The organism is Kurthia sp. FSL E2-0154 (assembly GCF_038003625.1).
In the GTDB taxonomy this organism is placed as follows: Bacteria; Bacillota; Bacilli; order Bacillales_A; family Planococcaceae; genus Kurthia; species Kurthia gibsonii.
In genome coordinates, this window is the sequence record NZ_JBBOPO010000001.1 from 1,963,186 (window position 1) to 2,020,856 (window position 57,671).

Below are 57,671 nucleotides of genomic sequence, written 5' to 3' on the forward strand. Positions count from 1 at the left end.
CTACATTTTTTGTACCTGCTGCTACTTTTGCTGCACCATCATTAATACCGGATACACCATTTTGTAGTTTTGATACAGTTTGTGGTAAGGCTCCTAAACCATCCACAAGCGCTGTCACACCATCTGATACAGATTGTGAACCATTCGCTAACACACCTAAACCTTTTTGTAGAGAACCTACACCATCATTTACTGCTTGTGCACCGTTATTTAATGCTTGAATATTCGATGTGTTATTTTCTAAACCCGATACAAGCGTTGCTGTACCATTTTTTAATTGCTGTGAACCATTTTGTAATTGTGTTGAACCATCTGAAGCTGAGCTAATCCCATTATTTAATTGGCTTGCTCCGTCTTTCGCTGATAATGTACCATCACCTAGCTGTGTTGCACCTTTTGCAGCAGAAGCAATTCCTGTACTTAACTGTCCCGCACCATCTTTTGCTGATAATGCCCCGTCGTTTAACTGGCTTGCTCCATCTTCGGCGCTAATAATCCCGTCTTTCAGTTCATTCGCACCATCTTTTAATTTCCCGGCACCATTTTTTAATTTTTTAGCGCCGTCTGAGCCTTCTTGGAATCCATCGCCCAATTTAGCAATGTTTTTAAAAAGTTGCTCAGCATATGTTTTTGATACTTCTTCATTTACCTCTGTACGAATCGTTTCAATTGCACTCTTACCGATTTGACTTGCTAAGAAGTTAATTCCTTCATTCGGTATATATTTGATTTTTAGTTTTTCAGGTTTATCTTCTAATAAAGTACCTGCATTTTTACTAAAATCTTTCGGAATGCGAATCGTCATATAATATGTACGATCTTCCATTCCTTTTTCAGCCTCTTTTTCAGAAACTAATTTAAAGTTCAAATTTTTCTTATCGAGTAATTCATTTGTCAAATCGTCGCCTAATTTTAATTTCTTCCCATCAACTGTTGCACCGCGATCCTGATTCACAACTGCAACTGGTAGCCGATCTAAATGACCATATGGGTCCCAAAAAGACCATAGGAACATACCAGCATAAATGATTGGAACAAATAAAATTGCTACTAATGAAATGAACATCATTTTATTTTTGAATATTTTCGTCCACTCTGCTTTAATCAATTCCATTTCCCTCCTAAATACTTAAGGACTAAAAACCTCATACCGTCATTCGATTGTTTAAAAAGACTCTATGGTGTTAAACCACCAAAGAGTGTATTTTTAAATAAATCTACAATTGTATGTTCATCAAGTTCTTCGTCATGTGTTTCTGACCATTCTACAACAAAAGATAAATAAACTTTAAAAACTAAGTATGCAACATGCTCAGGATTACATGGTTTGATTTCTTTTTTATCAATGGCAATTTGAATCTTACTTGAAATATACGTTAAGATTTCGTTTTCGATTTTTTTCAGGACATTTTCTACTTGTGGTGTGCGAAGTGCATGACCTTCTTCTACAAGCTTCGCATAAAGTTTATGTACATCCCTAAATTGTAAGAGCTTCATTAAAATTTGATGTGTATTTTCTAAAAAACTAATATTTGGATTAATAATACGCTCTGCTTCGTTTTTCATTTCTTCAATCATACCCATCACAATCTCTTGAAATAGTACATCTTTATTTTCGAAAAATGTATAGATAGTTCCCTTCCCAACATTCGCCATACGCGCCACTTGATCCATCGTTGTAGCTTTATAACCGAATAATGTGAAAGACTTATTTGCCGCGACCAATATTTCATGTCGACGATCCATTTCCTCACACCCTTTATAATAAGTAAAAATGACCAGAAACCACTTTCGGTCACCTAGTCATTTATTTTATACCTACATAACGAATTTAGCAAGCACTAAATATATTCTTTTTCTTATCTTCTATTGTACTTCAATTTTTTGTTTTGGCATAATGTGCAGACCATGTGCTTCTGTATGTGCATAGACATAATATACGCCTTTTTTCTTTACTGTAGCCTGCGCAGTATAGTGACCTTCTCCTATATGTTTCGCATCAATCATACGACTATCTTTTCGCTCACCATCTCGCCAAATTTCAAATCGTACAAAACTTGCATCTTCCACAGGCTTTTTGTCTTGTGTCACTTCAACTTCTAACGGAATCTCTTTTTTCTTAAATTCATCTGGGTTGATAAACTGAACCTGTACTGCCGCAATCGTCTGGTCTGCTTCTACTGGATCTTCTATTGAACAACCCGAAAGAAGAAGGAGAAAGAATGCAGCCAACATCATTCGAATTTTCATTCTTCCATCTCCTCCATTAATGGTAGGAATATGCATATAGTCGTCCCTTCATTCAAAACACTCTCAATTTGAACACGTCCACCATGTGCTGTTACTAACTGTTGAACAATTGATAAACCGAGACCACTTCCGCCATCTGCACGACTTCTCGCCTTATTCACACGATAGAAACGTTCCATAATATGTGGTAAATCTTGTTCTGGAATACCAATTCCATGATCTTCAACTTCAATACATGCTTGATTCTCTACTTCATAACTTCGTACATAAATAGATGTTCCTTCATTTGAATAGCGAATCGCATTTTCAAGTAAATTAATCAAGATTTGTTTCATGCGCAGTTCATCTGCATTCACAATCACATGATCGTCTAGATTCGTATGAATCGTAATATCAGCTTGTTTCGCACGTCCCTCAAGCATATGTACTACTTCTCGAATCGTTTCAGATAATGGTAGTGGATATAGCTGCAATGTTTCCTTTTGTTCAATCGTACGTGATAACTGTAGTAGTTCATTCGTCAACTTTTCCATACGTCCTGCTTCTCGAACAATTAATGCTAGTTGGTCGGTACGCTCTTGTTCAGATATATTACTTGTAAGTAATGTCTCACCATACCCTTTAATATAGCTAATCGGTGTACGTAATTCGTGTGACACATTCTCTAAAAATTGGCGCTGTCTCTGATCTTCTTCTTCAATTGCTTGTGCCATCTCATTGAAAGTTTGCGCTAATTGTCCAATTTCATCTTTTGATGTACTCATGACACGCGTTTGATAATGCCCTTGTGCCATTTCTTTTGCTGCATATTGAAGCGACTGAAGCGGCTTCATAATGACACGAATTCCTTTAAATATAATAAAGCTAATTAAAATTAAAAAGACAATTGCTGAACCAATTAAAAAAGCAACTTCTTTTGAAGCAAGTTCTGTAATTTTTTCCAGTGGGAAATAGAGATATAAAATCCCTTCTAGCCTTTTTTCATCTACAAGCGGAATCACAACAGAGATCACTTGACGATCAAATCGCTTTTCATATCCTTGCTTCGTAATGATATTCCCTTTTAATAATTCATGTCGTTCGTCCGGTCCAATTAACGTATCATAATCAATATCAAACGGGACACAGGCACTCAATTCACGTGGATTTCGTACAGCAAATACATTAACATTCGCATATGTATTATAACGGTCTACATTGTCGATTAATTCGTCTGTTACTTTACCATCTGTATACATCTTTGAAAGTTTTTCACCGATTTCAATCATGGAGTTTTCTGCATCTTTTACATACAGTCTTTCGTATAAAAAATTAGTTAGACCATACATAAATAGAACCGTCACTGCTACTGTGGCTAATACAAACACCCAAATCTTCGTGGAGATTTTTTTCATCGTTGTTCCTCAAAGCGATAGCCAATACCCCAAACTGTTTGAATCAGACGACTATATTCTTTTCCAAGCTTTAAGCGCAATGTTTTAATATGTGTATCGACTGTTCGTGTACCACCATCGTAATCAAGCGACCAAATTTTCTCGAGTAATTGTTCGCGTGTATAAACAATATTCGGTTGTTTCATAAATAAATGTAGTAAATCAAATTCTTTTAATGTAAGTGGAATTTCTCTACCTTCCACTGTCACACGTCTCGCAATTTCATCTAGGCAAATATTACCACGTTGAATAATTTGTGTATGTGTTACATCTTGTTGTGGTTGGTAGCGACGTAAAACTGCTTGAATACGTGCGATTAACTCGGAAGCAGTGAAGGGCTTTACCATATAATCATCTCCACCTAATCGTAGTCCACGCACTTTATCGGCATTTGCATCTTTCGCTGTTAAAAAGATAATTGGGATATCTGAGTTCTTACGTATTTTCTGACACACTTCAAAACCATCTTCATCTGGCATCATGACATCTAATAAGATGAGGTCAATGGGTTGACGGTCTAAAATATCATATGCCTCTTGTCCGCCACTGGCTTGGTAGGTTTGAATATGTTCTTGGTGAAGCATAATCGAAATCAGATGACGCATTTCCTTTTCATCATCTACAATTAATACGTTCATTTGACATTCTCCCTTACTAAAAGTTGAAATGGTGCTTGTCCTACTTTTGTTTTTTTCACGATATGATGGTCTTTCACCCAATAAAGTGTTTGATCGTCATACCCTGCAACGACAATTTGATTTTGAAAGGCTTCAACTGCAAATGGATTTGAGCCAATCTCTTGTTCCCAACTAATCTGTTGCCGGTCATTCAATTCATAGAGCATACTTTCACCATGACTGAGTACAAATTCACGTTCATCTAACTTTGCAAAAGCGATGGGCATAATTGGTAAATCCATCTTTCCAACAACTTTTGAAGTTTTCGGATTGATTTTTAATACATGTGTATTCGGCTTTTCACCTGCTCCATGTCCACCTATCCACAGTTCACCGTCCACAAAGTCTAATCCATGTGATGATTTTGGAATGGATATCTTCTTTTCTAATTTTTTCGTCGTTGTATTGAATACTGAAATGAACGTATCTTTAAAATTCACGACATATAAATGCCCATCTTCTGCTAACATCGCCATTGGATAGTTCCCAGTTCTCATTGTTTGAAGTTGTTCACCCTTTTGATTATAGGCAGTTACTTCGTTTAAGCCACTATTCGCTATATAAAAAGTTTTGTTTGCATCATCATAGTAGGCATTCGTAGTACCTTTTGATACATCAATTTTCTTTTGAATCTCACCCGTATCAAGATTCACTAAATCAGCTTGTTCTAATTGATTACCATATAAAAGAATTGCATGTTCACCAACCAATGTAGCTCCAGTATATGCTTCTTTTAAATCCCATGTTTCAATTTTTTCACCATTAGGCCGAATAAAATCAATAGATGGTTCACCAATATTCACCGAAGCGATAAAGGGCTCATCTTTTGAAATTCCTTTGTAATCTGTTCGATTGCAGGCTGTTAGTACAGCAAGCAACAATAATAATAATGACAGTATACCTACTTTTTTCATAACAACCCTCCCGCCCCTTATTTTATATGGAATATGTGAAAAAACAATGAAATATACTTCATATTTTCAATCGTTCGCATAAGGTTCACATTCCGTAAATTTACTAAATAAAAAACAAGAGCTTTCAGCAAACACTCTGCTGTCCTCTCCTGTTTTTTAAGACTCTTTTATTCGATTACAAAGGATGGCAAATCTTTTAACTCTTGCATAATTTGCTCTGCACTCTCAATTGCTTGACGAACACATTTTGGAATACTAATGCCCTCATAGGTATTCCCAATCAAACGAATTGTTGGGTAGGCTTCATATAAAGATTCTTTCGATTTTCGCACGCGCTCTAAATGTCCAATCGTATATTGTGGCATAGCGTTTTTATAGCGCGTCACAATCACTTTTTCAGGCGCGCCTGTAATTCCCACTAAACGATGTAAATCTTGCAACACGACTTTTTCAATTCCTTTATCGGATAACTCAACAATAGCTTCATCACCCACGCGTCCAATGTAAGCTTTAATCAACACCTTACCATCTGGTGCCGTACCTTGCCATTTACGATTCATAAATGTAGCCGCAGTAATAGATAGATCATTATTACGTGATACAACAAAATCCGTTCCGGTAAAATGATGAGCAATTTGAGTTTCATCAAAAGCTAAAGAAACAGTAGCTACTGTGTTCAATGGGATACCATCTAGTTCTTGTAAAATCTGTTTTTCATGAAATAATGACTGCGCAATTGTATGAGATGTTGCGATAATCACCGCATCTGCTTTAATTGAACTTTGATTATTTAATGATAGTAAGAGTTGATGATCGCATTTTTGAATATTCGTTACACGAACACTCTTTTTTAGCTTCACTTCAGTTAATTCATGTACTAATGCATCAACGAATGTCTCAAGTCCTCCTATGAACGAAAAATTTTGTTCTGCATCTGTTAAATAGCTCGAAGAACGGGTGTAAGACTTCATACTTTGAATCAAGCCACTTGAAGTTTTGCTGTGTGTAGAAAGAAAGGGTAATACAGCCTGTAAACTTAGTTCGTCTATATCTCCATTATAAATCCCCGACAACAAAGGTTCGGTCAAGTTTTCTAATACTTCGCCACCTAATCGCTGCCTCACCCACTGTCCAAGTGATTGATCTTCTGTCATTTTTCCTTGTGGACGTAAAAAGTCGAATGTAGCTCGTGCTTTACCACTCCAAGACACCAAGTCCGATGCCAAAAAGGGTGTCATTTCTGTTGGAATACCGAATTGCACACCTTTTGGAACTGCGTGCAATTCCTCATTCACCGCCACAAACTTCCGCTCTTCTTTACTCCGAACAAGCTGTTTTTCAACTTTTAATTTTTTCGCTAATGTAGCAACCGTTCCTTTATGATCTGTAAAAGAATCCGGTCCTTTTTCAATTTGATAGCCATCCTCTACGATGGTCTGAATCTTTCCACCAAATCGATGCGATGCCTCAATCAATACAATCTCAATTGGTAATTGTGCTGACTTTGCTTGCTCTTGTAAATAATAAGCAGCGGTTAATCCCGATATTCCTCCACCGATGATTGCAACCCTGCGCTTGTCATTCGTCACATCAATCATCACTTTCTTTTTAAGCTTCAGCTAATCTTCTTGTTACAACATCAGCTAATCCATCAATGAATAGTGGATCTGCATTTGGCATTTTTGGACGACGGTAATTTGCGCCTAACTCATCACATACCACTTTACATTCGTAGTCATTATCGTATAGAACTTCTAAGTGTTCTGCTACAAAACCTACTGGCGTATACACGAATGAACGATATCCTTTTTCGTTATAAAGGTCGCGTGTTAAATCTTGTACGTCTGGCTCTAACCACGGCTCTGGTGTTTGACCAGCTGACTGCCAACCAAACTCTACATTTTTCACACCCGTACGCTTTTGTAAAATATCTTTTGTATCAAACATTTGGTCACGGTATGGGTCACCCATTTCGATAATACGTTGTGGTAATGAGTGTGCGCATACGATTAAGCACGCTGTTTCACGTTCTTCTTCTGTCATATCAGCGAAAGCTTCATTAATTTTTTCAGTCCAGTATTGTAAGAATTTTTCTTCTTTATACCAGCTGTCCACTGTATAGAACTTCATTGAACTACCTAACTCTTTCGCTTTATCCATAGCACGTGTGTGATATGCTTTTGTTGAGAATGATGAGAAGTGAGGTGCTAGTACGATTGATACCACTTCTTCTACACCGTCCTTCACCATATCTTCTACTGCATCTTCTACGAATGGTGCGATATGTTTTAAGCCAAGATATAGTTTATATTCCACTTCGTCTTGCATCTCGTTTAAACGATTTACAAGTGCTTCACTTTGTTCAAGTGTCGTTTTTGCAAGTGGTGAAATACCCCCAATCGCTTGATAACGTTCACGTAAATCTTCAATTTGTTCATCGCTTGGACGACGACCGCGACGAATATGTGTGTAGTAAGGGATTAAATCTTCATCTTTTTCTGGTGTACCATACGCCATTACTAATAAACCAACTTTTCTTTTCATCTCAATCACCTCATAAAATTATTGTTATTTCTTCGATGCGCTATATTCATGAATAAATGCTGTTAAACGTTTTAGAACATCTGGATTTACTGAAGGGAATACACCATGTCCTAAGTTAAAAATATGACCTGGCATTTCTAATCCTTGATCGATAATATCTTTTGTACGAGCTTCTAGCACAGACCAATCTGCTAGTAATAATGTTGGGTCCAAGTTACCTTGAAGTGGTTTTGTAATCCTCATTTGACGTGCTTGTTTAATTGGTAAACGCCAATCTAAACCAACTACATCAACAGGTAGCTCATTCCAATCCATTACTAAATGACTTGCACCTACACCGAATAAGATTGAAGGAACACCTTCATCTTTTAATTCTGTGAAAATACGTGTCATGATTGGTTTAATAAAAATTTGATAGTCTTCATGATTTAAAGCACCTACCCACGAGTCAAAAATTTGGAAGGCTTTTGCACCCGCTTGAATTTGCGCCTTTAAATCTAAAATAATCATATCTGCTAATTTATCCATTAATTTAAACCAAGCTTGTGGTTCAGATACCATAAAGGCTTTTGTTTTCGCATAGTTTTTCGATGGGCCACCTTCAATCATATAGCTTGCTAATGTGAATGGTGCGCCTGCAAAACCGATTAATGGTACATTCAATTGTTCTGTTGTCAGTAACTTAATCGTATCTAACACGAAAGGCACATGCTCTTGTGGGTTGAATTCACGCAGTGCATCGACATCTTTTACTGAACGAATTGGATTTGAAATGACAGGACCGATTCCTGCTTCAATCTTCACATCTACACCCATACCTGGTAGCGGTGTTACAATATCTTTATACAAAATTGCCGCGTCTACGCCATAATTTTGTACTGGTAAGTGTGTCACATATGCACATAATTCTGGTTGGTGTGTAATTTCCTCAAGAGAATATTTTTCTTTAATTTTACGGTACTCTGGCTGTGAACGCCCTGCCTGTCTCATATACCATACTGGTGTATGTTCTGTCTGTTCGCCTCTTGCTGCGCGTAAAAGTGTATCATTAAATTTCGTCAATTGATTAGCCTGCCCTTCCTTCAGTTCATCTTTTTAATCTTTTTACTTTTGATTCACTTCATGTAAATCATCTTTTCTATATTGATATCCATTTTCACTATAGACTTTTCATATATTAAAGTATAGTTTCAAAACCTTTTTGTCAAAAAAACTTTTTCAAATCTTGTCTTTTTTTTGACAACGCTATCATAACGTAAAAATAATTCAGAAAAACGACTAGACATTTTCAAATGTTGTGAATCTTTCATGTTAAACGGATATACTATAGAGAGTAGAAAATTAAAACATGAAGGTGGCGTTGAAATGTATATCTATTTAGCAACGGGAACAGCAGATTTTATGGAACATTTACAAGCAAAATATAAAAAAGAAAATATGACGGTTTTATATGGCGGACAACAATCTGTCTTAATGCATGTGACAGAAGGTAAAACAAAATTTGCAACACCACAGTCATTTGAAGTTGTTGAAGAGGTTGGTGAATTTGAACCGGGTGGTTTCTATGCCATTACGTATATCGATATTTTTGAAGATAGCCAATTATCTTTTGAAAATCGTCTAAAAAGTAAATCATTCCATTTTGTTAACGAACCTGGATTTATCGCGTATAAATTATTAAAGCCTATTAAATCAACTGTATTTGCGATTATCCAGCAGTGGACAGACCCGAATTCATATCAAGTTTGGCGCAATTCAGCAAACTATGCAGAGGATTTTGACTTTATAGGGAGTCATGAAACAGACCGCAGACCAACAACACTTGCTGTTGCACCGTACACAAAACTTTATGGAACAGCACCTGTTGAAGAAGTAGAAGAAGACCGTGATGAGCGTTTTTAAGAGAGAAGGTATTATAGATGAAAGAAGTTATTTGGAATGAATTAGAAGAACAGTTTACATCGATGCAAGAGATTCGACGTTATTTACACATGCATCCTGAAGTATCGTATAAAGAACACGAAACGGTTGAATATATTTGTAATTTTTATGACGAATTTGATATTCCTTACGAAAAAAATATTGGCGGGAATGGTATTGTTGCGCGAATCGAAGGTGGTTTACCAGGTAAAACAGTGGCACTACGAGCTGACTTTGATGCCTTACCTATTCAAGAAGAGACAGGCGTTGCTTATCAATCGACTGTCCCGAACGTAAGTCATGCTTGTGGACACGATGGACATACAGCGACGCTTCTTGTACTTGCAAAAACATTATTCCAACATCGTGAACAACTAGCTGGTAACTATGTGATGATTCATCAACATGCTGAAGAAGTAACACCAGGCGGCGCAAAAGCAATGGTTGAAGCAGGTTGTCTAGAAGGTGTCGATGCTGTGTTTGGCACACATCTATGGTCACAATTCGAAGCTTGCAACATTCAAACGCGACCTGGTGCCATGATGGCTGGAGCAGATTCCTTCACACTTACGCTACATGGAATTGGCGGACATGGCGCAATGCCGCATACAACTGTTGATACAGTAACGCTCGGAGCGCAAATTGTTACAGCGCTACAACATGTGGCTTCTCGTCGCATTAATCCAACAAGCCCTGTTGTACTAACAGTTGGTTCATTCCATGCTGGTGATGCTTTTAATATTATTGCAGGAAGCGCCGAACTAAAAGGAACGGTTCGTACATTCGATGTAGAAGTACGCGAGCAAGTAATTGTTGAGATGGAGCGCATCATCAAAGGACTTTGTGAAGCTGCAGGTGCAACATTCACATTCGACTACACGCGTGGTCACCCTCCTGTTATTAATGATGCTAAGATGGCACAACATATATTAGAAACAGCCCAGCATGTCCCGAATGTAAAAGCTGCTCAAATTATGGATGCAAACATGGTTGGTGAGGACTTTTCTTACTATTTAAATGCGCGACCAGGAGCATTCTTCTTTACAGGTGCAAAGCCTGTAGATGGCCCAGCTTATGCACATCATCATCCTAAATTTAATTTTGAAGAATACGCGATGGTAGCAGCCGCTCAAACATTAGCTGCTGTAGCCATTGATTTTAATACGAATGCTTAATATAAAAAGAGGCATCACACGTCTATTTTCGTGTAATTGCCTCTTTTATGTTTAATTTTCTTGTAGCTCTTTTAATGCTTGCATGATGATCTCATATGAATGGACGCGTTCTGCTGGTTCATAAATATGTGATGTCACCATAATTTCATCTACTTGTGTAATTTGCAAGAAACTTTGCAGTTGATTCTTCACTTTTTCTGGACCGCCTTTGAATGTATAGCGAAGTGCTTCTAATACAGCGTAGCGCTCATTCATCGTCCAAATCTCTTTCATCGAATCAACAGCAGGCATTAGTTTTTTCGGTGAGCCTTTTACAATTCCTAAGAAATATTGATACAAGCTCGTTACGATGCGCTCAGCTTCTTCATTCGTATCTGCTGCCATACCATTCACACATGCAATGGTGTACGGCTTGTCTAAATACTTCGATGGCTTAAACTGCGTGCGATAAAGTTGTAGTGCTTGTTGTAAATAATTCGGTGCAAAGTGACTAGCAAATGCATATGGTAGTCCCATTTGTGCTGCGAGTTCTGCACTGAATAAACTTGAACCTAAAATATAGATGGGTACATTCGAGTTCTCACCTGGGAAGGCATGTACACGCGCTCCTTCGTTTGCACCTAAGTATGTTTGTAATTGTTCTACATCTTCTGGGAAATTATTCGGTGCACCGTATGCACTTCTACCAAGTGCCTCTGCAGTTGTTGGATCTGTTCCCGGCGCTCTACCTACACCTAAATCAATTCGTCCTGGATACATTGCATCCAGTGTACCAAATTGTTCCGCGACGATAAGCGGTTTATGGTTCGGTAGCATAATACCACCCGAACCTACTCGCATTGTTTTTGTATGTTCTGCAATTTTACCAATCAATAATACAGTAGCTGAACTCGCAATGCTTGCGCTATTATGATGTTCTGCAAACCAGTAACGCTCATAACCTAATTCTTCTGCTTTTTGAGCGAGGTGTACACTGTTCTGAATGGCTTCTCCTGCTGTAAATCCTTCTCCTACAGCAACTAAATCTAATACAGATAATTTGACGTTTTTCATCTCTTACCCCTCTCTTTCCTAAACTAGCCTAACAAATTCAAAGAAAAAAATGAAGTTTCCTTACTCGGACTTCTCCAAATAAAGAAACTTCACGTATTATTTTGATAAGCGTAATGTAATTTCTCCTACTATGAGAACAACAATACCTTGTAAGTAGCAGTAAGGTGTACCAATGCCTGCAAGCGTTACAATTACTGCTTGTGCAATTAATGTATAGCGCGTTACTTTTTGTGCGGCTTTTTGACGTGCATCAGCTGGTAATGGATAGAGCATACTCATTGAGAAATCGACTGGCTTTCCTAGTGCTTGTTTTAATTGAATCGCTGTAGCAAAAGCAAGAGCTGCTGCGACAATCCCTACAATAATCGGCATATTCACAAATGCTGCTACTAACGCTGTAATCACCGTAAGACGGAACCAAAGGAAGAAATAATCATCCGTTCTTATAAAGCTTCTAACTAAATAATATTCGAATGTTGTTTTTTTCGTTTTCGGTACAGCATTCACAAGGAAGTCCAGATAGCGTCTTCTTTTAATATTTCCTTTTACAGCAGGTACATCCGTAAAGTAATTCGCAAAGCGGTAAATACGCATCATGCGATTTTCTTCTAATTTTACAAAGTGTTCGTAAGGGAATGGCTCTTCCAATGTTTTTTTCTTACACATGACAGGATAAAGTGCCAAAATGATCATCATAATAATCGCGTATAAACTGTCGTGATTTAATAAGAAGTATAAGAATACACCTGAAAGAATACCTCGTACAATGCGGTCTAGCCAAACATAACGACCTTTTGTCGCCCAGCGGAACATGAATTCCACATGTACATTCCACCATTTTAGTAAAATAGTAAAAGCTAATCCGATTGCAATCCCAGAAACCTCAATTTCGCCCACTTGTCGCATCATCGGCCACATCACAAGATAGACGACGAGCGCGACTCCTAATTGACTGAAGACGGTGTAGTTTAAAACACGATTAAAGTACATTGGCATCTTTGTCTCAAGTGGTAATAAATATACTTCGTCTGGCTTCTTAATAAGCGTTACAGGTTTACTCATTGTGAGAACAATCCCCATCACTGTTGTGACGAAAAGAATCGTTGGGAAGTCATGCGGTGCGACTTTTAACCATTCACTGTACTGATAACCGCCAGCACCAAGTAAAAATACAATAACGAGTGCCATATGACCTGTGAAGATATAGCGCATATATTTTTGTAATTCTGTTATATAGTAATTAAACCGTTTACGCCAAACATCTTGTAAATTACTCATGTTCTTTTTCCTTTGTCATCGCGATGTATAAGTCATCTAACGTCGCATCTGGCATGTTGAAAGATTGGCGTAAGTCATCCATCGTACCAAATGCACGGACATATCCGTTGTGAAGCAGTAGAATTTTATCACAATGTTTTTCAGCAGTAGCTAATACATGCGTTGACATTAAAATGGCTGCACCTTCTTTTTTCTTCTCATCCATTTGTTCAAGTAATAGTGAAATGGCAAGTGGATCAAGCCCTAAAAATGGTTCATCAATAATATACAGAGATGGTTCTACTAAGAAAGCACACATAATCATAACTTTTTGACGCATTCCTTTTGAAAAGTGAGATGGGAACCAATTCAATCGTTTTTCCATACGGAATTCACTGAGTAACGGGGCAACACGCTCACGCATCGTTTCTAAATCGATTCCGTACGCCATCGCTGTTAATTCTAAATGCTCTTTTAATGTTAGTTCATCATATAAAACAGGTGTCTCAGGAATGTATGAAAAAGAAGTTCGGTATACATCCATATTCTCTTTCATCGTTTTTCCATTAATTTTAATTGTTCCTTTTTGTGGTTGCATCATTCCAATGATATGTTTGATTGCTGTACTTTTCCCTGCACCGTTCAGACCAACTAAGCCGACTAGCTCACCTGCTTCTAGTTTGAAGTTTAAATCGTGTATAACGGGTTTTCTTGTATAACCACCTGTTACAGCAGATACTTCTAATATTGACATCTTCATCACTCCATTCTCAGACACAATTGCCTGAAACATCCTATTTGAATATACTTAGTTTATCAAAAATTCAATTATATCGCAGTTGTCATATGATAGAATAGAAAGAAATATATGAAAGGTGTGTGAAATAGAATGGCTGATTGCGTATTTTGTAAAATTATTGACGGTTCTATTCCAAGTAAAAAAGTGTATGAGGATGATTACGTATATGCCTTTATGGACATTACGCCTTTATCAAAAGGTCATACATTATTAATTCCAAAAGAGCATGTTGCGAATGTATTCGAATTATCTCCTGAAACAGCATCGCATCTATTCTCTGTTGCACCTGTAATTGCGAATGCGATTAAAGATGCATTCCAACCTGCAGGTATGAACTTATTAAACAACAATGGTGAAGCTGCGGAACAAAGTGTATTCCACTTCCATCTTCACTTCATCCCTCGTTACGATGAAAAAGATGGCTACAAGCCAATTTGGAAAACAAAAGAAGACGAGTTTACTTCTGATGTTATTACACAAGTAGCAGATGAAATTGCTGCACAATTAAATAAGTAAGCGCACTTGATTTTACACGGTTGACACGATAGAATTACGCTAAGTTTCGCTAGCGCTCACGAGGAGACGTTAGGAGACGAAAAAATTTTAGAAGAGCTTAGGAGAGATGAGAAATGAAAACAAAAAACTTAGTATTAATGGCATTACTTGTTGCGGTAGGTGCTGCACTGTATTTAGTCATCCCAGGATTCAACGGAGGAATGAAACCAGACTTCATGTTAACGATGATGTTTATCGGTATTTTCCTATTCCCGAATTCTCGTGACGTATTCTTATTAGCTGTCACAACAGGTATTTTATCTGGTCTATTTTCTACATTCCCTGGTGGGTTTGTGCCGAACGTGATTGATAAGTTTGTAACTGCGTACGTAGTATTATTCCTTGTGAAACTATTAAAAGGACAAGCAAAGAATTTTGTCGCATCAGCTATATTAGTTGGCGTAGGAACAATCATTTCAGGCAGTGTATTTTTAGGATCAGCGATTTTAGTGATTGGTGCAAACATTCCATTTATTGCACTATTCTCAACTGTTGTACTACCAGCAATTGCGATTAATATCATTGCGTTTGTTGTAATTTATCCTATTATTACAACACTCGTAAAACGCTCTAAGTTTGATACTTCATTGTCACATGCATAAGTAAGACGAAAATCGGTTGCTACTAAAAGTTAGGCGCTACTCATTAGAAATTGATGAAAAGACGATGACTTTTGAGGGCAACCGCTTTTATTTTTCTTGAATCATGTTTTAATATAATAAAAAAAGGAAATATTATCATTAGGAAGGAGCTTTTCACATATGAATATAAAAACATTTGTGCTTGGCATCGGCGCTGGGCTTGTAGCAGGTGCTGCCGTAACATTATTCACAACTCCAAAATCAGGTAAGGAATTAAAGGGTTCTTTAACGCAGTATAAAAATAACTCCTCAGACATTAAGAACGAATTACAGCAACGAATTGCAACGATTAAGCAATCGGTTAATTCGATTAAATATGAAGTTCAAAACACGCTACCTGATGCAGTTTCAGGTATTAAAGAAGCTGTTAGTACATTCCAAGAAACTTCAGCTCCGTCGCAAGAAAACTTGAAGAAACACATTGAAGATTTAAAAAAATCAGCCGATGAATTAAACGCTGAGATGGAAGAGCTTCAAAAAATTACACTGAAGAAAAAAAAGGGCTCAACAAACTAAGAGCATGAAGATTTTAAAAATTCATTTATTTCATTCTTTTCTCGTTGTATATTTTTGGGAAATAATGATATAATGAAAAAAAATGCGAAAGTGGTGGTAGCATGTCTGAAGATTTATATTCGGTGAAAGAAGCCATGATTTATTCACAACGAATTGCCCATTTATCTAAAGCACTTTGGAAGGCTGTTGAAAAAGATTGGCAAGCCTGGATTAAACCGTATGACTTAAACATCAATGAGCATCACGTCCTTTGTATTGCATCTAATTTAGAAGGCGCGTCTATTTCAGATATCGCTAAATTTGGTGTTATGCATGTATCAACAGCATTTAACTTCTCAAAAAACCTTGAAGAACGAGGATTACTTTCTTTCTCTAAACGTGATGATGATAAGCGAAATACATACGTTGAGATTACAGAAAAAGGTCAGGCACTATTGCAAGATCTAAATGACAACTACGACAAAACAAATCATACTGTAGTCGACGGTTCGCTTCCGTTAAAAGAAATGTATGGTAAATTCCCGCAGTATCTTGAGTTAATGGCTGTCATCCGTAACATTTATGGTGACGACTTCATGGATATTTTTGAAAAGTCATTTGAGAACATGGAAAAACAGTTATAACACAATCAAAAATCCTCTTCAATTTCTTTACTGGAGAGGATTTATTGATACCATCACATTGTAAGCGTTCTCTTAAATTCATACTAAAAAAAGTGCTTGCTTTTGTCATTAAAAAGACTTATGTTATGTATCGACGATTTTTATTCCCTATTTTGGGAACGTCGTTGAACACAGGAAGGACTACTACTTGGAAGCCCTTCAGTTATGAATGAATGGAGATGCTTACAGTGCATTGTTGGAAAACTATTAATGTGCAAAAACAATACGGACATGATCGTATTTTTCTATTTTCGATGATTTTCGTTTTTATTGTTTTTTCGTTTTTCTATATTTCAATTAATGTCTTTCGTCACGGTCCTATGTCTGATCAACGATTTTCATGGTTTTTACTCGTTTTATTATTGACATACCCTTTGCATAAATTATTACATTTTATGCCGATTGCACGTTATCGCAATCGACTACGCTTTTCAGTCGAAAGAAAATTCGGGATTATTCCCCTTTTAAATATGCGAATTCATGAACCAATTATGAAATCACGCTATTTGATTTCACTTATAATGCCTTTTATTATTATTAACTCGATCTTTATTATAGGTGCTATCACATTACCAAGTTTCCGCCACTACTTTACGATTCTACTCGCTTATCATAGTGGACTTTGTCTTATTGACTTGTTATATGCGAAACATTTATTAAAGACACCTAAAAAAGCATTGGTCGAAGAAACAGATAAAGGTTTTGAAATATTAGTTCCTTATACAAATACGCGAACAAACTTGTCAGCATAACAGTTCATTTGATATGCTTGAAGTGTATGATAGGAAGGGGGAACGGTCTTGATTATAATCGTCATTTTATTTGCGGTTTTTTACTTATTCCAGATCAATCGCATGACATATGCTCTATGCGCCAGAAAAGAAATTCCAGAAGAAAAACAACCAACGGTATACAGAACAATCAATATCTTAATCACGATTTTATTAGTTTCTTTATATTTAAAGACCTACTATTCAATTTAAGCCTCACTTCTATCTTAAAACGTATATTTTATACTTAGATTATAAACAGGAGCAGCGAACGTCGCTGGTTCTGTTTTTATTTGCATATTTTTAGCGTAAAAAGCAGATAAATATTTTTTAAAAAAATAATATAGTAAAATATGTATTTTTTTCATATCGTTGTATAGGCAACCTTTTTATTTTTTTATCGTTCTATGGTATAGTTACAAAAGCAATGGTTTATTAGGCTTAAACAGATATTAGGTTGGGAGAGAATTTAATAATGAAAAAGACAGTATTAACATTAACACTTGCGGCTTCAGTACTAGGTTTGGCTGCTTGTGGTAATTCAGGTGACGAGAAGGTAGTCACTTCTAAAGTTGGCGATGTAACACAAGAACAACTTTATAAAGAACTAAAAGAAACTGCGGGCGATCAAGCACTTCAATTAATCATGATTGAAAAAGTACTTGAAAACAAATACAAAGTATCTGACAAAGAAGTAGACGCACGTTACAAAGAACAAAAAGAACAAATCGAAGCACAAGGCCAAGATTTAAAAACTTACTTAGCGTCTCAAGGTATGACAGAAGATACATTCAAACGCTATCTTAAACTGAACCTTCTACAAGAGAAAGCACAAACAGACGGCATCAAAATCTCTGATAAAGAAGCGAAAGAATACTATGACCGCACAAAGAAAGAATTAAAAGCGAGCCATATCTTAGTAGCTGATGAAAAAGAAGCGAAGAAAATCGAAGCTGAATTGAAAAAAGATCCAAAGAAATTTGCTGAACTTGCAAAGAAAAACTCAACAGACCAAGGTACAGCATCTAAAGGCGGCGAACTTGGTTGGTTCGGTCCAAATCAAATGGTACAAGAATTCACTGATGCTGCTTATGTAATGAAAAAAGGTGAAATTTCTGAGCCAGTAAAATCAAGCTATGGCTACCATATCATTAAATTAGAAGATACACGTGTGAAAGAAGTAAGTAAATCATTTGATGATGAAAAAGATGCAATCAAACAAACACTTGCTCTTAAGAAAGCAAAAGCTGAAGATCCAAACTCTACAAAACTACAAGAAAAAATTGCTAAGTTAATGAAAGATGCTGATATTAAAATCAAAGATAAAGATTTAAAAGACGCTCTATCTTCATTCTTAGGTTCTTCTAAATAAGTAAAGAAAAAGCATGATGGAGAATTATGATTCTCCTCATGCTTTTTTATTTATTCAATTGTTGGTTTGTAGAAAGCACGATTATCAAGAGCAAACAGACGCTCTGTAAATTCCCCTGCTTCTGTTTTTGATAATGCGCGTTTTAACATATTCATCTTCGCATCAATATTATCAATATAATGTAAAATCTCCGCTTCTTGAATCATTGGTTTTTTCGGGCTACCCCACTCTTCTTTACCATGATGTGATAACACCATATGTTGAAGTAGCATTACTTCCTCCCCTTCAATCCCAAGTTCCTCTGCAATCACTTCAATTTCAGACACCATAATTGTAATATGTCCCAGTAAATTCCCCTTCACTGTATAAACAGTTGAAACAGGTCCTGATAGCTCTACTACTTTACCGATATCATGTAAAATAATCCCTGCATATAATAAATCTCGATTAATTGTTGGGTATAAATCTGCAATTGCCTTTCCTAGACGTAACATTGACGTTACGTGATCAATTAACCCCGATGCATAGTCGTGATGATTCTTTGTCGCAGCTGGATATGTCATAAACGCAATCTCATGCTTTTTCACTAATTGTCTTGTAATACGGTTAATCGCTGGATTGTGAATATCGAATAAATAAGATTGTAACTCCTCATACAATTGTTCTTTTGGTGTATCAGAAGATTGAACAAGGTCCGACACCTGAATTGGTTCGCCTTCTTTTACAGGTCGTATTTGTTTAATACGTAACTGTAACTTTCCTCTGTAATCTTGAATTTCTCCACTAATATGCACAATGCCACCTGCTGGATACATTTGAACTTGTTCATCACCTGCATCCCATAATTTCGATTCAATACTGCCACTCTTATCTTGCAAAATAAGGGTCATAAATGGTTTTCCCATTGTTGTAACACCCTTCGTTGCTTGTTTGATTAATAAATATTGGTTGACGGCTTCGCCAACACGTAATGTTGCAATTCCTTCCATCTCTTAATCAATCTCCTTTCCTCTGAAGTATTTAAAAAAACGCTTCAATATGATACTTACATAACATTTATTGTACCACTTTGGTAAAAAAGAAAGTATTTTAAATCCATTCGATTTCAGCATAGTGCATACTTTTTTTATCTATTCCCTGAAAAGCGTAGTTATCCCTAGAAAGTTTTTCGTATTTCATATTATAATGAATAAGTATTCATTATTTTATAAAGGGGTGCTTTATAATGAAATTTCGCTTTACTGCTTTTCAACCAACTGGGGAAGTCATTTTAGATGAAGATTGGGAATTCGAAAACGATCATGAAGCCAAAACAGCAGGTGCTGAAAAAATCGCCTCACTTGAATTAAGTGAAGCTACACACCGCTTAGTCAATTCAAAAGGAAAACTCATTCTTTTCCATTCGTAAAAATAAAGAATAGGAAACCACGAATATGTGTGGTATTCCTATTCTTTTCTATTCCCCTTTAAAGTTTGGTTTACGCTTCTCTACAAATGCGCGAATACCTTCCATATGATCTTTTGTATCTCGCATTTTCTTCTGACCTTCTGTCTCTTTCAACAAAATCGATTCGAGCTCTGGTAAGCGACGTTCGTTTAGAATCTTTTTCGTCTCAATCATCGCTTTTAGTGGCGCATGTGAAAAACGTTGCACCATAGATTGTACAAATTCATCCACAGCACCCTCTGCTACAATTTCATCCACAAGACCAATTTTCTGTGCTTTTGTACCGCTCATAACTTCTCCTGCCCAAATAGCTTGCTTTGCTTTCACATTGCCTAAACGCTCCTGCATGAAGAAATGCCCACCACCATCTGGAATTAACCCAATACCAATGAAGTTCATCGCAATTTTAGCTGTTTCTTCAGCAATGACATAATCTGCTGCGAGCGCCGTACTCAATCCAAGCCCTGCTGCTGCCCCGTGGACTTGAGCAATGACAATCTTCGGTAATGTATATAATAAACGCGTATAACGCGCTACAAGCGTCATAGCTTCTTCCAAATCTAAATCACCTTGAATCATTCCTTTAATATCTCCACCTGATGAAAAGGCCTTTCCCTGTCCCTTTAAAATAACGACCTGAATTTCATGTTGATGATGAAGCTCCTCAAAACAATCACCTAATTCTTTCATCATTTCTAAATTAATTGCATTCATCGACGTTGGTCGATTCAATGTAATCGTTGCAACACGCCCTACCTGTTCAAAAAGAATTGTTTTTTCTGTCATATGGACACCCCTTATATTATGAATGGTCATTCATTATTAATATTCGTGAAAAATCTGAAAAGTCCTTTATTTCTTTTTGTTACGAACATTTATACGAATGAAAAAAACGTATTTTAACACTTTACTACACTAATGGATAAGAACTTTTAATGTTTACGGAAACCCCTAAACCTTACACCTTCAATATTGTAAGCGTTTTACTTTTACTCTCTGATACAATTTCAAAGCTTTCATTGTCCTCTCCAAAAGAACGAACATTTAAATGATTAATAATTAAAAATGTTCGTTTTAATTCTTTTTAAAGGTCTTAAAAAAGGTTATTTTTAATAATTTTCAAAATTACCGTTGACATTCCTTAACATTAGCTTTAATATAGATTTAAATTCAAATCACGCACAAATATGATGACGAAGACATGCTTATGATTTTTGAAAATCCCACAGCGAGCTGATGGTCGGTGCAAATCAGCGATTTCATGCATAAGTTCCACTTCTGAATAGGTATTCTGAACATCCAAAAGTAGGTTTACCCGGCACATGCACGTTACGCATATAGATAAGACTGTCCTCTTTGTATGGACAGTAAATTAGGGTGGTACCGCGTTACTAAATGTATACATTTAGCCTTTCGTCCCTTGCAATTTTTTTGCAGGGATGGAAGGCTTTTTATTTTTTCAAAAACGAAAGGGGAAATTTCATTATGTTAACAGATTATCAATTATTACGTATTCCAGGACCAACACCAATCCCACCGAGTGTAGAGAGAGCGATGACAAAACCGATGATCGGGCACCGTGGTAACGAAACTAGTCAGATGATTCAAAATATTAAGCCAAAACTGAAAAAAGTATTCGGAACAGAGCAAGATGTCATGATGCTAACAGGTAGTGGCACTTCTTGTTTAGAAGCTGCAATCGTCAATGTTGTACATCCAGGTGACAAGGTACTTGTCGTTGCAACTGGTGTATTCGGAAACCGTTTCACAAAAATTTGTGAAGCATACCAAATCGACGTAGAAGAGTTCCACGTTGAATGGGGTACAGCACTTGACCCAGAAGCTGTAAAAGCACATGTTCAAGCAAACCCAGAAATTAAAGCCGTATTTTCTACTTACTGTGAAACATCTACAGGTGTCTTGAATCCTGTTGGTCGTTTAGCACAGGCTGTACATGAAGTATCTGAAGCACTTGTCATCGTTGATGGCGTATCTTGTATGGCAGGCGTTGAAACGAAGATGGATGAATGGGGATTAGATATTGTTGTAACAGGTGCTCAAAAAGCATTAATGCTACCAGCTGGCCTTGGCTTTGTAGCTGCAAGCGAACGCGCTTGGAAAGTGATCGAATCAAATCCAAAACGCGGTTTCTACTTAGACTTAACAAAATATCGCGATAACTTAGCAAAAGATACGACACCGTTTACACCTGCTTTATCTTTACTATTCGGCTTAGAGCAAGTTCTTGAAAACTTAGAAACAGAAGGTCTTGAAAATGTATATGCACGTCACCGCTTAATGCGCGATATGACACGTGCTGCTTTCAAAGCACTAGATGTTCCACTATTCACAAAAGATGAAGATGGTTCTCCAACTGTAACATCTTTAAAACCAACTGACTTCGATGCAGAAGCATTCCGTAAAGAAATCAAAGGAAGTTTCAATCTAACAGTTGCTGGTGGACAAGCTGAATTAAAGGGCAAAATTTTCCGCGTTGGTCACATGGGTTACTGCGCACCAACTGACGTACTTCAATATTTAGCTGCAATGGAAATTGCATTAGTAAAAGTAGGTAAGAAAATTCAGTTAGGTGCCGGTGTAGCTGCTGCACAGCAAGTATATCTTGAACAAACACAACAACGCGAACTAGAAGGAGCGAAATAATCATGACAATTAATATTTTAATTAGTGATCCACTAAGCGAAGATGGGATTTACCCTCTTCGCCAAGAACAAGAATTAGATTTAAATATCGTTAGTAATACAGGTTTAGCACCTGAAGAACTAAAAGCAATCATCAAAGACTTCGACGTATTACTTGTTCGTTCTCAAACGAAAGTAACGCGCGAAATTATTGAAGCTGCCGACAATTTGAAATTAATTGGTCGTGCTGGTGTTGGTGTCGATAATATCGACTTAGAAGCTGCAACAGAAAAAGGGATTATCGTTGTCAACGCTCCAGATGGTAATACAAACTCTGCTGCTGAACATACAACAGCGATGATTATGGCGCTAGCTCGTCATATCCCACATGCTTACCAATCTTTAATGGAAGGTCGCTGGGATCGTAAAAAATTCGTTGGTGTTGAATTAAAGAATAAAACACTTGGTGTTGTTGGTTTTGGCCGTATTGGTCAAGAAGTCGCTCATCGCGCGAAAGGCAACCGTATGAATGTCATCGCTTATGACCCATTCTTAACAGCTGAAAAGGCAGAAAAAGCGGGTGTTGATTACGGTTCTGTAGAAGATGTCGCAAAAGTGGCTGACTTCATCACAGTCCACACACCATTACTTGATTCTACACGTCATATGATTAACGAAAATATTTTTAATATTATGAAAGATGGCGTACGTATCATCAACTGTGCACGCGGTGGAATCATTGATGAAGAAGCTCTTTATGCAGCAATCAAGTCTGGTAAGGTAGCTGGCGCAGCGCTTGACGTAATGGAAGAAGAACCTTTCGTAGGAAACAAATTATTAGACTTGCCACAAATCATTGCAACTCCTCACTTAGGTGCTTCTACAATTGAAGCACAAGAGTCCGTTGCAGTAGATGTAAGTAACGATATTTTAAGTTACTTCAAACATGGTACAGTTTTAAATCCTGTGAACATGCCATCTGTTCCTAAAGATATGGTCGCAAAAGTAGAACCATTCTTCGAACTAGGCGATAAAATTGGTAAATTAGTTTCTCATTTAACAGACGAACCAATTAACGAAGTCAATATCTATTACTCTGGTGATTTAGCAAACTTCGATGTTCGTCCATTAACGAATAATACAGTAAAAGGAATTTTAACGCGTAACTTAGGTAATCACGTAAATAACGTAAACGCACGTTACCTAGCGGATCGTAATGATATTAAAATTAACGAGAATAAATCAACACGTGCGAAAGCATTCTTAAACTCAATTACAGTTGAGTTAGTAACAAACAATACAACACATAAAGTAAAAGGTACGCTACTTGCTGGACTTGGCGCACGTATTGTACAAATTGATGACTATAATGTAGATATTAATCCAGAAGGACATATCTTATTCATTAAACATACAGATAAACCAGGTGCAATCGGTTTAGTTGGTACACTACTTGCAGATCAAAATATTAATATCGCAACGATGCAAGTTGGACGTGCAATTGAAGGTGGGGATGCCATCATGGTACTTTCAGTTGACCACGTAGTTGAACATGTTGACTTTTTAAAACAACAAAAAAATATTTTCGAAGTAAAAGCGATTACACTATAAATCATTTTCACAAAGGTAACAAGAGGAGGCGCGTTAATGCGTCTCCTCTTTTTTGCCATCATAAAGAGGATTACACATAAGCGTAATCCCCATCTTTTATTGTTTCATTTTATATAGACATACTGCAATTGTAAGTAACAACGACACAAAGACAATACGTTTCTTTTTACGACTTCGATTCATATTTCTTCCAATTCCTCCTCATGCCATTATAGAACGTGACACAAAAAAGAAAGTTTCCATTAAGCTTCAATAATTGCTTTTAATTCGCGCAAGTTCTGAATTTCATATGTAGGAATAACCGTCTCAGAAGGTGCTTTATGTTCGCGATTAATCCATACATTCTTCATACCAATACGTGATGAACCTAAAATATCAGTCATTAAATTATCACCAACCATAATTCCCTCACCTGCTGAAATATTGGCTTTTTCTAATACATATTCAAAAATAGAAGCATCTGGCTTTCCTTTACCAAAATCACCTGAAATAATAATATGATCGAAGTATGGCACTAACTCAGGTGTGATTTCTAATTTTGTATTTTGTAGACTTGGCGCACCATTTGTTAATAATACTAATTGGTATTTGCCTTTTAATTGCTCTAATACTTCAAACGTTTCCTCATATACAAAAGGACTTCTTTTACGCGCTTCAATAAAATATTCCCCTAACATTTCACCAAGCTGCGCATCTTCAATACCATATTCTTTTAACCCTTGTGTCCAAGCATCTTTACGATATTGCGGTACAATCGTCTTCATCTTTTGGAACGAAGGTGTTGGATCGTCGAATGTTCCCCACATTCCTTCGAAGGGATTGATACCAATCATTTGTGTGTAATCGTAGACTTCATAACTTGCGTATAATTTTCTCGCTGCCGCACGAACAGCCGCTTCTAACTCTTGAACATTCACTTCTCCATCCACATGTTTTGCTGCTTCTTCACATGTTAAACAAAAAGCTTCTGCAATACTTTTTTGATCCCATAATAGCGTATCATCTAAATCAAAAAGAACTGTTGTAATCGTCATATTAACGCCCCTATATCATTCAATTTTCTCTCTTTATTGTACTATATTTTACAATACAAACGACATGAATTCAGAAAATTACAATAGATTTTTATGAATAAAATTAAAAAAACGAACGAAAAACGTAACATTCAAACTAATGAATAATGTTTTCGTTCGTTTAGGCACTAATAATCAATAATATGTCCTTTTTCGGTCTCTGCTTTCCACACTTGAATTTGTTCGTCCGTTCCAAATACGTAGTGTCCTGGGTAAACTTCATGCGTCGTTTGAGTAGCACTTACACCTTCTGGTATATAAGGAATCCTTGTTCTTTTCGCTTCGGATATTGGATCTGGTAATGGGATTGCTGACAGTAAAGATTTTGTATAGGGGTGGATTGGGTGATTGTAAATGGCATTAGCATCGCCAAGTTCTACAATCTTTCCATGATGCATGACAGCGATTCTATCACTAATATATTTCACCATTGATAAATCATGCGCAATGAATAAGAAAGTTAAATTGCGTTCTTTTTGTAATTTTTTTAAGAGGTTTACGACTTGCGCTTGAATCGATACATCTAATGCTGAGATAGGTTCATCTGCAATAATAAAACTCGGATTTAAACTGAGTGCGCGCGCGATCCCAATACGCTGGCGCTGACCGCCTGAGAATTCATGTGCATAACGCCCTGCATGCTCACGATTCAAACCTACTGCTTCAAGCAATTGACTAATAACTTCTTTACGCTTCTTTTTATCTTTATGCATACCATGAATATCAAAACCTTCTGCGATAATCTCGCCGGCTGTCATACGTGGATTGAGTGATGCATAAGGGTCTTGGAAAATCATTTGCATCTCTTTATTAAACGTCATCTGTGATTGTCGATTTTTTCGCCCATGTACATTCTCATCGCGAAATCGTACTTCACCATCTGTAATATCATATAGACGAATAATTGAGCGCCCTGTTGTCGACTTTCCAGAACCCGACTCACCAACTAATCCTAGCGTCTCGCCTTCATACACTTCAAAACTAATATCATCGACTGCTTTAACTGTGCCGAAATATTGTTTTAAATTGCGTACCTCTAAAATTTTATTCGCCATCTACTGTTCTCCCTTCTGCAAGTATCCATCAATTCGTTTTTGTACTTCTTCTGGAATTGGAACGTTCGGCGCATCTGGATGAAGGAGCCATGTTTTTGCAAAATGAGTTGGCGTTACTTCAAACATCGGCGAATCTTTTTCGTAATCAATTGCCATCGCAAACTCATTACGTGCCGCAAAAGCATCTCCTTTTGGTGGATTAATCAAGTCGGGAGGCGATCCTGGAATCGTACGCAATAATTCGTCTGATTTATTATCTAAATCAGGCATTGAACCGAGTAAACCCCAAGTATAAGGGTGACGTGGATTATAAAAAATTTCATCTGCTGTACCATACTCGACAATTTGTCCTGCATACATCACTGCCACGTAATCAGCGACATTCGCTACAACACCTAAATCATGTGTAATGAAGATGATGGACGTATTACTATTACGCTGAATTTCTTTCATCAATTCAATAATTTGTGCTTGAATTGTTACATCAAGTGCTGTTGTTGGCTCATCTGCAATCAAAAGTTTTGGATTTGCTGCAAGTGCAATCGCAATTACAACACGTTGACGCATACCGCCTGAAAATTCATGCGGATATTGAGAAAAACGCTTTTCAGGATATGGAATTCCTACTTCATCTAGTAATTCAATCGCGCGCTTTTTAGCACCCTCTTTTGAGAAGTTCTTTTTATGTTTTAAAATCACTTCCATAATCTGTTTTCCAACTTTCATCGTTGGATTTAAAGCAGTCATAGGGTCCTGGAAAATCATCGCCATTTCATTGCCGCGTATTTTCGTCATCTCTTTTTCAGTTAACTTGACTAAGTCACGACCATCAAAGAGGATTTCTCCTTCTGCATAAATACCTGGAGGTTGCGGAATGAGCTTCATTAAAGCATTACTCGTTACAGACTTCCCAGAACCAGACTCGCCTACAATTGCTAAAGTTTTACCTTTTGCAATTGTAAAGTTCACACCACGTACAGCTTGTACTGTACCTGCATTCGTCTTAAAGTTAATCTTCAAATTTTTGACTTCTAAAATGATTTCATCCATATAAAACACTCCCTTATTTACGTAGTTTTGGATCGAGTGCATCACGCAGTCCATCACCAATGGCGTTAAAAGCAAAAATCGTTAGTGAAATAAAAATTGCTGGGAAAATCAGTCGCCAAGGTGCTGTATCAATCGCATTATTACCATCTGATGCCATCGTTCCCCAACTTGCTTGTGGTTGTGGTACACCTAGACCGATATAGCTTAAAAATGACTCTGTAAAAATAGCGTTTGGGATTGTTAATGTCATTGTTACGATAATCGCACCGAGAGCATTTGGAATAAGATGTCGCATAATGAGATGTCCTGTACTTGCGCCAAGTGTTCTCGCCGCGAGTACATATTCCTGATTTTTAATGGAAAGTACTTCTCCACGTACAATACGCGCCATGTTCACCCAACCTGTAATGGAGAGAGCGATAATCATTGGTAACAAACCCGGTTGTAGTACAACAAGTAAGATAATGACAACTAATAAATACGGAACAGCTGTTAAAACATCTGCAATACGCATCATAATATCATCTACTCGACCACCTACAAGTCCTGAAATTGCACCCCAAGCAACACCGATAATTAAGTCAATGACTGCAGCGGCTAAACCGATAAATAACGAAATACGTGCTCCGTACCAAATACGAGTAAATACGTCACGTCCTAAATCATCTGTTCCAAACCAGTTTTTTGAGCTTGGTGGTTCATTAAACTTCCCTAAAATTTGGTCATATTTATAAGGAGATAGCATGGGTGCAAAAATCGCCATGAGTGCAATCAAGATAATTATAATTACCCCAATTACAGCCAATTTATTATGAGAAAAGCGAATCCATACTTCTTTCCAAAAGGAAATGGATTTATCAGCTAATTGTTCATTTTTACGTTCGTCGACACCGACGATTTTAAATTTTTCGGGTGGGATTGGTTGCGTCATGATTTTTTCGCTCCTTTCAACTTGATACGAGGATCAATGAATCCGTATAAAATATCAACGATGAGAACACCTAGGAGTAAAATAATCGAATAGAAAACAGTTGTACCCATGATGACTGTATAATCACGGTTTGTAATTGAGGTAACGAAATATTTACCGAGTCCAGGAATCGCAAAAATTTGTTCCACGATAAAACTGCCTGTAATAACTCCGGCAAAAAGAGGTCCTAAATAGGTGACAACTGGGAGAAGTGCATTACGGAGGGTGTGTTTGAAGACGGTTGTCCACTTTCCAATACCTTTGGCGCGAGCCATTTTAACATACTCAGAACTGTTTTGTTCTAACATGCTGGAACGTGTTAATTTTGCAATAAAGCCCATATGCGTAATGGCAATGGAGAGGGCGGGTAAGATGCTATAAGCAAAGCCATTCCAACCGCTGATGGGTAGCCAACCTGCTTTGAGTCCAATAAAATATTGTAAAAGTCCTGCAAGAATAAATGACGGGACGGATATACCGAGTACAGCAATGGTCGTACCTAAATAGTCTGGGAATTTATTGTGATAGAGGGCGGTGACGACACCGATTAATACGCCTAAACCAACTGCAAGTAGCATGGCTTCAACGCCGAGTGTGAGTGATACTGGGAAACTTTCTGCAATCATATCATTTGTGGAGCGGTCTTTGTATTTCATGGATTGACCAAAATCAAATTGTGCAGTGGAGATGAGGTAATCTTTGTATTGAATGTACCAGGGGTTATTGAGTCCATATTCTTCATTCATTGCTTTTTCAATTTCAGGTGGCAAACTTTTTTCGCTTGCGAAGGGACTACCAGGCGCGATACGCATTAGGAAGAATGTGATTGTTACAATAACAAATAGTGCAACAAGAATATAAGCAAACCTTTTCAAAATATATTGAAGCATCTTTCTACCTCCTTCTATTTTTGAATAAAACAAGAGGCTACGCTTAATCGAATCCTCGACTAAGCGTAGCCCTCTTGTGTGAAGCCTAATAAGTGAGGTTCACTTATTATTTTTCAATTTTAACATCTTTTAAGCTGATTTCACCAAGGCGGTTAGGCGCCATGTCTTTAACGTAATCTTTTTCAACCCAAAGGTTTGTGTAGTAGTAGATTGGTGCTACTGGGAATTCAGTCATAAGAATTTTCTCAGCTTTTTTCATGATCTCTTCGCGTTTCGCTTCGTCAGTTTCTTTCGTAGCTTGCGTCATTAGAGATTTGTATTCTTTGTTTTCCCAACCAGTGTCGTTGTTACCGTTCTTAGCAGTGTCATAACGCTCTAAGAATGTGTAAGGATCGTTGTAATCAGCAATCCAACCTAGACGACCTACATCATAATCTAATGAAGAAATCTTATCTAGATATACTTGCCACTCAGCGTTATCAATTTTAACGTTGATACCTAAGTTTTTAGTCCATCCTTCTTGAATGTACTGTGCGATTGCAGCATGTGCTTCAGAAGTGTTGATTGAGATACCGATTGTGATATCTTTTGCATCTTTAATACCTAATTCTTTCATACCTTCAGCAAGAGCTTTTTTAGCGCCTTCTACATCGTTATCTTTGATGTAACCGCGATCTGTTTCAAAGCCTTTGATTGCTTTTGGAACCATACCTAAAGCTGGTGTTTGCTCACCTTTTACAACGTTATCGATTAAACCTTGACGGTCAATTGATAATGTTAAAGCTTTACGGATGTTTTCGTTCTTAGTGAATTTACCTTTTGTATTGAATTTATACTCGTAAATAGCAGCATAGTCTTCAATTTTAAGTGATTTATCTTTTTTGTAACCATCGATTGCATCAAGTGGAACTGTTTGGAATGGAGAACCTAGGAAATCAATGTCACCGCTCTTGAACATACGGTTAGCAGTTGCTTCTGATTCAACCATTTTAATATCTACAGTACTTAGAGATACGTTTTCTTTATCCCAGTACGTGTCGTTCTTTTTAAGAGTAATTGAGTCTGAATGTTTCCAATCAGATAAAGTGAATGGTCCGTTTGATACGTAACCTTTACCGCCTTCAGCTGACCATTTTGCATTTTTCTTAGCTTCTTTTTCATTTACTGGCATTGCAGTGTAGAATGCAGTAATTTCAGTGAAGTAAGGAGTTGGATTTTCTAACTTAACTACTAATGTTTTATCATCTTTTACAGTGATACCAACATCAGAATCTTTACCTTTACCTTCGTTGAATGCTTGAGCACCTTTGATTGGATATAGGATTGACGCATACTCAGAAGCGTTCTTTGGATCTAATGCATACATCCAAGCGTATTTGAAATCGCCTGCTGTTACAGTGTCACCATTTGACCATTTTGAATCACGTAATGTGAATGTGTAAGTTAATTTGTCATCGCTTACATCAATTTTCTCAGCAGCTGCTGGTTGCACATTACCATCTTTATCAACGCGAGTTAAACCTTCGAATACTGAACGTAAAATTGCGCCTGATGTACTGTCTGTTGCTTTTTGTGGATTTAAGCTTGGTGGTTCAGATGGAATAACTAAGTTTAGTTGTTCATTTGAATCCTTACCGTTGTCTGAGTCTTTGCCGCCGCTTTCATCTTTGTCTTTACCGCCAAAGCCGCAAGCTGCAAGGACTAGCATTACTGCTGATAATAATACAAGCAGTAGTGACTTTTTCTTCATAAATGAAGCCCCCTTTATTGAAATTATTCTTCCAAGTAGAAAAATAGCTACCTTGTATAGCTATTAATATAATATCAAAATGTATAGAAAATTAAAAACATTATCTTTTAATTTTTCAAAAAAATTAAAATAATTGTAAGTTTCTATTTTTTCTAACATCTATGACCAAGTTGAAAACAAAAAAATACCATTATTTTGAATGCGCTTTTATCCTCAAAAGTAATAAAGTACTTCATCACATTAGATAATTGATTCAATGAAACGAAAATAAAATCCATTATATACCATTTTTAAGTTATCTATTAACTAGTTAATTAAAAAAGCATGTTGGTAATTTATTTTCACATTCTAATGTTTCGCACAACAAAACTTCTCATTTATATTCTAATATATGAGAATATATAGTGAAGAAGTCACTTTTTTTAAAAGCGACTTCTTACTATTATATTGTTATATTTATGGACGCCATCTCTTTAATTGCTCTTCTGTTCCATAAACAAAATGACCTGGGAATACTTCATATGTTTTTCCACCTTCGCCTACTTCCTCATGTTCATAAGGAATTCGTACACGTGTCGCTTCTGTTTTTGGATCTGGCAATGGAATAGCTGATAATAATGACTTTGTATATGGGTGTACAGGATGATAGTAAATATCTTCTGCTGTACCTAGTTCAACAATTTTACCACGGCGCATTACAGCGATACGATCACTGATGTATTTCACCATTGATAGATCATGCGCGATAAATAAATATGTTAAATCACGCTCTTTTTGTAATTGCTTTAGTAAGTTTACCACCTGTGCTTGAATTGAAACGTCTAATGCAGAAATTGGTTCATCTGCAATAATAAAGCTAGGGTCTAAGCTTAATGCGCGTGCAATACCGATACGTTGACGTTGACCACCTGAGAATTCATGTGCATAACGCCCAGCATGTTCACGATTTAAACCTACTGCCTCTAGTAATTCTCCAATAACTTCTTTACGCTTCTTTTTATCTTTGTGCATGCCATGGATATCAAAACCCTCTGCGATAATCTCGCCTGCTGTCATACGTGGATTTAATGATGCATAAGGGTCTTGGAAAATCATTTGCATTTCTTTATTGAATTGTTGTAATTCTTTTTTCGATTTTTTACCATGAATATTTTGACCTTTGAAGATAATTTCTCCACCTGTAATGTCATATAGACGGATAATCGAGCGACCTGTTGTTGATTTTCCACAACCTGATTCACCTACAAGACCGAGTGTTTCACCTTTATAAACATCGAAACTAATTCCATCGACTGCTCTAATCGAACCAAAATGTTGTTGTAAATTTTTAACTTCTAAAATTTTCTCAGACATATTGCTCGACCTCCTCACCTAAATAACCTTTAATGCGCTTTGCAACAGCTTCAGGTAATTCTACTTTTGGTGCATCTGGATGTAGTAACCATGTTTTCGCGAAGTGTGTTGGTGACACTTGGAACATTGGTGGCTCTTCTTCGTAATCAATTTGCATCGCAAACTCATTACGTGCTGCAAACGCATCACCTTTTGGTGGGTTTGTTAAGTCTGGTGGTGAGCCTGGAATCGTACGTAATAACTCATCTGCATTATTATCTAAATCAGGCATCGAACCAAGTAATCCCCATGTATAAGGATGTTTAGGATTATAGAAAATTTCATTCACTGTACCATATTCTACAATTTGTCCAGCGTACATAACCGCTACACGATCAGCTACATTCGCTACAACACCTAAATCATGCGTGATGAAGATGATTGATGTATTACGCTCTTTTTGAATTTTCTTCATTAATTCAATAATTTGCGCTTGAATTGTTACGTCTAGTGCTGTTGTTGGTTCGTCTGCAATAAGTAGTTTTGGTTCTGCTGCTAATGCAATCGCGATTACCACACGCTGACGCATACCACCAGAAAATTCATGTGGATATTGCGAGAAGCGCTGTTCTGGATAAGGAATCCCAACTTCATCTAATAATTCAATCGCACGTTTTTTTGCTTCTGCACGCGATGTATTTTTATTATGTTTCAAAATAACTTCTGTAATCTGCTTTCCAACTTTCATCGTTGGGTTTAGTGCTGTCATTGGATCTTGGAAAATCATTGCAATGTCATTTCCACGAATTTTTGACATTTGTTTTTCAGTCAGTGGAATTAAATCACGACCTTCAAACAAAATTTGACCATCTGCATAGATGCCTGGTGGTTGTGGAATCAGTTTCATCAATGCATTACTCGTTACAGATTTCCCTGAACCTGACTCACCTACAATGGCAAGTGTCTCACCTTGTTTCAAATCGAAGTTTACACCACGTACGGCATGTACAAGACCCGCATACGTTTTGAAATTTATTTTTAAATTTTTAACTTCTAAAATGGTTTCAGCCATTTTCCACACCTCCTATTTACGTAGTTTTGGATCGAGTGCATCACGCAAACCGTCACCGACTGCATTGAATGCAAAGATTGTTAATGAAATGAAAATTGCTGGGAAGATTAAACGCCAAGGTGCTGTATCAATCGCATTGTTCCCGTCTGATGCCATTGTTCCCCAACTTGCTTGTGGTTGTGGTACACCTAAACCGATATAACTCAAGAATGACTCTGTGAAGATGGCATTTGGAATTGTTAATGTCATCGTTACGATAATCGCACCAAGTGCATTTGGTACTAAGTGACGCATAATTAAATGCCCTGTACTTGCGCCAAGTGTGCGGGCAGCAAGAACATACTCTTGATTTTTAATAGATAATACTTCACCACGTACGATACGCGCCATGTTTACCCAACCTGTAATCGACAGTGCGATAATCATTGGTAGTAAACCTGGTTGTAAAACAACAAGTAAGATAATAACAACTAATAGATAAGGTACTGCTGTTAGTACATCTGCAATACGCATCATAATATCATCGACTTTTCCGCCTACAAGACCAGCGATTGAGCCCCATGCAACCCCGATAATTAAATCGATTACTGCTGCTGCCAGACCGATAAATAATGAAATACGTGCTCCGTACCAAATACGTGTAAATACATCACGACCTAAGTCATCTGTACCAAACCAGTTTTTTGCGCTAGGTGCTTCATTAAAGCGACCAAGAATTTCATCATATTTATAAGGTGATAACATCGGTGCAAAAATAGCCATTAAAGCAATAATCGCAATGACAATCATCCCTACTACTGCAAGCTTATTATGAGAGAAGCGAATCCATACTTCTTTCCAGAACGATACCGACTTATCGGCTAAGCGTTCACTTTTCTTTTCATCTACACCGACAATTTTGAATTTTTCTTTTGGAATTGGTTGTGTCATGATTTTTTCGCTCCTTTCAGCTTGATACGTGGATCGATGAATCCGTATAAAATATCAACAATTAATACACCAAGTAATAAGATGATTGAATAGAATACTGTCGTACCCATAATAACTGTGTAATCACGGTTTGTAATCGATGTTACGAAATACTTACCTAATCCTGGAATCGCAAAGATTTGTTCCACGATGAAACTACCAGTGATAACCCCTGCAAATAATGGTCCTAAGTACGTAACAACAGGTAATAATGCATTACGAAGTGTATGTTTGAATACTGTTGTCCATTTACCAAGCCCTTTTGCACGCGCCATTTTCACATATTCAGAATGATTTTGTTCTAACATACTAGAACGTGTTAATTTTGCGATGAAGCCCATATGCGTAATGGCAATTGAGAGGGCTGGTAATATACTATATGCAAAGCCATTCCATCCACTAATCGGTAACCAACCTGCTTTTAAACCGACAAAGTATTGTAAAAGGCCTGCCAAGATAAAGGATGGGACGGATATACCGAGTACGGCAATTGTCGTACCGAGGTAATCTGGGAATTTATTATGATAGAGTGCTGTGACAACCCCGATTAAGACACCAAGTCCTACTGCAAGTAACATCGCTTCTACTCCAAGTGTTAAAGATACTGGGAAACTTTCCGCAATCATATCGTTTGTTGAACGATCCTTATACTTCATTGATTGACCGAAGTCGAATTGTGCTGTTGAAATTAAATAATCTTTATATTGGATATACCATGGATTGTCTAAGCCGTATTCAGCATTCATTGCTTTTTCAATCTCAGGTGGTAAACTCTTCTCACTCGCAAACGGGCTACCCGGTGCGATACGCATTAAGAAGAATGTAATTGTTACAATTACGAATAATGCCACTAAAATATATCCAAGACGTTTTAAAATATACTTTAACATGTTATAGCCTCCCCTTATTTCTTAATTAAAAGATGGGCTGTTCAGAAGTTAACACTCCTAAGCAGCCCCAGTATGGTGTTCATCTGTCACCATACGCACTGACCTTACATTATGTCACTCACTTACAGACATAGCCCCTATTCCATGTCCCCATAAAACCTTTGTGTTATTACCATGATCAGCAGTTGTTATACACAATGAACAATGTATTCGCATCATTGCCACTCGATTCACCCCATGCGACCAACTTGATAATCAAAATTATTATCTTTGATTATTCACGTATGTTTACTACTCTCTTTTTTCTATACTTCTGTTGAAAATGTACTACGTTCATCTACGTTTCGTTTATGTAAAAAATATCCGTCTCTATAGATATGTAGAAGTTGTACAACTAACTTGTATAAAGTAAGTGAATAAAAAGAATAGAACCATTCGCAAATAGCATGTTATTACTATAGCAAAACAATTTTAAGAAAAAAAGAAGTTGAAAGAATATTTTCAACTTGCACACAATTATATCTTTTCTAAATTAACATACTTATTTATCCAATTCTAATTTCTCTTGTATTTTTATTAGAAAAAAGAGTTCAAAATCGTCAAATAAATAATAAATATACTATAAAATAATTATTTATAAATATTTAATTATTCAGACTAATGTTGTATGGATAAAAAATAGTTCGTACACTAATTCGTTAAAGTATTGATTTTTTAGTGTAATTTGTGTCTTTTTATCTATTTTTAAACTATAAGAATATTTTAAAAATTCGTATTTTCTTAAATAATTGATTTCTCGCACAATTTCTAAGAAAAATGCTTTTTTTAGCACATTTTATTCTTTTTATATGTTTTTTTAGTTTTTTCAATATAGTAAGACTTCGAAATATCAAAAAAACAAAAAAAGACTCTATACTTTTAATATAAAGTCTTTTTTAAAAAGTAAAAGATATTTTAGGTAAGCACTTTTTCACTTCAGCAAGCAAAAGTGGTTGGTTTTCACACAAATCGAGGCGAATATATAAACTCCGTAAAAGAGACTTGCAATTTTTATACAAATTCCAATAGTTTATATGTGTCATCTTTTCTTTTTGTCCTTCTAAAAATGCAGGTACTCTTTCTAAAAAATCAATGATTTTTTGCTCTGAAAAGCCTTTTTCTAACAGTAATTGAATAAAGTCTACTGTTATTTCTTCTTCATCATACTGATAGATTATCTGTGCTGTAAAAATTTTATTCATGACTGTTTGAAAAATCTGCGTATATTCTGCTGGATCTAGACGTGTATTTTGAACAATTGCATACAATGCTTCTAGACTAAAACGAACACTATTCACCCATCCCATATCCTCCGTATAAAAACGATAATCTTGTTCAAGATTAGTGTAGAGAATCACTTCTCTTTTAAGCAAATCAAATGTGTCGTGCGATAAAAAAACATCTTTTACATCTCTCTCTACTAATTCTTTAATAACATACATCGAAAATGCACGAGTCATTTTATAACGTGTAACAGTATCCCCAATTTCTTTATATAAATGTTCTTCATCAACACATTTTTTGGCTAATGCTTCTAAGGCCGATTCTGTTAGATGATATTGAACCATCTCTGACAAGAGGGGTTCTATTAACTTCTCTTTCAATTCAATATCGGTTGTTTGTATATGATCAAACATCTCTCGAACAACGTTATTAACATCTACTTCATTCCATTCAATATCTTGTTGTTGAATTTGGATTAAGTAAGATTTCAAACTTTCTTCTGTCATGCGCGATCCCTCCCACTTTTTCGTAGGATTCAAACTACGATTTGAGTCATAACACTTTATACCTTAATAAATATTGGATTAAACACCACGTTATGACATTCTATTGAAAAGAAATTTGTTGTAAACACTTTTGAAGTGATTTTTGCGGTCTATTTAAAGCTTCTTCTATTGTTATTTCTTTCGTGATAATTTCATGTATTTCATCAAAGTAAATAGCGAGCATATCTTTATTTTCAACTTTTCCAGAAATCAACATCGTCTTTTTATTTTGTAGCTTTGTTTGATATGCAATTTGAAAAGGAGCTTTACCTTCCAATGTTTGTCGATCTGTTTTTCCCTCTCCTGTAATGACCCAATCTGCTTGTTGAAGATGTTGCTCGAATTGCTGTTCTTTCAATACAAGCTCTGCACCTGATACCATTGTTGTATTGAAGAAAGCTAATAACGCTGCCCCAATACCTCCTGCTGCACCTGCTCCTTGTTCATTCATGACACTTTTTTTAGTTTTACTTTCATATAAGCGACCCACATGATTCATATACGCATCATATTCTTCGAAATCTTCTTTTGATAATCCTTTTTGCTCCGAAAAAACATGCGTTGCTCCTTGTTCACCACATAAAGGGTTGGTTACATCGGAAGCAATCGTTACATGAAGCTCTGTGGGTATATGCATCTGGCGCGTATCAACTGTATCAATGTCATGTAGCTTAGGAATTTCCAACTTTTCACCTTGCGCGTTATAAAACTTTGCACCTAGTGCGGCAAGCATACCTGTTCCCCCATCATTTGTTGCACTCCCACCAATACCAATCACAATTTCGCTTAACCCCTTTTCAATTGCTAAATGAATCAGTTGTCCAACACCATATGTCGTTGTGATTTTAGGATTTAATTGCTCGACTGAAAGTAGCATTAAACCTGCACACTGCGCCATCTCAATAATCATTTTTCCATCTTTTATGCCGTACATAACTTCTATTGGCTCGGCTATTGGATTCAGTACAGTATGGTGAAATCGTTCTTCCTCTGAAGTCATCGCCTCTAAAAAGCCTTCTCCTCCATCTGACATAATCATCTTTTTTACTTCATGTTGTGGATTTTGTTTTATAATCTCTTGTTCAATTATGTTAGCAACTTCTTGTGAACCCAACGTTCCTTTAAATGAATCAGGTGCAACTAAATAATAGCTCATATCCATTCCCCCTATTTTGTCATATCTCTATCGTATCGAAAGAAGATTTAAAAAAGCAAAAATTAAAAAGAAGCCATAACATTTGTTATCACTTCTTTTCGATTCTATTTAATTTTCACACCATACATGTCATTTAAAAGTTCAATCTTCTTATTAATTGAATCTTCATACGTCATAATATAGGCGGCTGGCTCTTTTGGATTATGGTACTGTTCAATCTTACCTGTGTCAGCATGAACAAACTTGCTTGAAGCCCCGCAACCGAGACCAATGATAGTTTGAACCTCTTCCATAATGGCTATATTGTATATACTTTCCTCTCCAGGCTTAGAATAGCCGATATTTTCTAAGTTGCCGACGATATTTTTTTGTCTATACAAATAGTACGGTACATAATTATTTTCAGCTGTCCATTCTTTTGCACGATTCATCATCTTCTCAGCTGTTTGACGATCCGCTACTTTGTAACGATCACGATTATGTGTCATTTCGGAAGCACGTTTGAATGAGAGTGTATGAACAGTCAATGATTCTGGCTGCATTTTCGCTGTTTCTTCAATAGAATGTTCGAACTCCTCCATTCCCTCATTTGGTAATCCAATAATTAAATCCATATTGATATTATTCATTCCCTCTTTACGAGCTAACCAAAATTTATCAATCGTTTCTTGTACAGTATGATGGCGACCAATCGCTTTTAATGTTTCATCTGTATAAGATTGTGGATTTACACTAATACGGTCAATTCCCCATTTGCGAAGTACAGCTAATTTTTCTTCCGTAATTGTATCTGGTCTACCTGCTTCAACAGTTATTTCACGAATTGTTTCAGGATTTGGGAATGAACGATACATCGTCTCATATAGCGCATCCATTTCTTCTGCTTCAATCGAAGTCGGTGTCCCGCCGCCCCAATAGACTGATGTAATCTTCATATTATTTTCAGTCAGCCACTGCCCCATTCGTTCAATCTCAATATGCAAACCATCTAAAAAGGTAGCTACGCGACCTTTTTTACGGTTACTTTGAATTGCATAAGCAGGGAATGTACAATAGGCACATTTTGTCGGGCAAAACGGAATACCAATATAGATACTCACTTCATTACCAATTGTATCTAAATCAGGAATTGTCACTAGTTGTCTTTCTACAATTTTTTCCATTAAATCTACTTTTTCATTTGATAATCTAAATTCTGTCGCTAGTTTGTTTCTTATTTCCTCTTTAGATAGACCATTTCTCCTAAATTTGTGATACAATTTGGTCGGACGCACCCCTGTAAGGATACCCCACTTCTGATAAATTTTTGTCATTTTTTCAAGGTTTTCTAATAAAACGTGCGAAACCGCTCGCTTCAAGCGGATATTCACACCACGTTTATCTGCATCTTCTTCATATTTTTGGGTGAATTCACTTACAAACTGTTTATTATCAACTACTAATATTGATGTTACAGAAACCGTGAAGTCCTCCGAAATATCATACATAAACGATACATGCACATCTGCTGATTCATTCTTTGTTGTTACTTTAGAATCCTCAAAGAATAAATTACAAATATGCGTAATAACACGAATCCAATCTTGTGGATACGTTTGATCTAGAGCAATCAATTTCATTTATTTTGCACTTCTTTCTTTTTAATTATTTACATACTTTTATTACACAAAAGGAGCTGATGATTCATGCCAAAATTCACAAGGAAATCAATCACACATCAACTAGAGGATCATATGTCAAAAGAAATACCATATGTTCTTATTGCTTCAGATTTAAATCATTCGATTCAAACACAAATTCAAATGATTCAACTGACAGTCGATGACCTAGCTATTTTACGCGTTATGCGCCCTATCGTACAAGACAATATCGATTATATTGTAGCAAACTTTTATGACAATCTCGAAAAGGAACCTTCGCTAGGTAGAATCATACGTGATCATAGTACAATCACACGCTTACAACAAACATTAAAAAAGCATATTATCGAAATGTTTGATGGTGTTATTAACGAGAATTTTTTACAAAAGCGTTACCGAATTGCTACCGTACACTCGCACATTGGCTTAGAACCAAAATGGTATATGAGTGCTTTCCAAGACTTATTAAATTATTTTTCAAATTTGGTGCAAACAACATTGTACCCATCTGAAGAACAATTTAAAATGTTAATAGCTGTTTCTAAAATTTTAAACTTTGAACAGCAAATTGTTTTAGAATCATATGAAATTCATCATCAAGAAGAATTAAAACAAGAAAATAATCGTCAAGCTGAGATGATGAGCGCAATACGCGATAACTCCGTTTCATTAAGTGAAATGACACATCAAACTAATAACGATTTAATTCATATGATGACGGTACTAAGTCAACTTGAAGAACTTTCAAGTAATAACTCCGCACTAGCTGAAGAAGTGCGTGAAGCTGCTATTAAAGAGCAAGAACAATTGAAAGAAACAGAGCAAAACTCTGAACAATTGAAAGAAACGATGCATACAATTCAAGAAAGTGTTAATCAACTTCACACATTGAATAAAAAAGTGTCATCCATCGCACAAATGATTACACAAATTGCAAATCAAACAAATCTACTTGCATTGAATGCTTCTATTGAAGCAGCACGCGCTGGCGAACATGGACGTGGATTTGCGGTTGTTGCTGAAGAAGTGAGAAAACTAGCTGAAAGTACAAAAGTGTCGCTTAGTGAGGTCGATCAAATTTTATCTGAATCCTACGACAAGACCGAAACCATTTCTGAAATTTCTAAAAATTTACAATCACTAATTCACCAGTCAAGTGAAAAAGTAATGGCAACAGGTAGTTCATTCTGTAATATTGTCGATTATATGCATCAATTAACGGAACGAAACGATCACCTATTCCAAAGTGTTTCTGATTTAACGGCGAGCGTGAATTCCATTCAACAAAACTCTGAACGTATTCATCAATCTTCTGAAGATTTAGCTGGTATGTAATTTTAAAAATCAGGACAGGACACTTCCCATTTTAGCGTTTGCAACGAAAAACTGGAATCGCGCCACAGCGCGATTCCAGTTTTTCTTATACTCATATGGGATGAAGTTTTTACACGTATGACCCATCACGATTTCTATATTCATTATTCTGCATCTGGAATACTGTCGTATAGAGCTTGTACAGGTTTAATAATAACGCTTGTAATTTCATTAATTACGGCACTTACTTCCATCTCAGCTAATAGCATTGCATTAATTTTTTCGTTTTGTTGTGCTAATTGAGCTGTTTTTTGAGCATATTGTAATTCTTCTTCTGATAATTCTTCACCACTCGCTTGTTTTTCTTGTAATGTTAATTGCATTTTACGGAAGTTTGAGAATAGCGCTACTGCATCAGCATCTTTCTTCACTTCTTCAATTGTAAATTCAAGTGCTGTGAACTGTTCTGTTTTACGGAATGTTGCTTCTAATTTGTTTAAGTCGTCATAAATATTAACCATGTGTAAAAACTCCTTTGTATTTAAAATGCGACAGCGATAATCCCTTGCACGACACCAATGATTCCACCAAGTAAAAATCCTAGTACGGTAATCATTTTAAATTCGCGCTTTGAGATCCCAAGTACTAAATCTTCAAGTGTTTCTACCGGGAATTTATCGACTTGTTCTCTTACAACATTCTCTAAATCCATACGCGATAAAATATCTTCTAATTTATTTTCTACTTGTGTAAAGGTTGTCTCAACTAATTTTGGATATACATTGTCCTGTAACCATTTTGCACCATCTGGTAAGTAATGTACAAGCGGTAAGTCTAAACGATCTCGAATTGCTAATTGTTCACGTGCATATTTTTGAATGCGTTCCGTTGTAGAAGTGAAATCTAAATCACCTAATAATTGCGGAACTGTTTGAACTTGTAACTTATCCCACTCTTTTTGAAGTAAATTATTAAGCACATGGAATGTCGAATCCGAGCTTAAAAACTTCTTCACTTCTCTTTGAAGCATAGGCACAAGTGATGAACCATCACCAATAAACATCTGAATCATACCACCGAATGTTCCTTTTGAGCTTAGGAAACCGTCAATTAAGCCTTTAATTGCCTGTTCTCCCTCAACTGTATCAAAGTATTGATCGCCTTTATTCAAAATGTAACGTGAAATTTCTGGAATTTTTGATTCTGCACGTTCTTTCCAACTAGCTGGTAGTAACTGTTCAACTGTCTGTGTAGCTAATACATTTTGCACTTGACCTACTTGTTGAACGATTAAATCATCTAATTTTTTCTCAATCATTTCTGGTGCATGTGAAAGTCCTGCTTGGTCTAACCATTGCTGCAGTGTTTTTTCTTCTGTGAAGATTTTCTCTTTCGTTTGTTGCCCTAACCATTCTAAAACTTTTTCACGCATCGTCGCATTAAAAAACTTTGCTCGGAATGTGTCTGGCGTTAATAAATATTTTACAACTGTTTTTCCAAGTTGCTTCGCTAATTCATCTCGTCTACGTGGAATCAATCCAGGCGTAAATGGTAGTCGTTTTCCCCAGATATAAACTGGATTATGTGGACGAAACAACATTTTAATCGCTAAATGATTTGTCACACCACCGATTAATGAACCAATAACAACCATGAATAGAATTGTAATGACCGTATTCATGTAATCCACCCTTTTCTTTAAACTATCGTTATTATAACAGAGGATACTTTGTTCGGAAAATGAATCGTTTAGAAGTTTTAATTCGCTTTCCCTTCCTCATTCTGTTTATACTGAAAAAAAGGGGGATGAATGATGATTCAACATTTTACATTTGAACGATTATACGCAGGAGAAATGCCTGGTTGGCGTCTTTCTTTCTATTATAACAGAGAAAAGGTGACTGCTCTTTATCATGGAGATGGTGAAATTGAAATCGTGCAACCACAATCTTTTATCATTACTGAACAATTAAAAAAAGATATACATGAATTAATGGTCTTTCATGTATATGACCATTAAATAAAAAAGCAAACAAATCGATTTTCAACCGTTTTGTTTGCTTTTCGTTTATTATAAACTATGCTGTTTATTCCCAGACTGTAATTCATACATTTGACTATAACGTCCGCCTAGTGCAAGTAATTCATCATGCTTTCCACGTTCTACAATCTCCCCTGCATCTAATACTAAAATTTGATCGGCATTTTTAATTGTTGAAAGACGGTGCGCAATGATGAATGTTGTACGACCTTTTTTCAAAACATCCATCGCATGTTGAATAATTTCCTCTGTTTCCGAGTCAATATTTGACGTTGCTTCATCTAAAATGAGAATGGCTGGGTCAAAGGCGAGTGCACGTGCAAATGATACAAGTTGGCGTTGCCCAGCAGATAGTGTACTACCACGCTCGATTACAGGTTCATCTAAACCTTTTGGTAGATTTTTTAGTACACGTTCCCCACCAACCGCAACTAACGCGTCTTCTATTTGTTTTCTTGTAATGCGTGCATCATTCAAACTAATATTGGATGCGATTGTTCCTGTAAATAAATACGGGTCTTGTAGTACGATCCCCATATGCTGACGAACAGTCTGTCTCGCATGATTTTCGATATTTTCGCCATCAATTTTGATTGTTCCTTTTGAAGCATCATAATAACGGAATAAAAGATTGATAATCGACGACTTTCCCGAACCTGTATGTCCAACTAGAGCAACTGTTTCTCCTGCCTTAGCATCAATTGAAATGTCTTTTAATACATATTCTTCGTTTTTATAAGCAAACCATACATGTTCGAATTGTACGTGACCTTTATAACGTGCGATTTTTTCATCGCTAACGTCTTCACCACTATAGTCTAGTAATTCAAATACACGTGTCGCTGCAACATTCGCACGCTCTAATCGCGAGAATTGATCGACGATTTGCATGATTGGGTTCATTAAACGTGTAATGTACTCGACGAAGGCATATAAAATACCAACAGATGCAATCGATGTACCTGTTACTTCAAGTGAACCAAAGTACCAAACGAATGCAATGAGAATGATACTGCGAACAACACCGACTAAATTGTGTGATGTAGCAGAATCTAAAAATAATAACTTATTATTATAGCGGAAATGTTCATCATTAATTTGATTGAACTCATTTTTCATATTCTTCTCTTGTCCATATGCTTGAATAATCGTCATGCCATTCATTGATTCATTCAACATACCATTTAAGTCAGATAGTCTTGAACGAATCGCATGATTATATTTCGAAGCATATTTACGGTACACAATCGACCATACAATGAGGATTGGGACAACGATTAATGCGAAGAAGCCCATCCATGTATTTAAAGAGAACATGATAATAAAAATCCCGATTAATGTCATAAAACTTGCGGCAAATTGTGAGACAACAGTTACAAACAATTCACGAATTGCTTCGGTATCATTTGTAATACGCGACACAACTTTCCCAGCAGGTAGTCGGTCAAAATAGTTAATTGATAGACGTTGTAATTGACCATATACATCTTTACGCATTTTTTGGACAATGCGATTTGAACCGATTTGCAGCATATAAAACTGTGTATATCGGAAAATTGCAAAGATGACAATGGTTCCTAAATAAGCACCTAACATTAAATACAGTGGCTTTACTTCTAATCCAGATTCCGGCATGTTGGCAACGTAATTGTCTAAAATATATTTAATAATTAATGGACCTGATAAGTCAGCTCCAACTGATATAGCAAGTAGCACAAGTCCCCAAATCATCGGTTCCTTATAAAGTAGTGCATACTGCCATAATCGCTTACGAACGGGCATCTTATTCACCCCCTTTTACTTGTTGTAATTTGAATTGTTCTTGGTACCAACCAGGTTGTCTAACCAATTCATCATGTGTACCATATTGAATAATCTCACCATCATCGACTACAATAATTTTTTCAGCATGTAAAATTGCTGATAATCGGTGGGTTACAATAATCGTTGTTTTATCTTTTCGTTCATTTTGAATATTGTCGATAATGCGACTCTCTGTTTTTGCATCCACTGCAGATAGTGAGTCATCTAAAATAAGAATTTCTGGATTACGAATAAATGCACGCGCAATCGAAATCCGTTGTTTTTGCCCACCTGATAACGAGATTCCTTTTTCTCCAACCATCGTATCTAAGCCTTCTGGCAGACGTTTTAAATCGTCTTCAAAGTTCGCCATACGAATTGCTCTAGCAATATCCTCTTCTGTTGCATCTGGCTTACCAAAGCGAATGTTATCACGAATTGTACGTGAGAATAGAATGTGACTTTGCGGTACATAGCCAATCCAATTCAGCACTTGCTCCTTATCTTGTAATTGAATCGCTTCATTCGCAATTTCTACGTCCCCTTCACCATGTGGATATTCACGCAATAATTGCTTCACAATCGTCGTTTTACCACTACCTGTCTTTCCGACAATACCAAGTGTTTCACCACGATTTAATTCAATGTTTACATTCTTTAAATTAAGCGATTTTGATAATGGATATTGGAAGCTTACATCGTTAAATCTAATTGTCGTTGGTGTTTGAACGACCTTCCTTTCTTTAGGATTCGGAACGTCTTCTTTTTCGTTCAATGTCTCACTCACACGATCCAATGAGGCATTCCCTTGTTGCATCGTATTGATTAATTCACCAATCGCCATCATTGGCCAAACAGCCATACCAAGATAAACGTTGAAAGCAACAAGACTACCTACTGTAATGTCGTTAATCGATACGAGATACGCACCGTATCCAAGTCCAATGACATAACTAAATGCTGTAATAAATTTACTGACAGGTGCGAATAAACCATTTACACGAGATACACGTAAATTCTTTTCAACAACTTCTTCTGTCTTTTGTGCAAACTGCTTTTCCATTTCACGTTCTTGCACATAGGCACGAACAACACGTACACCTTCGACTGCTTCTAGTACGCTATCATTCAATTCACCAAATGCTGCTTGAGAGATGGTATAACGCTTATGAATGAATTTGCCAATTTGTTGAAGTGCAATCGCCAATAATGGTAATGGTAATAATGCTGCAAGTGTTAATTTCCAAGAAGTTGTAACGCCCATCATAATAATGATTGTTCCAAGATAAAGCGTAGAATCAAGTAACGTCATTATGCCAAAACCAGCTGTTTCAGATACAGCTTGTAAATCATTCGTTGAACGCGCCATTAAATCACCTGTACGATTACGCTCGTAAAATGGTGGTCGCATCTTCAAAAAATGGTCCATTAACTTCATGCGTAAATCTTTTTGTAATACATTTGCGCCACCAAATAATTGATACTGCCAAATGAAATTGACAATATACGCTGCAAATAATAAAGCGACAAGTGCGATGATATAATTCCATAACAATTCAGCAGTTAGCTCTTTTGTATGAATGGCATCAATTGTATTTCCAATAATTTTAGGCGGGATAACTTCGATAATATTCGCTACCGTTAATAAAATAACGGCAGTTGTATACCTCCCCCAATTTTCTTTAAAAAACCATTTCAGTTTCGTAAATACAGAAAACATGTTTTCTCCTTCTTTCTTTTTACAAATTATCCCTTTAAAAAACAACAAAAAAGCGCACACCCTAAGGGCATGCGCCTATATTAGAGTATTGATGTGACACACCAATACAAATAAATACAAAATCACTACATGTTGTCTTGTAAAGGTATGTGTCCATATGAATAGTTGTGTGTTACTGCAATTGGGTTTACTACTGTTAAGTTATTCATGATTCATACCTCCATTTTTTATTTCACATTTCGTGTTTCTAAATACTAACATTTCGATTTCCGAATTGTCAACAATTTTTAGAAAAAAAAGATTATTATCCTTTCTAGTCTTTACGTAAATATTATTTTTTTATGACGTTTTTTCTTTATACATACAACTTTCATCCCATAAAAGTAGTTTGATGATTTGAATTTTTTCTAGTTCTATCTTATTATTAGAATACTGAACATTTTTAAACACACAGGAGGTGTACACTTTACTCTCCCCCTCATTTGGGCTAGGAGTAAAGGAATTCTTTGGAAATAGCCATACGGTTGACAGCATTCGCTGTCTTAATCGCCTGCTCTGCTTACTTTGTTGCAACGGAATTCTCCATTGTCAAAGTCAGAGCAACTCGAATTGATCAGCTAATCGCTGAAGGTAATAAAAAAGCTTTAAAAGCAAAAAAAGTTATATCTAGTTTAGATGAATATTTATCTGCATGTCAGTTAGGTATTACGATTACATCGCTTGGTTTAGGTTGGTTGGGTGAAGGTACAGTGAGCATGATTTTACGCCCTGTCTTTGATTTAATAAATCTAAATGGTAGTGTAACAACCATCGTATCCTTCATTGTGTCCTTCTCAATCGTCACATTTATTCACGTTGTAGTAGGTGAGCTTGCACCAAAGACACTTGCAATCCAAAAAGCAGAAGCTGTAGCTTTAACAACAGCACCATTTTTAATTCTATTCCATAATGTGATGTATCCATTTATTAAATTATTAAATTCATCTGCAAATGGTTTAGCTGCATTATTTGGTATTCGCAATTCAAATGATTCTGAAGTTGCTATGACGGAAGAAGAACTACGTATTATTTTATCTGACAGTTTAAAAGGTGGAGAAATTAATCAGTCCGAATATAAATATGTGGATAACATCTTCAACTTTGACGATCGTATCGCTAAAGAAGTTATGGTTCCACGTACTGAAATTGTTGGGATTGAAAAAGATCTAACACTAAAAGAAGTTTTTGAAGTAATGGGTGTCGAGCAATATACGCGTTACCCAATTATTGACGGCGATAAGGACCACGTCATCGGTCTTGTTAATATGAAACATCTATTAACAGCTTATATTCGAAATCCAAAAGAAAATGGAGCAAAACCTGTTACAGCATTCATGCGTCCTGTTATTCGCGTCTTTGAAACTGTTCCAATTAGTGATTTACTATTAAAAATCCAACGTGAACGTATTCATATGGCCATTTTAATGGACGAATATGGTGGAACATCAGGTCTTGTAACGATCGAAGATATCATCGAAGAAATTGTTGGTGATATTCGAGATGAGTTTGATGCAGATGAAATTTCAGAAATTCGTAAACTTGGGGATGGGCACTATATTGTAGATGCAAAAGTTTTATTAGAAGAAATTAATGACATTCTAAACATCGAAATTGAAGATGATGCTATCGATACAATCGGCGGTTGGTTTATGACGCGTCATTTTGATGCGAAGAAAGGCGACCGAGTCTCTGAACAAGGCTATGATTTTATCGTGCGTGAGTTAGAAGGTCACCACTTAATTTACTTAGAGATCATCAAACATCCTGAATTAGAAACAGAATCTGATTCAACACTACTTACACAAGAAATATAGTACGGGCGACGTTACATTAAAAAATGTAACGTCGCTTTCGTATCCCTAGATTTCTTTCAGGGAGGAAACATTGTGGACCCATATGAAAAGTTACGCAAAGGAGAAAAAGGGGCATGGCTTAGTATCATCACATATATCTTTCTCAGTTTCGCAAAATTAATTGTCGGTTACTTCGGTCATTCTGAAGCACTACAAGCAGATGGTCTGAATAACACGACCGATATTATTGCTTCTGTTGCTGTACTTATCGGCTTACGTATCTCACAAAAGCCACCAGATGCTGATCATGCTTACGGGCATATGCGCGCCGAAACCATTGCCTCACTCATTGCTTCATTTATTATGGCAGTTGTTGGTTTACAAGTATTATTTAATGCAATCAAAGGCTTTTTTGCTAATGAACATGAGCCACCCTCACTTTTAACAGCGATTGTGGCAATTATCTCAGGTGTTATCATGTGGGGCGTATACATTTATAATATTCGACTGGCAAAAGAAATTAATAGCTCGGCCGTTAAAGCTGCTGCTTACGATAATCGTTCCGATGCATTTGTCAGCTTCGGTGCGGCAATTGGTATTTTTGCAGCGATTATTGGTTTCCCAATCATTGACTCGATTACTGCAGCCATTGTAGCTATAATTATTTTAAAAACAGCGTATGAGATTTTTGCTGAAAGTGTGTTAACGTTAACAGATGGATTTAATCAAACAGATATTGAGACGATTCGCACTACTGTTTCAGCAGTTGAAGGTGTTGTTGAATTGCGTGACGTTAAAGGACGTTATCATGGAAATATGGCTTTAATTGATGTAACTGTATCCGTTAATCCTTATTTAAATGTATGGGAAAGTCATGAAATTACGGAGAAAATTGAAGAAGCAATTCTTGAAATACTGCCTAGTTCTGTAGCGCTCGTTCATATCGAACCTGAAGAATCTTTAAAAAGAAATTGACGAATTCTGTCAAAGTTGTTATGCTAGGACTAACTTATAAAGGGAGCAGGTGAAGTATTATGATGAATAAATATGAGATTGCGACAACTTCGCACGTATTTGGTATGCATAAAACTTTCTCCTGCCATGTAGCGCTATAATTATTTTATAGCTCTCTTTCAATGTGCGGTTAGGTTTATTGCATCCATCATGGTGCAATAAACCTTTTTTATTACCACGTTATTGGAGGAAATTACATTGACACAACTACAACAATATGGCTTAAAAGAGCCTTTTACATCTGAAGCTACAGCACTTTTAACACAAGCAGGTTATGAAAACTACTTGATTGGACGTATCACACTTGAACATAAGCATAGTTATCGTATTCGCACAGAACAGGGTGAATTACTTGGAACGATTTCGGGTAAGTACGCATATAATGCATTCATGCGTAAAGACTATCCAGCAATCGGTGACTGGGTATTAGTTGAACAAATGCCGGGCGAACAGCGTTGTTTAATTCATCAACTTTTAACACGTACTTCGACATTCTCACGCAAAATGGCTGGTCTCGAAATTGACGAACAAATCGTTGCGACGAACGTCGATCTTGTGTTCATCGTTATGAGCTTAAATCACGACTTTAATGTTCGTCGACTTGAACGCTATGTACTAGCTGCTTGGGATTCAGGTGCATCTCCAGTCATTATCTTAACGAAAAAAGATCTATGTGAAGATGTGACATCATTCATTGAACAAGCAGCACAAGTAGCAATTGGTGTGCCAATCTATGCAATCAGTACATTAACAGGAGAAGGAATTGAAGAGATACAAAATTTACTTTTACCACATAGAACAGCAGCATTAATGGGTTCTTCAGGTGTTGGAAAATCTACTCTTACGAATGCGCTTGTTGAAGAAGAAAAAATGACCGTTCAACACATTCGTGAAGATGACTCTAAAGGGCGTCATACAACGACACATCGCGAACTTTTTATCTTACCAAATGGCGGTATTCTCATCGACACACCTGGAATGCGCGAAATTCAACTATGGTCAACAGAAGGTGCTTTAGAATCGAGTTTTTCTGATATTGAACAACTAACTGATTCTTGTCGATTCCGTGATTGTTCACATAAAAATGAACCTGGTTGTGCCATTCAACAGGCTCTTTCAGATGGCTCATTGAAACAAGCACGCTATGCCAGCTATGTGAAGCTACAACGTGAAATTCGCTATCTTGAACAAAAGACGAATAAGCAAGCACAACTAGCAGAAACACGTAAATGGAAACAAGTATCTAAACAACTAAAAAACAAAAAGAAAAATCGTCTATAATATATAAAACTGTCTTGGACTATTTCTTTTTTTAGCATTCAAAACGAAAAACTGGAACCGCACTGTGGCGCGATTCCAGTTTTTTATGTTCATATAGGATAGTGTTTTTTACACATATGTCCCAGTTTGTTTATTTTTCAGTTAAACCGTATTTCACAGCGTATAAAGCTGCCTGCGTACGATCTTGTACTTCTAATTTCGCAAAAATATTTGAGATATGCGTTTTCACCGTTTTTTCTGTAACAAATAATGAAGAAGCAATCTCTTTATTGCTCTTCCCTTTCGTTAATTCCGCTAATACGTCTTTTTCACGACGAGTTAGTGGATTTTTAACGTGCGGCAAATGTTGCGTTGATTCTTGATTCTGATCGAGTTGATGCGTCACTTCAGGATGCATGCTATTTTCGCCCGCAATGATTTTACGAATTGTTAAAACGAGTTCATCTGGTTCAATATCTTTTAATTGATATCCTGCCGCTCCCGCTTCAATCGCTGGTAAAATATGATCTCGATCTGAAAAGCTCGTCAACATCAAAATTTGAATATGTGGATACACCGATTTAATACGACGTGTCGCTTCAATCCCGTCCATCTCTGGCATGACTAAATCCATTAATACAATATCAGGTTGATACACTGAAGCGAGTTCTACTGCTTCCTTACCATTTCGTGCTTCCCCCACTACCTCAATATCTTTTTGTGTTTTTAAAAAGAAAAGTAACCCTCTTCTTACAACATGATGATCGTCAGCAATCAATACTTTAATCATACAATCCCCTCCTTAATAAGGTAGTCGAATTAATATTTCCGTCCCTTTTCCAATATCACTCACCCAGTCAATCGTTCCTCCAAGTGCCTGTGTACGGTCACGCATACTTTGTAAACCAAGCGACGGAAGTGCAATAGACGAATCTACTGAGAAACCACGACCATCATCTTTAATAACAAGTAAAATATCACTATGTGTCACACGAATAATGATTTGAGCTTGTTTTACACCTGCATGTTTTCGTACATTATTCAAAGCTTCTTGTGCAATCCGGAATAGTGCTTCCTCAATTTTAGAAGGGAACTGTAATACACCAGATACTTTTACATCAAGTGTGATACCAAGCATTTCAGCATAACCTTTTAGTGCTTCAAGTAACCCTGTTTCCAATCCTTTAGGACGCAGTTGCCAAATAAGTGCACGCATCTCTGTTAAAGCCTCTTGTGTAAGCGATTGAATTTCTGCAAATGTCTCTTTTACTAACGGTTCATCTGTCATTTCGATGCCTGCACGAGAAGTCAGTGTGACTGAAAAAAGTAGCTGATTAACTGAATCATGTAAGTCACGTGCTAGTCGATTTCGTTCCTGTGCAAGTGCAACGTCTTTTTCTTGTTTTGTAAGTAGAATACGCTTAATAGCTGAACCAATTTGGAACGCAATCGACTCTAATAATGCAAGGTCATCATCTGAAAAACGTACTGTATTAGGAGATGCAACATTTAATAATCCAAACTTTTCAGGACCTGATTGTAATGGAACCGTCGCGTGATGGGTAATTGCATCATGTGCTTCATTAGAATGCTTATTCGCAAGTTCAATGCGCTGACATTCTATAATGTTTGATGCTTTCTCTAGTTCATTATTATGGTATTTCGATAAACACCAACAACCACCCTTACATAGATAGCGACACCCCTCTTGTTCTAAATTATTCGGTAAGTTCGCTTCAGCAATCAGTTCATGGCGACGACGATCTTTAATAAGAAAGATCCACCCTGTTTCAAACTTCGTACCTTCAAGTAATTTTTCTAGTGCTAATTGAAGCATTTGTTTCATTTCAGTTTCTTCATTTAATAATTCTGCAATTTCTTTCAATAATGCGATATTTGAATGGTCTGCTTTCGTCAAAGTACCACCCTCCGTTCTATACTACCTTCTATTGTACATGGAAATGCCCTTTTCTCCTATGCGAATCCTTTCATACTTTTGACGGGTATTATAAGAGTAAACCAACAAAAAAACTTTGAATTTGAGAGAATTGTATTTTACAATGTTTGTAAAAGCCTTTATACTCAAGTAGGAAAATAATGTAGAACTAGGAGAATTTCAATGTCTAAAAAAATAGAATATAGTATGTTATTTATGTGGGTTGTATCACTTGTAGCGATGATAGGTTCTCTATTCTTCTCTGAAGTGATGAAATATGAGCCTTGTACATTTTGTTGGTACCAGCGTATTTTAATGTATCCACTCGTATTCATTATTGGAATTGCGTATATTCAGCGTAATGCACAGATTGCTGTTACTACACTTGTTTTTTCATGTATCGGTGCATTGGTAGCACTTTATCATTATGGTATGCAAAAAATACCGTTTTTACATGATAATGCAATAGCTTGTGGACGTGTACCATGTACAGGAGAATATATTAACTGGCTTGGTTTTATTACGATTCCTTTCTTGTCACTTACTGCATTTGTATTGATTTTCATCACAAGTATCTTTATCCTTAAACAAGGAAAGAAGGAGGAAATGTAATGGCAAAAAAGAAAACGAATGTCCCTAAGAAAAAAAATAATGCTGGAATTCTAATTATTATTGCTTTAATTATTGTAGCTATTTTTGCAGCTTTATTATTACTTAATAAAAGTTTAAATGATAAAAAAGAAGAAGGTTCTTCACTATACGGAGACCATAAAATTAAAACACAATCAACAATCGATCAATTAGATGATGAAAATTATCAAAATATCATCTTACCAGATGCGTTAAAAGAAAAAATTGATAGTGGTGAAGGAACTTACGTTTATTTCTTTTCACCTGAATGTGTACATTGTCAAAAAGTAACACCAGAGTTAATGCCTTTAGCAGATGAAGCAAAAGTCCATATTAACCAATATAATGTTTTAGAATTTGAACAAGGTTGGCAAGATTATAATCTTGCAGCGACACCAACACTTGCTTATTTTAAAGATGGTAAGGAAGTTGGGCGTCTCGTTGGTGAACAACCAAAAGAAGCATTTGTGAAGTTTTTTGAGGATATGAAAAAACAATAGAATTCATTGGAGAGGAATCGCCTGTATATGCGGTTCCTTTTCTTCTGATATGCTATAAAAAGGGGTTATACATATGTTCGGAACGATTTTTAATTGTTGCATGATTTTGATTGGTAGTACTATCGGTAGCTTAATGAATAAGGGGTTAAAAGAACGCTACCAAACGATTTTGTTACAAGCGATGGGATTTGCTGCTGTCGCACTTGGAATTAATGCAGTGACACAATATTTACCGAAAAGTGAGGAACCTGTTCTCTTCATCGTTAGTTTAGCGATTGGTGCAATAATCGGTGAAAAAATCGACATTGAAGTACGTTTCAATCGATTTGTTGGTCTTTTTTCTGATGGTCCACTCGTAAAAGGTCTATCCACAGCCATTCTTTTATTCTGCATTGGTACATTATCCATTCTCGGTCCTATTAATAGCGCCCTACAAGGTGACCATACATACTTAATTACAAATGGTATTTTAGACGGTGTAACATCGCTCGTACTCGCTTCTACATTTGGTTTTGGCATCGCATTATCCGCAGTGGTACTCTTTTTATGGCAAGGCTTCTTCTATGTGATGGCTTTATTTTTAAATGACTTTATGACGGAGTCTTTATTAACTGAAATCTCGATTATCGGAGGCATTCTTATTTTTGCGACTGGTTTGAGTATTTTAGGAATTAAAAACTTAAAAAGTCTTAATATGTTACCTGCCCTTTTAATACCACCAGTTTACTTAACTTTAAAACATTTTTTCTTATAAAGAAAGAAATGGAGCTGAGGCAAACATTTCACTTTCTTTTTTTGCGTTCGCAACGGAAAACTGGAATCGCACCACAGCGCGATTCCAGTTTTTCTTATACTCATGTAGAATTGCGTTTTTCATATCCAGCTTCATTTCTTTATTTTTTCAGGTGGAATGTATCTGGATGCGAGCCGTAACGTTCATCTCGATTTAACATATCAATCGCTTGCATATCTTCCGCAGTTAGTTTGAAATCAAAGACATCGGCGTTTTGTCGAATACGTACTTCTTTTACAGATTTCGGAATGACAATTAAGTCGTGTTGTAAATGCCATCGAATAATCACTTGTGCCGCTGATTTACCGTACTTTTCTCCAAGCTTCATAATTGCTTCATCTTCTAACACACGACCGCGACCAAGTGGTGACCATGATGTAATCGCAATGTTATGTTGTTTTGCAAAATCACGATTTTTTTGTTGAATCAAATGAGGATGTAGCTCGATTTGATTCACCATTGGTTGTACATTCGCTGTCGCTAATAACTTCTCAAGATGATGCGGTTCGTGATTTGATACACCTGTAGCGCGAATTAATTTTTCATCGTATAAGCGTTCAATCGCACGATAAGTATCTACATATAATTCAGGAACCGGCCAATGCGTTAAATATAAATCTAAATAATCCATATCTAATTTCTTTAGACTTGTCTCAAATGCTCGTAACGTTTGATCGTAGCCTTGATCGGTATTCCAAACTTTCGAGGTGATGAATAATTCCTCACGCTTCTTTTTTGAATCGCGCACAGCTTGTCCTACTTGTTCCTCGTTATCATATAAAGCAGCTGTATCAATCGCAATGTATCCTGCTTCAAGTGCATGTGACATGGCACTATATGCTTCATCTGGATTCGTCATTTTATATACACCTAAACCAAAACGTGGCATTTCAACACCATTTACTAACTTTTTCGTTGAATGTAGATTTAACAAATGCTTTCACTCCTTTTCTACAGTATACCCCTATTGTCACATTATTTCGAGAATACTTATTTTTTCAATACACCTTGCTTTTTCGCCTCTTAGCGAATATTATAGACGTTGTCAAAAAAATCGTTCGGCTTTAAGGAGTTATTATTATGTTTAAATTAAAAGAAAATGGAACGTCCGTTAAAACAGAGCTTGTTGCTGGTGTTACAACGTTTTTAACAATGGTTTATATTATTATCGTCAATCCGACAATTTTAAGTGCAGCAGGTGTACCGAGCCAACAAGTGTTCATGGCGACAATCATTGCCGCAGTATTCGGTACATTGTGGATGGCTCTAGTTGCCAATTATCCCATTGCGATTGCACCAGGTATGGGTTTAAACGCTTTCTTCACGTATTCAGTTGTTCAAGCATCAAATGGTGAATTGCATTATACAACTGCTTTTGCTTCTGTATTTATCGCCGGTATTTTATTCATTATTTTATCCTTAACACCTCTTCGCTCTAAATTAATTACAGCGATTCCGAATAATTTAAAATTAGCGATTACTGCTGGTATTGGTTTATTTATTTCGTTTTTAGGATTACGTATGGCGGGTGTCGTTGTAGATGACCCAACAAACTTAATTAAATTAGGTGATTTAACAAGTCCAAGTGTGCTATTAACACTTGGTGGTCTTATTATTACAGCGATTTTCATGGTACGTCGTGTACCAGGTGCTATTTTCATTGGGATGGTCATTACCGCCATCATCGCGTTCTTTACAGGGCAATTAAAAATTGATGAGCTTGTTACGATGCCTCATTTACCAGAAGGTATTATTGTGTGGAATCCAATTGATGCTTTAAAAGAAGTTATTGCACATAGTTTATACGGTGTTGTATTCTCATTCATCTTAGTAACACTATTCGATACAACAGGTACATTAGTTGGTGTAGCGCGCCAAGCTGGTTTAATGAAGGGTGAAACACTACCTCGCGCACGTAAGGCTTTACTTGGTGACTCATTCGGTACAACAATCGGAGCAATGTTTGGTACATCACCAACAACAGCTTATGTAGAATCATCTGCAGGTGTTGCGGCTGGTGGTCGAACAGGCTTAACTGCTTTAACAGTTGCCGTTCTATTTATTATTGCTTCATTCTTCTCACCTTTAGTTGCTTCGGTGTCAGGTGTTTCTGCCATTACATCACCTGTTCTAGTCATTGTCGGGACATTGATGATTGCATCTGTTCGTCACATTGAATGGGATACATTTGATGAGGCACTTCCTGCATTTTTAGTGATGCTTATTATGCCACTCACTTCAAGTATTTCAACTGGGATTGCCTTCGGATTTATCGCATATCCGATTCTAAAAATTGTCAAAGGTGAAGCGAAAAAAGTACATCCATTACTTTATCTATTCGCTATTCTATTTATTATTCAACTTGTCTTTATCTAAAATAATAAAAAGCCAAAATCACAACACACATACGATTTTGGCTTTTCTTATGTTCAGATGAATCAATATACCATCTTCTTATATTTAAGTATTATTTCGCTTCTTCTTTCTTCTCATCTTCATCATCATATTGTACGGGATCTTGTGTATAACCATCTCGTTTTAGCTCTTGTTCGTCGCGTAGTTTTTCCATCTGTTTTCCTAATTCTACAACGTCACTGAAGTTATTCGTCATATGTCCACTCGACACATTATCTTTACCTTTTTTCATCTTTACCACGCCCCTTTTTAAACCTTTACTATGTGTACCCTTTTAAAAGACTTTTCAAACCTATTTATGCTATGCTATTTGAAAAATGGAGGCGATTGGCTCATGCGTATTTTATGGGACTTTGATGGAACCATTATGGATACTTATCCTGCTTATACCGATATTTTATATGATATATTGAACGGAAATTTTACAAAAGAGGAAATCTATAGACAGCTAAAAGTTTCGCAATCACATGCGATGGACTATTTTCAATTAACCGATGAACAACGAAAAGAAATGATTAAA

The 57,671-nt window shown here is 36.5% G+C and carries 57 protein-coding genes (2 of these 57 only partly in view); 22 read left to right on the plus strand and 35 right to left on the minus strand.

Translation table 11 applies throughout. The features are described from left to right. The 9 genes from MHB75_RS09640 to hemE all read right to left on the minus strand — a co-directional run. Nucleotides 1-1,108, minus strand: partial view of a YhgE/Pip domain-containing protein gene (locus tag MHB75_RS09640; protein WP_340997397.1) — the start only. The gene continues 1,373 nt to the left of window position 1, outside the view; 1,108 of the gene's 2,481 nt are visible here — the first part of the coding sequence; it begins with the start codon at nt 1,106-1,108; the stop codon falls past the left edge of the window. A gap of 68 nt (nt 1,109-1,176) precedes the next feature. Beyond that, on the minus strand, nt 1,177-1,746 hold the full coding sequence (locus MHB75_RS09645) for a TetR/AcrR family transcriptional regulator (protein WP_340997399.1): 570 nt from the start codon (nt 1,744-1,746) through the stop codon (nt 1,177-1,179). Between the two features lie 120 nt (nt 1,747-1,866). After that, entirely contained in the window at nt 1,867-2,250 is a 384-nt protein-coding gene (locus MHB75_RS09650; RefSeq protein ID WP_340997401.1) for a FixH family protein, read from the minus strand. After that, nucleotides 2,247-3,644, minus strand: a complete 1,398-nt coding sequence (locus tag MHB75_RS09655) for a sensor histidine kinase (RefSeq protein WP_340997402.1) — start codon at nt 3,642-3,644, stop codon at nt 2,247-2,249. The genes MHB75_RS09650 and MHB75_RS09655 overlap by 4 nt, the downstream gene beginning before the upstream one ends. After that, a complete protein-coding gene (locus MHB75_RS09660; RefSeq protein WP_068451123.1) occupies nt 3,641-4,321 on the minus strand; it encodes a response regulator transcription factor in 681 nt (226 codons plus the stop codon). Before MHB75_RS09660 ends, MHB75_RS09655 begins: the two co-directional genes overlap by 4 nt. After that, complete coding sequence (locus MHB75_RS09665; RefSeq protein ID WP_340997403.1) at nt 4,318-5,274, minus strand: hypothetical protein; 957 nt, start codon at nt 5,272-5,274, stop codon at nt 4,318-4,320. Before MHB75_RS09665 ends, MHB75_RS09660 begins: the two co-directional genes overlap by 4 nt. A 167-nt stretch (nt 5,275-5,441) precedes the next feature. Beyond that, complete coding sequence (gene hemG / locus MHB75_RS09670; RefSeq protein WP_340997404.1) at nt 5,442-6,872, minus strand: protoporphyrinogen oxidase; 1,431 nt, start codon at nt 6,870-6,872, stop codon at nt 5,442-5,444. Nucleotides 6,873-6,882: 10 nt separating this feature from the next. After that, on the minus strand, nt 6,883-7,818 hold the full coding sequence (hemH, locus tag MHB75_RS09675) for a ferrochelatase (protein ID WP_068451116.1): 936 nt from the start codon (nt 7,816-7,818) through the stop codon (nt 6,883-6,885). 24 nt (nt 7,819-7,842) lie between these two features. Beyond that, complete coding sequence (gene hemE, locus MHB75_RS09680; protein WP_340997409.1) at nt 7,843-8,880, minus strand: uroporphyrinogen decarboxylase; 1,038 nt, start codon at nt 8,878-8,880, stop codon at nt 7,843-7,845. A 303-nt stretch (nt 8,881-9,183) separates the two neighbouring features. Here hemE and MHB75_RS09685 point away from each other — a divergent pair, with 303 nt between their 5' ends. Next, nucleotides 9,184-9,720: an antibiotic biosynthesis monooxygenase family protein gene (locus tag MHB75_RS09685; protein WP_340997410.1), complete on the plus strand. Its 537-nt coding sequence runs from the start codon at nt 9,184-9,186 to the stop codon at nt 9,718-9,720. A gap of 17 nt (nt 9,721-9,737) precedes the next feature. After that, nucleotides 9,738-10,913, plus strand: coding sequence for an amidohydrolase (locus MHB75_RS09690; protein WP_340997411.1), 1,176 nt, complete (start codon nt 9,738-9,740; stop codon nt 10,911-10,913). A gap of 51 nt (nt 10,914-10,964) precedes the next feature. Here MHB75_RS09690 and MHB75_RS09695 read toward each other — a convergent pair whose 3' ends face one another. The 3 genes from MHB75_RS09695 to MHB75_RS09705 all read right to left on the minus strand — a co-directional run bounded on the left by MHB75_RS09695 (nt 10,965) and on the right by MHB75_RS09705 (nt 13,977). After that, a complete protein-coding gene (locus MHB75_RS09695) occupies nt 10,965-11,966 on the minus strand; it encodes an LLM class flavin-dependent oxidoreductase (RefSeq protein ID WP_340997412.1) in 1,002 nt (333 codons plus the stop codon). 96 nt (nt 11,967-12,062) lie between these two features. Beyond that, nucleotides 12,063-13,244 carry an ABC transporter permease gene (locus MHB75_RS09700; protein ID WP_340997413.1) on the minus strand — a complete coding sequence of 394 codons (1,182 nt, stop codon included), beginning with the start codon at nt 13,242-13,244 and terminating at the stop codon, nt 12,063-12,065. Continuing rightward, the gene (locus MHB75_RS09705) at nt 13,237-13,977 is read right to left on the minus strand and encodes an ABC transporter ATP-binding protein (RefSeq protein ID WP_068451101.1); all 741 of its coding nucleotides are present in this window, start codon (nt 13,975-13,977) and stop codon (nt 13,237-13,239) included. The genes MHB75_RS09700 and MHB75_RS09705 overlap by 8 nt, the downstream gene beginning before the upstream one ends. 135 nt (nt 13,978-14,112) lie before the next feature. Here MHB75_RS09705 and MHB75_RS09710 point away from each other — a divergent pair, with 135 nt between their 5' ends. The 7 genes from MHB75_RS09710 (at nt 14,113) to MHB75_RS09740 (ending at nt 18,538) form a co-directional block, all read left to right on the plus strand. Continuing rightward, a complete protein-coding gene (locus MHB75_RS09710) occupies nt 14,113-14,538 on the plus strand; it encodes an HIT family protein (protein ID WP_141272866.1) in 426 nt (141 codons plus the stop codon). A 113-nt stretch (nt 14,539-14,651) separates the two neighbouring features. Beyond that, entirely contained in the window at nt 14,652-15,179 is a 528-nt protein-coding gene (locus MHB75_RS09715) for a tryptophan transporter (RefSeq protein ID WP_087679948.1), read from the plus strand. Between the two features lie 159 nt (nt 15,180-15,338). Continuing rightward, a complete protein-coding gene (locus MHB75_RS09720) occupies nt 15,339-15,734 on the plus strand; it encodes a YtxH domain-containing protein (protein ID WP_340997415.1) in 396 nt (131 codons plus the stop codon). A gap of 101 nt (nt 15,735-15,835) precedes the next feature. After that, the gene (locus tag MHB75_RS09725) at nt 15,836-16,357 is read left to right on the plus strand and encodes an HTH-type transcriptional regulator Hpr (RefSeq protein WP_068451090.1); all 522 of its coding nucleotides are present in this window, start codon (nt 15,836-15,838) and stop codon (nt 16,355-16,357) included. A 359-nt stretch (nt 16,358-16,716) separates the two neighbouring features. Next, the gene (locus tag MHB75_RS09730) at nt 16,717-17,148 is read left to right on the plus strand and encodes a DUF3267 domain-containing protein (protein ID WP_340998606.1); all 432 of its coding nucleotides are present in this window, start codon (nt 16,717-16,719) and stop codon (nt 17,146-17,148) included. Between the two features lie 48 nt (nt 17,149-17,196). Beyond that, nucleotides 17,197-17,379, plus strand: coding sequence for a hypothetical protein (locus tag MHB75_RS09735; RefSeq protein ID WP_141272862.1), 183 nt, complete (start codon nt 17,197-17,199; stop codon nt 17,377-17,379). 262 nt (nt 17,380-17,641) lie between these two features. Beyond that, entirely contained in the window at nt 17,642-18,538 is an 897-nt protein-coding gene (locus tag MHB75_RS09740) for a peptidylprolyl isomerase (protein ID WP_340997417.1), read from the plus strand. Nucleotides 18,539-18,588: 50 nt separating this feature from the next. Here MHB75_RS09740 and yhaM read toward each other — a convergent pair whose 3' ends face one another. After that, the gene (gene yhaM / locus MHB75_RS09745; protein WP_068451077.1) at nt 18,589-19,527 is read right to left on the minus strand and encodes a 3'-5' exoribonuclease YhaM; all 939 of its coding nucleotides are present in this window, start codon (nt 19,525-19,527) and stop codon (nt 18,589-18,591) included. A gap of 236 nt (nt 19,528-19,763) precedes the next feature. Between yhaM and MHB75_RS09750 the strand changes: the two genes are divergently transcribed. Beyond that, a complete protein-coding gene (locus MHB75_RS09750; protein ID WP_068451074.1) occupies nt 19,764-19,946 on the plus strand; it encodes a YhzD family protein in 183 nt (60 codons plus the stop codon). A 48-nt stretch (nt 19,947-19,994) separates the two neighbouring features. Here MHB75_RS09750 and MHB75_RS09755 read toward each other — a convergent pair whose 3' ends face one another. Then, the gene (locus MHB75_RS09755; RefSeq protein ID WP_340997419.1) at nt 19,995-20,771 is read right to left on the minus strand and encodes an enoyl-CoA hydratase; all 777 of its coding nucleotides are present in this window, start codon (nt 20,769-20,771) and stop codon (nt 19,995-19,997) included. Nucleotides 20,772-21,470: 699 nt separating this feature from the next. On the opposite strand from MHB75_RS09755, the gene MHB75_RS09760 reads away from it, so the two are divergent. Together MHB75_RS09760 and serA are read left to right on the plus strand one after the other, a co-directional pair. Beyond that, complete coding sequence (locus MHB75_RS09760) at nt 21,471-22,649, plus strand: pyridoxal-phosphate-dependent aminotransferase family protein (RefSeq protein WP_340997420.1); 1,179 nt, start codon at nt 21,471-21,473, stop codon at nt 22,647-22,649. Nucleotides 22,650-22,651: 2 nt separating this feature from the next. Continuing rightward, entirely contained in the window at nt 22,652-24,238 is a 1,587-nt protein-coding gene (gene serA / locus MHB75_RS09765; RefSeq protein ID WP_340997421.1) for a phosphoglycerate dehydrogenase, read from the plus strand. Nucleotides 24,239-24,480: 242 nt separating this feature from the next. Here the strand turns inward: serA and MHB75_RS09770 are convergent, their stop codons facing one another. The 13 genes from MHB75_RS09770 to MHB75_RS09830 form a co-directional block, all read right to left on the minus strand. Then, a complete protein-coding gene (locus tag MHB75_RS09770) occupies nt 24,481-25,272 on the minus strand; it encodes an HAD family hydrolase (RefSeq protein ID WP_141272850.1) in 792 nt (263 codons plus the stop codon). Between the two features lie 167 nt (nt 25,273-25,439). Continuing rightward, a complete protein-coding gene (locus MHB75_RS09775; RefSeq protein WP_340997424.1) occupies nt 25,440-26,366 on the minus strand; it encodes an ABC transporter ATP-binding protein in 927 nt (308 codons plus the stop codon). Continuing rightward, the gene (locus MHB75_RS09780) at nt 26,367-27,416 is read right to left on the minus strand and encodes an ABC transporter ATP-binding protein (RefSeq protein WP_340997426.1); all 1,050 of its coding nucleotides are present in this window, start codon (nt 27,414-27,416) and stop codon (nt 26,367-26,369) included. It lies immediately after the preceding gene. Nucleotides 27,417-27,429: 13 nt separating this feature from the next. After that, entirely contained in the window at nt 27,430-28,347 is a 918-nt protein-coding gene (locus tag MHB75_RS09785) for an ABC transporter permease (protein ID WP_141272844.1), read from the minus strand. Beyond that, nucleotides 28,344-29,276, minus strand: coding sequence for an ABC transporter permease (locus tag MHB75_RS09790; protein WP_068451049.1), 933 nt, complete (start codon nt 29,274-29,276; stop codon nt 28,344-28,346). The genes MHB75_RS09785 and MHB75_RS09790 overlap by 4 nt, the downstream gene beginning before the upstream one ends. Before the next feature lie 106 nt (nt 29,277-29,382). Beyond that, nucleotides 29,383-31,026, minus strand: coding sequence for a peptide ABC transporter substrate-binding protein (locus MHB75_RS09795; RefSeq protein WP_340997431.1), 1,644 nt, complete (start codon nt 31,024-31,026; stop codon nt 29,383-29,385). A 456-nt stretch (nt 31,027-31,482) separates the two neighbouring features. Continuing rightward, nucleotides 31,483-32,379 (minus strand): ABC transporter ATP-binding protein, encoded by an 897-nt coding sequence (locus MHB75_RS09800; protein WP_340997433.1) that lies wholly within the window; start codon nt 32,377-32,379, stop codon nt 31,483-31,485. Further along, nucleotides 32,372-33,430, minus strand: coding sequence for an ABC transporter ATP-binding protein (locus tag MHB75_RS09805; RefSeq protein WP_068451042.1), 1,059 nt, complete (start codon nt 33,428-33,430; stop codon nt 32,372-32,374). The genes MHB75_RS09800 and MHB75_RS09805 overlap by 8 nt, the downstream gene beginning before the upstream one ends. A 12-nt stretch (nt 33,431-33,442) precedes the next feature. Next, nucleotides 33,443-34,360: an ABC transporter permease gene (locus MHB75_RS09810; RefSeq protein WP_068451039.1), complete on the minus strand. Its 918-nt coding sequence runs from the start codon at nt 34,358-34,360 to the stop codon at nt 33,443-33,445. After that, the gene (locus tag MHB75_RS09815; protein ID WP_068451036.1) at nt 34,357-35,289 is read right to left on the minus strand and encodes an ABC transporter permease; all 933 of its coding nucleotides are present in this window, start codon (nt 35,287-35,289) and stop codon (nt 34,357-34,359) included. The genes MHB75_RS09810 and MHB75_RS09815 overlap by 4 nt, the downstream gene beginning before the upstream one ends. Before the next feature lie 935 nt (nt 35,290-36,224). Beyond that, a complete protein-coding gene (locus MHB75_RS09820; protein ID WP_340997437.1) occupies nt 36,225-37,058 on the minus strand; it encodes a DUF2785 domain-containing protein in 834 nt (277 codons plus the stop codon). Between the two features lie 100 nt (nt 37,059-37,158). Further along, on the minus strand, nt 37,159-38,253 hold the full coding sequence (locus MHB75_RS09825; RefSeq protein ID WP_340997439.1) for a glycerate kinase family protein: 1,095 nt from the start codon (nt 38,251-38,253) through the stop codon (nt 37,159-37,161). Nucleotides 38,254-38,357: 104 nt separating this feature from the next. Next, on the minus strand, nt 38,358-39,872 hold the full coding sequence (locus MHB75_RS09830) for a coproporphyrinogen III oxidase (protein ID WP_340997442.1): 1,515 nt from the start codon (nt 39,870-39,872) through the stop codon (nt 38,358-38,360). 66 nt (nt 39,873-39,938) lie between these two features. Between MHB75_RS09830 and MHB75_RS09835 the strand changes: the two genes are divergently transcribed. Further along, nucleotides 39,939-41,228, plus strand: a complete 1,290-nt coding sequence (locus MHB75_RS09835) for a globin-coupled sensor protein (RefSeq protein WP_340997444.1) — start codon at nt 39,939-39,941, stop codon at nt 41,226-41,228. A gap of 143 nt (nt 41,229-41,371) precedes the next feature. Here MHB75_RS09835 and MHB75_RS09840 read toward each other — a convergent pair whose 3' ends face one another. Continuing rightward, nucleotides 41,372-41,728: a YlbF family regulator gene (locus MHB75_RS09840; protein WP_068451021.1), complete on the minus strand. Its 357-nt coding sequence runs from the start codon at nt 41,726-41,728 to the stop codon at nt 41,372-41,374. Nucleotides 41,729-41,748: 20 nt separating this feature from the next. Next, nucleotides 41,749-42,888: a DUF445 domain-containing protein gene (locus MHB75_RS09845; protein ID WP_068451020.1), complete on the minus strand. Its 1,140-nt coding sequence runs from the start codon at nt 42,886-42,888 to the stop codon at nt 41,749-41,751. Nucleotides 42,889-43,020: 132 nt separating this feature from the next. Here MHB75_RS09845 and MHB75_RS09850 point away from each other — a divergent pair, with 132 nt between their 5' ends. Further along, the gene (locus MHB75_RS09850) at nt 43,021-43,227 is read left to right on the plus strand and encodes a DUF5342 family protein (protein WP_068451017.1); all 207 of its coding nucleotides are present in this window, start codon (nt 43,021-43,023) and stop codon (nt 43,225-43,227) included. Nucleotides 43,228-43,278: 51 nt separating this feature from the next. On the opposite strand, the gene MHB75_RS09855 is transcribed toward MHB75_RS09850, so the two are convergent. Together MHB75_RS09855 and MHB75_RS09860 are read right to left on the minus strand one after the other, a co-directional pair. Further along, nucleotides 43,279-45,030, minus strand: coding sequence for an ABC transporter ATP-binding protein (locus MHB75_RS09855; RefSeq protein ID WP_340997448.1), 1,752 nt, complete (start codon nt 45,028-45,030; stop codon nt 43,279-43,281). Between the two features lies 1 nt (nt 45,031). Beyond that, the gene (locus MHB75_RS09860; protein WP_340997449.1) at nt 45,032-46,771 is read right to left on the minus strand and encodes an ABC transporter ATP-binding protein; all 1,740 of its coding nucleotides are present in this window, start codon (nt 46,769-46,771) and stop codon (nt 45,032-45,034) included. Nucleotides 46,772-47,277: 506 nt separating this feature from the next. On the opposite strand from MHB75_RS09860, the gene MHB75_RS09865 reads away from it, so the two are divergent. The 3 genes from MHB75_RS09865 to rsgA all read left to right on the plus strand — a co-directional run bounded on the left by MHB75_RS09865 (nt 47,278) and on the right by rsgA (nt 50,898). Then, complete coding sequence (locus MHB75_RS09865) at nt 47,278-48,624, plus strand: hemolysin family protein (RefSeq protein ID WP_255314707.1); 1,347 nt, start codon at nt 47,278-47,280, stop codon at nt 48,622-48,624. Between the two features lie 72 nt (nt 48,625-48,696). Beyond that, nucleotides 48,697-49,578, plus strand: coding sequence for a cation diffusion facilitator family transporter (locus MHB75_RS09870; protein WP_340997451.1), 882 nt, complete (start codon nt 48,697-48,699; stop codon nt 49,576-49,578). A gap of 237 nt (nt 49,579-49,815) precedes the next feature. Continuing rightward, complete coding sequence (rsgA, locus tag MHB75_RS09875; RefSeq protein ID WP_340997453.1) at nt 49,816-50,898, plus strand: ribosome small subunit-dependent GTPase A; 1,083 nt, start codon at nt 49,816-49,818, stop codon at nt 50,896-50,898. A gap of 130 nt (nt 50,899-51,028) precedes the next feature. On the opposite strand, the gene MHB75_RS09880 is transcribed toward rsgA, so the two are convergent. Together MHB75_RS09880 and MHB75_RS09885 are read right to left on the minus strand one after the other, a co-directional pair. Beyond that, nucleotides 51,029-51,667, minus strand: a complete 639-nt coding sequence (locus tag MHB75_RS09880; protein ID WP_068451001.1) for a response regulator transcription factor — start codon at nt 51,665-51,667, stop codon at nt 51,029-51,031. 12 nt (nt 51,668-51,679) lie between these two features. Beyond that, entirely contained in the window at nt 51,680-52,795 is a 1,116-nt protein-coding gene (locus MHB75_RS09885; RefSeq protein ID WP_340997455.1) for a GAF domain-containing sensor histidine kinase, read from the minus strand. Nucleotides 52,796-52,996: 201 nt separating this feature from the next. Between MHB75_RS09885 and MHB75_RS09890 the strand changes: the two genes are divergently transcribed. From MHB75_RS09890 to MHB75_RS09900, 3 genes are all read left to right on the plus strand, one after another. Next, a complete protein-coding gene (locus tag MHB75_RS09890; RefSeq protein ID WP_340997456.1) occupies nt 52,997-53,425 on the plus strand; it encodes a disulfide oxidoreductase in 429 nt (142 codons plus the stop codon). Beyond that, entirely contained in the window at nt 53,425-53,943 is a 519-nt protein-coding gene (locus MHB75_RS09895; RefSeq protein ID WP_340997457.1) for a thioredoxin family protein, read from the plus strand. Before MHB75_RS09890 ends, MHB75_RS09895 begins: the two co-directional genes overlap by 1 nt. Before the next feature lie 73 nt (nt 53,944-54,016). Beyond that, nucleotides 54,017-54,697: a DUF554 domain-containing protein gene (locus MHB75_RS09900; RefSeq protein ID WP_340997460.1), complete on the plus strand. Its 681-nt coding sequence runs from the start codon at nt 54,017-54,019 to the stop codon at nt 54,695-54,697. A gap of 139 nt (nt 54,698-54,836) precedes the next feature. On the opposite strand, the gene MHB75_RS09905 is transcribed toward MHB75_RS09900, so the two are convergent. Beyond that, nucleotides 54,837-55,625 (minus strand): aldo/keto reductase, encoded by a 789-nt coding sequence (locus tag MHB75_RS09905; protein WP_340998608.1) that lies wholly within the window; start codon nt 55,623-55,625, stop codon nt 54,837-54,839. A 191-nt stretch (nt 55,626-55,816) separates the two neighbouring features. Here MHB75_RS09905 and MHB75_RS09910 point away from each other — a divergent pair, with 191 nt between their 5' ends. Further along, nucleotides 55,817-57,112, plus strand: a complete 1,296-nt coding sequence (locus MHB75_RS09910) for an NCS2 family permease (RefSeq protein WP_340997462.1) — start codon at nt 55,817-55,819, stop codon at nt 57,110-57,112. Nucleotides 57,113-57,203: 91 nt separating this feature from the next. Here MHB75_RS09910 and MHB75_RS09915 read toward each other — a convergent pair whose 3' ends face one another. Then, the gene (locus MHB75_RS09915) at nt 57,204-57,383 is read right to left on the minus strand and encodes a hypothetical protein (RefSeq protein WP_141272813.1); all 180 of its coding nucleotides are present in this window, start codon (nt 57,381-57,383) and stop codon (nt 57,204-57,206) included. 102 nt (nt 57,384-57,485) lie between these two features. Between MHB75_RS09915 and MHB75_RS09920 the strand changes: the two genes are divergently transcribed. Continuing rightward, a protein-coding gene (locus tag MHB75_RS09920) for an HAD-IA family hydrolase (RefSeq protein ID WP_340997465.1) crosses the window boundary here: on the plus strand, nt 57,486-57,671 show its beginning. The gene runs 369 nt beyond the window's last position; the window shows 186 of its 555 coding nt (coding positions 1-186); its start codon is at nt 57,486-57,488; the stop codon falls past the right edge of the window.

Bases quoted from the DNA above. Each gene is read 5' to 3' on its own strand.
- MHB75_RS09645 (WP_340997399.1), bottom strand. From the start codon at position 1,746: ATGGATCGTCGACATGAAATATTGGTCGCGGCAAATAAGTCTTTCACA.
- MHB75_RS09650 (WP_340997401.1), bottom strand. From the start codon at position 2,250: ATGAAAATTCGAATGATGTTGGCTGCATTCTTTCTCCTTCTTCTTTCG.
- MHB75_RS09655 (WP_340997402.1), bottom strand. From the start codon at position 3,644: ATGAAAAAAATCTCCACGAAGATTTGGGTGTTTGTATTAGCCACAGTA.
- MHB75_RS09660 (WP_068451123.1), bottom strand. From the start codon at position 4,321: ATGAACGTATTAATTGTAGATGATGAAAAGGAAATGCGTCATCTGATT.
- MHB75_RS09665 (WP_340997403.1), bottom strand. From the start codon at position 5,274: ATGAAAAAAGTAGGTATACTGTCATTATTATTATTGTTGCTTGCTGTA.
- hemG (WP_340997404.1), bottom strand. From the start codon at position 6,872: ATGATTGATGTGACGAATGACAAGCGCAGGGTTGCAATCATCGGTGGA.
- hemH (WP_068451116.1), bottom strand. From the start codon at position 7,818: ATGAAAAGAAAAGTTGGTTTATTAGTAATGGCGTATGGTACACCAGAA.
- MHB75_RS09685 (WP_340997410.1), top strand. From the start codon at position 9,184: ATGTATATCTATTTAGCAACGGGAACAGCAGATTTTATGGAACATTTA.
- MHB75_RS09690 (WP_340997411.1), top strand. From the start codon at position 9,738: ATGAAAGAAGTTATTTGGAATGAATTAGAAGAACAGTTTACATCGATG.
- MHB75_RS09695 (WP_340997412.1), bottom strand. From the start codon at position 11,966: ATGAAAAACGTCAAATTATCTGTATTAGATTTAGTTGCTGTAGGAGAA.
- MHB75_RS09700 (WP_340997413.1), bottom strand. From the start codon at position 13,244: ATGAGTAATTTACAAGATGTTTGGCGTAAACGGTTTAATTACTATATA.
- MHB75_RS09705 (WP_068451101.1), bottom strand. From the start codon at position 13,977: ATGTCAATATTAGAAGTATCTGCTGTAACAGGTGGTTATACAAGAAAA.
- MHB75_RS09710 (WP_141272866.1), top strand. From the start codon at position 14,113: ATGGCTGATTGCGTATTTTGTAAAATTATTGACGGTTCTATTCCAAGT.
- MHB75_RS09715 (WP_087679948.1), top strand. From the start codon at position 14,652: ATGAAAACAAAAAACTTAGTATTAATGGCATTACTTGTTGCGGTAGGT.
- MHB75_RS09720 (WP_340997415.1), top strand. From the start codon at position 15,339: ATGAATATAAAAACATTTGTGCTTGGCATCGGCGCTGGGCTTGTAGCA.
- MHB75_RS09725 (WP_068451090.1), top strand. From the start codon at position 15,836: ATGTCTGAAGATTTATATTCGGTGAAAGAAGCCATGATTTATTCACAA.
- MHB75_RS09730 (WP_340998606.1), top strand. From the start codon at position 16,717: ATGTCTGATCAACGATTTTCATGGTTTTTACTCGTTTTATTATTGACA.
- MHB75_RS09740 (WP_340997417.1), top strand. From the start codon at position 17,642: ATGAAAAAGACAGTATTAACATTAACACTTGCGGCTTCAGTACTAGGT.
- yhaM (WP_068451077.1), bottom strand. From the start codon at position 19,527: ATGGAAGGAATTGCAACATTACGTGTTGGCGAAGCCGTCAACCAATAT.
- MHB75_RS09750 (WP_068451074.1), top strand. From the start codon at position 19,764: ATGAAATTTCGCTTTACTGCTTTTCAACCAACTGGGGAAGTCATTTTA.
- MHB75_RS09755 (WP_340997419.1), bottom strand. From the start codon at position 20,771: ATGACAGAAAAAACAATTCTTTTTGAACAGGTAGGGCGTGTTGCAACG.
- MHB75_RS09760 (WP_340997420.1), top strand. From the start codon at position 21,471: ATGTTAACAGATTATCAATTATTACGTATTCCAGGACCAACACCAATC.
- serA (WP_340997421.1), top strand. From the start codon at position 22,652: ATGACAATTAATATTTTAATTAGTGATCCACTAAGCGAAGATGGGATT.
- MHB75_RS09770 (WP_141272850.1), bottom strand. From the start codon at position 25,272: ATGACGATTACAACAGTTCTTTTTGATTTAGATGATACGCTATTATGG.
- MHB75_RS09775 (WP_340997424.1), bottom strand. From the start codon at position 26,366: ATGGCGAATAAAATTTTAGAGGTACGCAATTTAAAACAATATTTCGGC.
- MHB75_RS09780 (WP_340997426.1), bottom strand. From the start codon at position 27,416: ATGGATGAAATCATTTTAGAAGTCAAAAATTTGAAGATTAACTTTAAG.
- MHB75_RS09785 (WP_141272844.1), bottom strand. From the start codon at position 28,347: ATGACGCAACCAATCCCACCCGAAAAATTTAAAATCGTCGGTGTCGAC.
- MHB75_RS09790 (WP_068451049.1), bottom strand. From the start codon at position 29,276: ATGCTTCAATATATTTTGAAAAGGTTTGCTTATATTCTTGTTGCACTA.
- MHB75_RS09795 (WP_340997431.1), bottom strand. From the start codon at position 31,026: ATGAAGAAAAAGTCACTACTGCTTGTATTATTATCAGCAGTAATGCTA.
- MHB75_RS09800 (WP_340997433.1), bottom strand. From the start codon at position 32,379: ATGTCTGAGAAAATTTTAGAAGTTAAAAATTTACAACAACATTTTGGT.
- MHB75_RS09805 (WP_068451042.1), bottom strand. From the start codon at position 33,430: ATGGCTGAAACCATTTTAGAAGTTAAAAATTTAAAAATAAATTTCAAA.
- MHB75_RS09810 (WP_068451039.1), bottom strand. From the start codon at position 34,360: ATGACACAACCAATTCCAAAAGAAAAATTCAAAATTGTCGGTGTAGAT.
- MHB75_RS09815 (WP_068451036.1), bottom strand. From the start codon at position 35,289: ATGTTAAAGTATATTTTAAAACGTCTTGGATATATTTTAGTGGCATTA.
- MHB75_RS09820 (WP_340997437.1), bottom strand. From the start codon at position 37,058: ATGACAGAAGAAAGTTTGAAATCTTACTTAATCCAAATTCAACAACAA.
- MHB75_RS09825 (WP_340997439.1), bottom strand. From the start codon at position 38,253: ATGAGCTATTATTTAGTTGCACCTGATTCATTTAAAGGAACGTTGGGT.
- MHB75_RS09830 (WP_340997442.1), bottom strand. From the start codon at position 39,872: ATGAAATTGATTGCTCTAGATCAAACGTATCCACAAGATTGGATTCGT.
- MHB75_RS09835 (WP_340997444.1), top strand. From the start codon at position 39,939: ATGCCAAAATTCACAAGGAAATCAATCACACATCAACTAGAGGATCAT.
- MHB75_RS09840 (WP_068451021.1), bottom strand. From the start codon at position 41,728: ATGGTTAATATTTATGACGACTTAAACAAATTAGAAGCAACATTCCGT.
- MHB75_RS09845 (WP_068451020.1), bottom strand. From the start codon at position 42,888: ATGAATACGGTCATTACAATTCTATTCATGGTTGTTATTGGTTCATTA.
- MHB75_RS09850 (WP_068451017.1), top strand. From the start codon at position 43,021: ATGATTCAACATTTTACATTTGAACGATTATACGCAGGAGAAATGCCT.
- MHB75_RS09855 (WP_340997448.1), bottom strand. From the start codon at position 45,030: ATGCCCGTTCGTAAGCGATTATGGCAGTATGCACTACTTTATAAGGAA.
- MHB75_RS09860 (WP_340997449.1), bottom strand. From the start codon at position 46,771: ATGTTTTCTGTATTTACGAAACTGAAATGGTTTTTTAAAGAAAATTGG.
- MHB75_RS09880 (WP_068451001.1), bottom strand. From the start codon at position 51,667: ATGATTAAAGTATTGATTGCTGACGATCATCATGTTGTAAGAAGAGGG.
- MHB75_RS09890 (WP_340997456.1), top strand. From the start codon at position 52,997: ATGTCTAAAAAAATAGAATATAGTATGTTATTTATGTGGGTTGTATCA.
- MHB75_RS09895 (WP_340997457.1), top strand. From the start codon at position 53,425: ATGGCAAAAAAGAAAACGAATGTCCCTAAGAAAAAAAATAATGCTGGA.
- MHB75_RS09900 (WP_340997460.1), top strand. From the start codon at position 54,017: ATGTTCGGAACGATTTTTAATTGTTGCATGATTTTGATTGGTAGTACT.
- MHB75_RS09905 (WP_340998608.1), bottom strand. From the start codon at position 55,625: ATGCCACGTTTTGGTTTAGGTGTATATAAAATGACGAATCCAGATGAA.
- MHB75_RS09910 (WP_340997462.1), top strand. From the start codon at position 55,817: ATGTTTAAATTAAAAGAAAATGGAACGTCCGTTAAAACAGAGCTTGTT.
- MHB75_RS09915 (WP_141272813.1), bottom strand. From the start codon at position 57,383: ATGAAAAAAGGTAAAGATAATGTGTCGAGTGGACATATGACGAATAAC.